This window comes from Micromonospora sp. NPDC049171 (assembly GCF_040648275.1).
Taxonomy (GTDB): domain Bacteria; phylum Actinomycetota; class Actinomycetes; order Mycobacteriales; family Micromonosporaceae; genus Micromonospora.
This window is the reverse complement of sequence record NZ_JBEZDJ010000029.1, coordinates 1-55,697: the sequence shown is the minus strand read 5'-3', so window position 1 is coordinate 55,697 and position 55,697 is coordinate 1. Positions and strand designations below refer to the sequence as shown.

The following is a 55,697-nucleotide window of genomic DNA, read 5'->3' as shown; positions in this document are numbered from 1 at the left end:
GTTCACCACGATCGTCCGCGTCACCGTGATGACGCTGCGCAAGAAGCTCGGTGACCCGCCGCTGATCGAGACCGTGGTGGGCGCGGGCTACCGCACGGCCGAGGTGGGCGCGTGAGCCGCCGGGTGCGGCCCACCCTGCGGTTGCGGCTGACGCTGCTCAACGGCGTGCTGCTGGTCGGCGCGGGTGCGATCCTGGTGCTGCTGGCCTGGCTGCTGGTCCGCGACGCGCTGCGCCCCACCGACGAGCTGCTGCCCGGCACGACGGTGCTGCTCTCCGACGGCGGGCGGATGGACGCGGCCGAGTGGCAGCGGCGACTTGTCGACGCCGCGTCCGGGGAGCTGCTGGCCAAGGGTCTGGTCGCGCTCCTGGCGATCAGTGTGGTCGGGGTGGCCGGCGCGTACGCGGTGGCGGGTCGGGCGCTGCGCCCACTGCACCAGGTCACCGCGACCGCGCAGCGCCTCGGCGAGGCCACCCTGGACCAGCGGATCGGCTACTCGGGCGCCGACGACGAGGTGGCCGAGCTGGCCAAGACGTTCGACGCCATGCTGGACCGGATCGCATCCGCGTTCGAGGCGCAGAAGCGTTTCGTGGCGAACGCCTCGCACGAGCTGCGAACTCCGCTGGCCGTGATGCGTACCGAGATCGAGGTGACGCTCAGCGACGACGACGCGGATACCGCCGAGTACCGCCGGATGGCGACGGTGGTCCGGGACGCGTCCGAGCGGGCCAACGGCCTGGTGGACGCGCTGCTGGTGTTGGCCCGCAGCGAGGCGCAGGCCGGCCGGCAGTTGGGCCGGCGTACCGAGTGTGACCTGTCGGCGGGCACCGCGAACGCGTTGTCGGCGATGCGCCGCGAGGTGGAGCGGATCGGCCTGCGGGTGCAGACGTCGCTGGAGTCCGCGCCGGTGGTGGGTGACCCGGGGCTGCTGGACCGGTTGGCCGGCAACCTGATCGAGAACGCGGTTCGCTACAACCACCTGCACGGCCGGCTCTGGGTGCGTACCGGCACCGACGGTCACCGGTCCTGGCTGGTGGTCGGCAACACGGGGTTCGAGGTGGACCAGGCCGACGTGCCGGGGCTGTTCGAGCCGTTCCGGCGTGGCGGCCGGGAACGCACCGGGGCCCGCGGGTCCGGGCTGGGCCTGTCCATCGTCCGCGCGGTCTGCACGGCGCACGGCGGCACGGTACGGGTGATCGCGCAGCCCGGCGGTGGCCTGGAGGTCACTGTCACGCTGCCCTCGGCCGACGCCCCGGCGGTCAACGGCTCGGTGCCCACCGTCGGCTGAACGGGGTTGCGTGCTCCACTCCGCCGATGGCAAGATCGCGTGGTCAGATCGAGACGGAAGGGGGTGCGTCGATGTCCACCAACCACGACTCCGCGCCCCGGGTCCACGAAGGCTGACTCCCCGAGGCGGAGCGTCCCATCCTGCTCGGAGGGAACACCCGTGTATCCACGGATCCGCAACATCAGTTTCGACTGCCACGACACGTACGCCCTGGCTGGCTTCTGGGCCGCCGTGCTCGGGTACGCCCGACACTCCGACGACGCCCCGGGTGACCCGGAGGCGGCCCTGCTGCCGCCGGACGACGCCACCCCGAACCTGTTCTTCCAAGAGGTGCCGGAGGAGAAGGTGACGAAGAACCGGCTCCACATCTGCCTGGAACCTGTCGACCGGACCAGAGATGAGGAGGTCGAACGGGTGCTCGGCCTCGGTGCCACCCTGGTCACCGACCGTCGGAACGCCGATGGCACGGGCTGGGCGGTGCTCGCCGACCCGGAGGGGAACGAGTTCTGCGTGCTGCGCAGCGCCGGGGAGCGTGTCGCCACCACCCCTGTGGAGGAACAGCTGTGAGTTCGACGATCCACAACATCAGCATCGACTGCCATGACACGTACGCCCTGGCCGGCTTCTGGGCGCAGGTGTTCGACTGCCCCCGGCATCCGGACGACTTCCCCGGCGACCCGGAGGCGATGCTCCTGCCGCCGGGTGGTCCGGAGGTGCTCTTCCTCGCCGTGCCCGAGGGCAAGACGGTGAAGAACCGACTGCACCTGGACCTGCAACCCGCCGACCGCACCCGGGCCGAGGAGGTCGAGCGGCTGATCGGCATCGGCGCGACGCTTGTCGCCGATCACGTCGGCCCGACCGGCGGCGGTTGGGTGGTGCTCGCCGACCCGGAGGGCAACGAGTTCTGCGTGCTCGGCAACGCCGCCGAGCGGGCGGCCGCAGCGGCGGCGCGGGCCGCGGTGGGCGAATCGGCCTGACCACCGACATGCGGCACGAGGCCCCGGGCACCCGAGGGTGGCCGGGGCCTCGGTCACGTACCGGTCAGGAACGCTGTTCGATCTGACCGCGGATCGTGGTGAACTCGGCCTTCGCCTGGTCGGCGGACTTGAAGTACATGACCACCGCGCCGACGCTGCCCCGGTCGGCCCAGATGCAGACGCCGAGCGGCACGCCATTTGTCGTGCCCGCGCCGCAGCGCGCCTTGCCACCGAGCGGACCCGGCTCGACCGGCGCCATGCCGGTCAGGCTCAGCTCGGTCTTGAAGCCGGTCTCCGCGTCGTTCAACTCCTTGTCCGGGTCCGCCCAGATGCCCGAGGCGGCGACCATCATGAGGAGATCCTGCTTGGCCGGGTCGCCGTAGAAGCCGCCGACGGCGCTTGTCTCGTTCTGCGCCGTCGACTTCAGGTCGGTGACCATCATCTCGGCGGCCGTCAGCAACTCCGGGTTGGTGTTCTTCGGCCGGCCGGCGAGGGTGTCCGGCGCGACCACCCGGGTGTTGGCGGCCTCGACCGCGTCGCCCACGTCGTCCTTGAGGGTGAACCAGGCGATCGCCGCGCCGCCCAGGCAGAGCACCAGCAGCGAGGCCAGCACGATCAGCACGATCTTGCCGACGTTCGACTTCTTCGCCGGCGGCGGGCCCGCGAGCTGGCCGGGAGCGCCGTACGGCTGGCCCGGCTGCGGCGGTGGCCAACCACCGGGCTGCTCTGGCTGGCCCGGCTGCTCTGGCTGGCCGGGCTGCTGCGGCGGGTTGGGGGAATCGTGCGGCGGGCCGTACGGGGTGGCCGGCGGCTGAGACATCAGTTAGCTCCAAGTCAGGGGTGCAAAGCGCGTGATCCTAACCCGCCCCGGCCACCGGTGCCGCCCCCGCGTGGCTCCCCTCCGCTGGCCGGCTGATCACAAACGGTCGCGGTGGTCGGCCGTCCACGAGGGGCGGTCCGACCACCGCGACGGTGGTGCTGCGCTCTTTCTCAGGCGGGCAGGCTCGCCGCCCCGCGGGGCAGGAACCGCTGACCGGTGACCCGCTCGGAGGTGCCGGTCCGATCCAGGTACGGCGTTACGCCACCCAGGTGGAACGGCCAACCGGCGCCCAGGATCATGCACAGGTCGATGTCCTGCGCCTCGGCGACCACGCCCTCGTCCAGCATCAGCCGGATCTCCTGCGCGAGCGCGTCGAGCGCGTTCTGGCGTACCTGCTCGGCGGTCAGCGGCTGGTCGCCCACGACGAGCAGCTTGGCCACCTCGTCGTTGACCTGGTCGTCGACCACGATCGGCTGACCGGAGTCGGCGATCCGCCTGAGGTTCTCGCTCACGCCGAACCGGTCCGGGTACGCCGCGTGCAGGGTGCCGCCCACGTGGTACGCGACGGCCGGCCCGACCAGCTGGAGCAGGGCGAGCGGGCGCATCGGCAGGCCCAGCGGGTCCAGTGCGCTGTTCGCCACGTCGAGCGGGGTGCCGGCGTCCACGGCGGCGAAGACGGTGCCCAGGAAGCGGGTGAGCAGCCGGTTGACCACGAACGCCGGGGCGTCCTTGACCAGCACGCTCGACTTCTTGAGCTGCTTGCCGACCGCGAACGCGGTGGCCAGGGTGGCATCGTCGGTGCGCTCGCCCCGGACGATCTCCAACAGCGGCAGCACCGCGACCGGGTTGAAGAAGTGGAAACCGACGACCCGCTCCGGGTGCTCCAGCTCGGCGGCCATCTCGGTGATCGACAGCGAACTGGTGTTGGTGGCGAGCACCGCCTCCGGGGAGACGATCTTCTCCAGCTCGGCCCAGACCTGCTTCTTGACGCCCAGGTCCTCGAAGACCGCCTCGATGACGAAATCGGCGTCGGCGAAGGCGCCCTTGTCGACAGTGCCGCTGACCAGGCCGTACAGCTTGGCGGCGGTGCCCTTGTCCATCCGGCCCTTGGTGACGGCCTTCTCGATCTGGGTGTGCACGTAGCCGACGCCCTTGTCCACCCGGGACTGGTCCAGGTCGCTCATGACGACCGGCACCTGGAGACGACGGGCGAACAGCAGCGCCAACTGGCTGGCCATCAGGCCGGCGCCGACGATGCCGACCTTGGTGATGGTGCGGGCCAGGCCCTTGTCCGGTGCGCCGGCCGGCCGCTTGGCCCGCCGCTGCACCAGGTCGAAGGCGTACAGGCCGCTGCGCAGTTCCTCGGAGAAGACCAGGTCCGCGAGGGCCTCGTCCTCGGCGGCGGTGCCGGCGGCGAAGTCGCCGTCCTTGGCCGTCTCCAGCAGGTCCAGCGCCTTGTACGCGGCCGGGACCGCGCCGTGCAGCCGCTGGTTCAGCGTCTCCCGGGCGAAGTAGAGCACGCCCGCCCACATGTCCTTGTCGACCTCGGGCCGGGTGACCGTCACCTGACCGCGCACCACGTCGGCCGCCCACTCCAGGGAACGCTCCAGGAAGTCGGCCGGCTCCAGCAGGATGTCCGCGATGCCCAGCTCGGCGGCCTGCTTCGGCTTGAGCATCTTGTTCTGCATCAGCGGGTTCTGGATGATCACCTGGGTCGCGGCGGGGATGCCGATCAGGTTCGGCAGCAGTTGCGTACCGCCCCAGCCGGGCACCAGACCGAGGGAGACCTCGGGCAGCGCGAGGGCCGCCGCACCACCGGAGAGCGTCCGGTAGTGGCAGTGCAGCGCCAACTCCAGGCCGCCGCCCATCGCCGCGCCGTTGACGAACGCGAAGGTGGGGACCGCGCTGTCCTTCAGCCGGGCGAAGACCCGGTGGCCGAGGCGGCCGATCTCCAACGCCTGCGCGCGGTCGGCGAGCTGCGGCAGGCCCAGGATGTCCGCACCCACGCAGAAGATGTACGGCTTGCCGGTGACCGCGATGAACGCCGGGTCGGCGGCGAGCGCGGCGGTGATCGCCTCGTCCAGGCTGGCCAGCCCGCCCGGCCCGAAGGTGTTCGGCTTGGTGTGGTCGAGCCCGTTGTCCAACGTGATCAGGGCGGCGGGCCGGTCCAGCCCCGGCACGTTCACCTGGCGCAGCAGCGCGCGGGTGACGACCTCGTTCGGTGCGGTCAGCGCGCTCACTTGTTGCCACCCTCCCAGTGCGGGTTCTCCCAGATGACCGTGCCGCCCATGCCGATGCCGATGCACATCGCGGTCACGCCGTAGCGGACCTCGGGGTGCTCGGCGAACTGCCGGGCCAGCTGTGTCATCAGCCGTACGCCGGAGGACGCGAGGGGGTGGCCGATGGCGATCGCGCCGCCCCACGGGTTGACCCGCGGGTCGTCGTCGGCGATGCCGAAGTGGTCGAGGAAGGCGAGCACCTGCACGGCGAACGCCTCGTTCAGCTCGAACAGGCCGATGTCGTCGATGCTGAGCCCGGCGAGACGCAGCGCCTTCTCCGTCGACGGGATCGGGCCGACGCCCATCACCTCCGGCTCCACACCGACGAAGCCGAACGACACCAGCCGCATGGCGACCGGCAGACCCAGCTCGCGGGCGGTGGCCTCGTCGGCGAGCAGGCTCGCGGTGGCGCCGTCGTTCAGGCCGGCCGCGTTGCCCGCGGTGACCTTGCCGTGCGGGCGGAACGGGGTCTTCAGGGTGGCGAGCTTCTCCAGCGACGTGTCCCGTGGGGCCTCGTCCACCGTCGCCAGGCCCCAGCCACCCTCCGCGTCCCGGATGGACATCGGCACCAGGTCGTCCTGGAGCTTGCCGTTGGCGTACGCCTTCGCGGTCTTCTGCTGCGAGGCGAGCGCGAACGCGTCGGTGCGGGCCTTGGTGATGTGCGGGACCCGGTCGTGCAGGTTCTCCGCGGTGGCGCCCATGACCAGCGCGGAAGGGTCGACAAGCTTCTCCGCGATGATGCGCGGGTTGGGGTCGACGCCCTCACCCATCGGGTGGTGCCCCATGTGCTCGACGCCACCGGCGATGGCGACGTCGTACGCGCCCATGGCGATGCCGCTGGCCACGGTGGTCACCGCGGTCATCGCGCCGGCGCACATCCGGTCGATGGCGAAGCCGGGAACGGTCTTGGGCAGCCCGGCCAGCAGGGCGGCGGTGCGGCCGATGGTGAGGCCCTGGTCGCCGATCTGGGTGGTGGCCGCGATGGCGACCTCCTCGACCCGCTCCGGAGGCAGTTGCGGGTTGCGCCGCATCAGCTCACGGATGCAGCGGATCACCAGGTCGTCGGCGCGGGTGTTGGCGTACATGCCACCCGCCTTGCCGAACGGGGTACGGACACCGTCGACAAAGACGACATCCCGAACTTCACGGGGCACTTGAGCCTCCTATTCGACCACGATCCGACCTTCGCGGAGCGGCACTCCGGACCGGACAAGGGTCGCCGACACGGGCACGTTCCCCCAAATGCTACTCGCCAGTAACCACCCCGGTCCCCAAGCCCCCCTGTGGCCCACCCCACACCCCCACACCCCCCACCCCCCACCCCCCCACCTCCGGCCCCCACCCCCCGGTTCTTCCGTTGATCATGGAGTTGTTGTCGCGACACGCCGGTGGCGGTGGCTATAACTCCATGATCAACGCCAGGGGGGAGGGGGGAGGGGGGAGGGCGCAGGGGGTGGGTTGTTAGGGGGTGGGGGTTAGGGCTTCGGTTAGGGCGGGGGTTAGGAGGTTGATCTGCCATTCGCGGGCGTTGAGGCCGCGCAGGGTCTCCGCGACCGCGTCCTCGGTGAGCTCCTCCGGCGGGGTCCAGGCCAGCCGGCGAATCGAGTCCGGGGTGATCAGGTTCTCCGGCGGCAGGTTGTGCTCACCGGCGATGCGGACCACCACCTCCCGACACCGGGCCAACCGGCCAGCCGCCACCGGATCCCGTTCGGCCCACCGGTGTGGCGGTGGTGGGCCCTCCACGGTCGGGGAGACCGGCAGCGAGTCGTCCGGCAACTGCCGGGCGTCGTCGAGCGCGGCAAGCCAGGTGCGGGCCAACCGCCGGACCGACCGACCGCCGAAACCGGGCAGGGTCAGCAGGGTCTTCTCGTCCTTCGGGTCCAACTCGGCAGCGGCGATGATCGCCGAGTCGGGCAGCACCCGACCGGGCGCGGCGTCCCGCCGGGCCGCGATCTGGTCCCGCGCGTACCACATCGAGCGGACCCGGGCCTGGGCCCGCGCCCCCCGCAGCCGGTGGATGCCGGAGGTACGCCGCCAGGGCTCCGCCCGGACCCGCGGCGGGCGCGCACCGGTGCGGACCAGCGCGGCGAACTCCTCCGCCGCCCAGGCCGACTTGCCCTGTCGGGTCAGCTCGGCGTCGAGTGCGTCGCGCAGGTCGGTGAGCATCTCCACGTCGAGGGCGGCGTACGTCAGCCACGACTCGGGCAGCGGTCGACTCGACCAGTCGGCGGCCGAGTGGTGCTTCTCCAGGGTGAACCCGAGCAACTGCTCGGTCAGCGCGGCCAGCCCGACCCGCTCGAACCCCGCCAGCCGAGCCGCCAACTCGGTGTCGAACAACCGGCGCGGGCGCAGCCCCACCTCGGCCAGGCAGGGCAGATCCTGGCTGGCCGCGTGCAGCACCCACTCGGCATCCCCGATCGCCGCGTCCAGCGCACTGAGGTCGGGCAGTGGCAGCGGGTCGATCAGCGCTGTGCCGGCGCCGGCCCGGCGCAGTTGCACCAGGTACGCGCGCTGGCTGTAGCGGTAGCCGGAGGCGCGTTCGGCGTCCAGGGCGACGGGGCCGCTGCCCGCCGCGAAGCGGGCCACGACCTCGGCGAGCTGGGCCGGAGCGGCCACCGGCTCGGGGGTGCCGTCACGCGGTGCGATCAGCGGAACGGGCCCACCGTCGGTCGGGTCCACCCCATCGCCCGCCGGCTGCGGCTGGGCCGACGGCGGGTGCTGGGGTGCGTTGCCCGGGAGTTCTTCGGCGGGCCGACGGCGCAGGGGTGGTTCGTCGGTCACCTGCCAACCCTAGTGCGCGCGATGATCCGGCGTGTGCAGCCGGTCCGGCGCGTGTCGGTCAGGTGTCCGCGGGGTGTCCTTCCGCGCGCCGAACATCAGGCTGCGCCGGCGGGGCGGCGGTCGGAGAGGGCAGTCACGCCGGGTGGGGGAAGGCCGGCTGTGGAGGCGAGCAGTGCGCACCAGCCGAGCAGGTGCGGGGTCAGGTCGTCGTCGACAGGCGTCCAGGAGGCGCGGATCTCGATGTCGCCCACCGTCGGTGGGCCGGCCAGGTCGCCGAACCGGGTCGACATGGTCTGCGTCACCGTCCCGCCGATCGCCCGGTGACCGGCATCCTGGGCGTCCAACGCGTCGGTCAGCCACGTCCAGCCGACCCCGGGCAGCAGCGGGTCGGCGGCCAGGTCGACCTCCAACTCGGCGGTCACGTAGGTGACCAACCGCAGGGTGCCCTGCCACGCCTCGTGGCCGACCGGGTCGTGCAGCAGGATCAACCGGCCGGTCGCCACCTCGTCGCCGTCGCGCAGCACCGCCGCGGAGAGCGCGAACGCGTACGGGGCCAACCGCTGGGGGGCGCCGACCTCCTCCAGCGTGATCTCCGGCCGGGGGGTCGCCGATCGCAGCCCGGCGACCGCGCGGGCGAACGTCTCCGGGAGCGCGATCGGGGGGGCCATGTCGGCAGCCTATGCCGCAGTCGGTCCCCCGCTTCGACGGCGCGCCGACACCCGTGCCGCACCGGGGCTCCGGCAGAAGTCGCTCGTCCTTTCACCCCAGGTGGGGTGGGGGTGGTGGGCGTGGCACGATTGCGGCGATGACCACGGACACCACGGGCTCTGTCGCCCGAGACGGAGAACCCCGCCCCGGCGGACCAGCCGACTCGCCCTTCGTCAGGGCCTGCCGACGACGGCCCGGCCCGCACACACCGGTCTGGTTCATGCGCCAGGCCGGCCGCTCGCTGCCGGAATACCGGGAGATCCGGGCGACCGTGCCGATGCTGGAGTCCTGCCGCCGCCCGGAGCTGGTCACCGAGATCACGCTCCAGCCGGTGCGCCGGCACGGAGTGGACGCGGCCATCCTGTTCAGCGACATCGTGGTGCCGGTCGCCGCGGCCGGCGTCGACCTGGACATCGTGCCGGGCACCGGCCCGGTGGTCGCCGAGCCGATCCGCACCGCCGCCGACGTCGAGCGGGTCCGCCCGATCACCCGCGACGACGTCTGGTACGTGGACGAGGCGGTCCGGCAGTTGGTGGTCGAGCTGGGCGACACCCCGCTGATCGGTTTCGCCGGCGCGCCGTTCACGCTGGCCAGCTACCTGGTCGAGGGCGGGCCGTCGCGCACCCACGCGAAGACCAAGGCCCTGATGTACGGCGACGAGGCGCTGTGGCACGCGCTCTGCGGCCGGCTGGCCGAGGTGACGCTCGCCTTCCTGCGGGTGCAGATCGAGGCCGGGGTCTCCGCCGTGCAGCTGTTCGACTCGTGGGCCGGCACGCTGTCCGAGGCCGACTACCGCCGCTACGTGCTGCCGCACTCCACAGCCGTGCTGAGCGGGCTGGCGCACGCCGGGGTGCCGCGGATCCACTTCGGGGTGGGCACCGCCGAGCTGCTCGGCGCGATGGGCGAGGCCGGCGCGGACGTGGTCGGCGTCGACTGGCGTACCCCGCTGGACGTGGCGACGCGGCGGATCGGCCCGGACAGGGCGGTGCAGGGCAACCTGGACCCGACCGTGCTGCTCGCGCCGTGGCCGGTGGTGGAGGCCGAGGTGCGCCGCATCCTGGAGCAGGGCCGGGCGGCCCCCGGGCACGTGTTCAACCTCGGCCACGGTGTGCTGCCGGAGACCGACCCGGAGGTGCTGACCCGGGTGGTCGCGCTGGTGCACGAGCTGTCCAGCCGCCGGGCCGACCAGGGCTGAGCAGGCGATGCGGCAGCCCTGGCGGGTGGCGGTGGTCGGCGGCGGGATCGCCGGGCTGGCCGCCGCGGTCCGGTTGCGCGAGCGCGCACCGGCCGGCACCGAGATCACGGTGTACGAGCAGTCCGGCGCACTGGGCGGCAAGCTGCGTACCGGGGAGTTGGCCGGCCAGCCGGTGGAGTTCGGCGCCGAGTCGTTCCTGCTGCGGGACCCGACCGGGGGCGAGTCCGCCGCGGTGGCCCTGATCCGGCGACTCGGGTTGGCCGACAAGATCGTGCACCCGACGGTGGGGCAGGCCGCGCTGGTGATCGACGCTGGGCTGCGCCCCATCCCGGGCGGCACGCTGGTGGGCGTACCCGGGGATCTGGACCGGGTGACGTCGGTCGCCTGCCCGGTCGCGGGCGCCGACACCGACGACGGGCGGCCTCTGGTCGGGCCGGACGCGGACGTCTCGGTTGGCGCGTTGGTCCGGTCCCGCTTCGGTGACGAGGTGGTCGAGCGACTTGTCGACCCGATGCTGGGTGGCGTGTACGCGGGCCGCGCCGACGATCTGTCGCTGGTCACGACGATGCCGGCGCTGGCCCGCACGGCCCGGGTGGAGCACACCCTGACCGGCGCGGTCCGGGCCGCGCAGGCCGCCGCGCCGCGTGCTCCCGGCGCCCCGGTGTTCGGCACCCTCGCGGGTGGGCTCACCACCCTGGTGGAGGCGGCGGCGACGGCCAGCGGCGCGACGGTACGGCGAAACGCCGCAGTCCGTGAGCTGACCCCGACCGACACGGGCTGGCGGCTCACCGTCGGCCCGACCCGCGATCCCGTGCTGGTGGACGTGGACGCCGTGGTGCTGGCGGTGCCGGCGCGACCGGCGGCCCGGCTGCTCGCCGACCCGGCCCCGGCGGTCGCGGCGGGCGTCGGTGCGCTGGACTACGCGAGCGTCGCGCTCGTCACCCTGGCGCTGCCACAACCGCACCTGCCCGAGTTGTCCGGCTTCCTGGTGCCCAGCACCGAGGGGCTGTTGATCAAGGCGGCGACCTTCTTCACCACCAAGTGGGGGCACCTGCGCCGGCCGGACGGGCTGGCGTTGGTGCGCGCCTCGGTGGGCCGGTACGGCGAGGAGGCGCACCTGCAACGCCCCGACGCGGACCTGGCGAGCACCGTGCATCGAGAGTTGTCGGCGGTGCTCGGCACCCCGCTGCCCGCCCCGGTCGACGGGCACGTGCAGCGGTGGGGCGGCGCGCTGCCGCAGTACGCCCCGGGGCACGCCGACCGGCTCGCCGCCGCACGGGCGGCGTTGCGGGCCGCGCACCCCACCCTGGTCCTCGCCGGCGCCGGTTACGACGGCGTCGGCATCCCGGTCTGCGTCCGCTCCGGCGAGACGGCGGCCGACGAGATCATTACAGCACTGGGAGGATCGGCGAGATGACCGAGCAGACCAACGCGGCCCGCCTGCGGGAGCTCAACGACAGCATCCGCTACACGATGTGGTCGGTGTTCCGGGCCAGTGCCCCGCTGCCGTCCCTGCGGGACAACGTCACCGGCGAGGTCGTGGCCCTCTTCGACGAGTTGGCCGGCAAGGACGTGGTGGTCCGGGGCGTGTACGACGTCTCCGGTCTGCGCGCCGACGCGGACGTGATGATCTGGTGGCACTCGGCGTCCCCCGACGCGCTGCAGGACGCGTACCTGCGGTTCCGCCGCACCACGCTGGGCCGGGCGCTGACCCCGGTCTGGTCGCAGATGGCGCTGCACCGGCCAGCCGAGTTCAACAAGAGCCACATCCCGGCGTTCCTGGCCGGCGAGGAGGCCCGCCCCTACATCTGCGTGTACCCGTTCGTCCGCTCCTACGAGTGGTACCTGCTGCCCGACGCCGAGCGGCGCGAGATGCTGGCCGAGCACGGCAAGATGGCCCGCGGCTACCCGGACGTACGCGCCAACACGGTCGCCTCGTTTGCGTTGGGTGACTACGAGTGGATGCTCGCCTTCGAGGCCGACGAGCTGCACCGGATCGTGGACCTGATGCGGGACCTGCGCGCCTCCAGCGCCCGCCGGCACGTCCGCGAGGAGGTCCCGTTCTACACGGGCCGCCGCCGCTCGGTCGCCGAGATCGTCAACTGCCTGGTCTGACCCCCGGCTACCCGCCGGCCGGTGCCGCACCCCCGCCCGGGTGCGGCACCGGACGGAGGTCAACTGGTCGACGTGCAGGAGACCAGCGGAACCGGGTTGCTGCCGTTCCACGAGCCGAGGAAACCGAACGTGGTGCTCGCGCCGGCGGCGAGGGTGCCGTTGTGGTTGGCGTTGCGTGCGGTGACCAGCGAGCCGTTGGTGCTGACCGTGGAGTTCCACGATGAGGTGACCTGCTGGCCGTTGTTGTAGTTCCAGCTCACCGACCAGCCCTTGGTGGGCGAGCCGCCCGCGCTGACCTTCACCTCGGCCTGGAAGCCGCCGGCCCACTGGCCGGTGACCTGGTACGTCGCCGTGCAGGCCCCGGCCGGCGGCGGAGTGCTCGGCGGCGGCGTGGTCGGCGGCGGCGTGGTGGGCGGGGGCGTGGTGGGCGGGGGAGTGGTCGGCGGCGGCGTGGTCGGCGGCGGGGTGCTCGTGCCGCCGCCGAAGGTGACGTCGCTGCACAGGTAGTACGACTGGTCGAAGTGGCTGGCCTGCCAGACGGTGTAGACCATGTGCCGTCCGGTGCGCCCGGGCGCGTTGACCGGGATCTGGATGGAGACACCACCGGTGTCCGGGTTCCACTGGGAGGCCGGGGTGTTGCCGATCTGACCGGCCAACTCCAGGTCGTCCCAGCCGAGCGGCTCGGTGAGCGCGTCGAAGCCCTGCTTGGTCACGTACACCCGGATGTAGTCGGCGCCGTGACTGGCCCCGTCGAAGAAGCGAAGCCGGAAGTTGTTCGACACCGCTGTGGTCTTCCACGCGCCGATGGTGTCCAGCGCGTTGTAGCGGCCGTTCTGGGTGCGACCGCCGCTGCACAGCTGGCCGTTGGGGACGGCGGCCTGGTGGTTGCCGCCCACACCCTCACGGAACAGGCCGTTCCAGTTCCACATGGCCTGCGGGTCGGCCTGCCAGGCCTGCCAGCACATCGGGTCCTCGGTGGCCATCCGGGGGTTCTGGAACTCGGCGCCCCACCGTTGCCAACAGCTGTAGTTGCGCGAGGCCGGGTCGACGACCGACCCGTGCGCGGAGGCGGGCTGGGACTGCATGGTGTTTATCGCGGTCGTCAACAGCAGCGTGCTGGTCGCCACGATGGCGAACAACCAGAGCACGCGTCGAGATCGGGTGAGAGTGGACATGGAGCCCCCGGGGGGATGAGGTCGGTCGGACGACGGCACCCGGATCGACGGGAGTTGCCCACTCCCGTGCCCACTCGCTGGCTCCCGCGATGGCTCTCCCCGGAACGATGCCAGGTTGATCGTCAGCCGTCAATGGCATCGCGCCGCATCGGGGTGTGCGGGATGCCGTCCTCGACGTACTCCGGGCCGCTGACCGCGAAACCGTGCCGGGTGTAGAACGCGACCAGGTGCGACTGGGCGTCCAGCACGCAGGGCCGGTTGCCCACCACCTCCAACGCCGCGGTCATCAGCCGGCCGGCGTGTCCGCCGCCGCGCGCCGCCGGGGCCACCACCACCCGACCGATCCGGGCGGCGCCGTCCGGGTCGGCCAGGATTCGCAGGTACGCCAGCGGCGCGCCGCCGTCGGTGAGCCAGAGATGCCGGGTGCCCGGCTCCACGTCGCGTCCGTCGAGCTCCGGGTAGGGGCAGTTCTGCTCCACCACGAACACGTCGATGCGCAGTTTTAGCAGGTCGTGGAAGGTGCGGGCGTTCAGGTCGGCGAAGGACGCCGTCCGGATTTCGGTGGTCTGCGAGGGCATCCGACGATGGTAGGCCGCCTCAGGGGGTGCGCGGTCGAGGTGCCAGGTAGGTGGCGGCCACGGCGGTGAGCAGCAGGGCACCGCCGACGCTGACCGGCAGCGGCAGCGGCTCGTGCAGCAGGGCCACCGCCAGTGCCGCGGCGGTGAGCGGTTCGAGCAGGGTCAGCACGGCGGCGACGCTGCCCTCGGTCGTGCGCAGGCCGGCGTAGAACAACGCGTACGCCACCGCGGTGGTGACCACCCCGAGGTGCAGCAGCAGTGCCACGGTGTCCAGGCGTAGCGGCACGCCGGCCCCGGCGACCAGGGCGAACGGCGCCAGGGTCAGCGCACCGACCACCGTGGAGATGGTGGTCAACGTCATCGGCGCGGTGCGCTGCGACAGGTCTCGGCTGATCAGGGTGGTCACCGCGTACCCCAGGCCGGAGCCCGCCGCGGCGAGCAGGCCGAGCAGTGGGGCGGGCGCCGCCCCGCTGGGGTCCGCCGTGGCGCCGGTGATCAGGGCGAGACCGGCCACGGCCGCGACGAGCGTGCCGAGGCGCAGCGGGCCGGGGATCCGGCGGGCGCGCACCGACTCCCAGGTCGCGGCGAGCACCGGGGCCAGGCCCAGGCTGACGACTGTGGCGACGCTGACGCCAGCCCAGGCCACGGCGGCGAAGTAGAGCGCCTGGTAGAGGCCGAGGCCGATGCCGGTGAGCAGCAGCGGTACGGGTGCCGCGCGCAGCGCGGACAGGATCGTGCCGAGTCGGCCGGCGGTGCACGCCAGCAGTACGAGCGCGGCGATCGCGAGTCGATGGAAACCGATGCTCACCGGGCTGAGCCCGGTGCTGTCGCGCAGGAGTTGCACCGCCACGCCGGTGGTGCCCCACAGCACGCCGGTGACGGTGATCTGGATCAGGCCGGTGCGGGCCGAACGGACGGTCGTGGCCGGGGCGGCCGGCGGCACGGTACGGGAAAGGGACACGGATGCGCTCCGAAGGGTGAGCCGTTGACGGGGACGACGTCGACGGAGCGCGTACGGCAGGGGGCCGAGCCGGGTCAGTCACCCGGTCGGCGAAGGCGCGGCGCTCCGTTCAGGAGCGCGGCGGGGGAAGAACACCCAGCGGTGGCCGCATGGCGACGACCGTACCGCAGAATCGCGGTCAGGCGGGGCGTGCGCCGACGGCGTCGCGGATCTCGGCGCCCTCGGCGCCCTCGACGGCGCGGGCGCAGTGCCCACAGCAGAAGAAGCGGCCGTTGACCTCGACGCCATGGCCAACGATCTTGACTTGGCAGTGCTCGCAGATGGGTGCCATCCGATGGATCGCGCACTCGAAGGAGTCGAAGGTGTGCACGTCACCGCTGACGGTGTGCACCTCGAACGCCATCCAGTAGTCGTTGCCGCAGACCTCGCACGTGGCCATGACCAATCTCCCTCATTGCGCCGTTTCGCCCCAGAATGCCGGAAGTCTGTACGCGTGCGCGGCGAAATGCCGCTCTCCGGCGGCCCGGGCGGCGTGTCGGCGCCGGCGTGTTGCGCTACCTCGCCACCATCTGGATTTATCGATGGGAGTCTTTACTGTTAACAATGTTTAAATTACCTTGGGGGGCACCTACCGGACCCTGGAGAAGGAGCCGCCCCGATGCGTCGAAGAATCACCATCCCGCTGGTGGCGGCCGGTGCTGTCACCGCCACCCTCGCCCTCGCCGCTCCGGCGCAGGCGCACGGCTACGTCTCCGCCCCGCCCAGCCGGCAGGCGCTCTGCGCACAGGGCCGGGTGCCCGACTGCGGGCAGATCAGGTACGAGCCGCAGAGCGTCGAGGGGCCCAAGGGCCTGCGCAGCTGCAACGCGGGCATCGCCCAGTTCGCCGTCCTCAACGACGACAGCCGCGGCTGGCCGGCCACCTCGGTCGGCAGCTCGCTGACCTTCACCTGGGTGAACACCGCCCGCCACGCCACCAGCAACTGGGAGTACTGGATCGGCAACACCCGGGTCGGCGTGGTCAACGGCAACGGCCAGCAGCCGGGCGCCACGGTGTCGCACACCGTCAACCTGGGCGGCTTCTCCGGGCGGCAGAAGATCCTCGCGGTGTGGAACATCTCCGACACCGCGAACGCCTTCTACTCCTGCATCGACGTGCAGATCGGCGGCGGGTCGAACCCGAGCCCCACGCCGAGCGCCTCACCCACCCCACGGCCCACCCCGACCACCACCCCGACCACCACGCCCGCCCCGGGCGGCAGTTGGACGACGGGCCGGGCGTACCAGGTCGGCGACCAGGTCACCTACGGCGGAGCCACGTACCGCTGCCGGCAGGCGCACACGGCGATCCCCGGCTGGGAGCCGCCGAACGTACCGGCGCTCTGGCAACAGGTCTGACCCCCACGGGTGCGGCCACCTGCCGCACCCGTGTCGCCGTCCCCGCGTGAACGGAGCACCCGACATGCCCCGTCGTACCCGTCTGGTGTCCCTCGTCGCCGCGCTGCTGCTCACCGGCGGCTGCGGCGGGTCGCCCACGTCGAGCCCGCCGGTCGTGCCACAACCGGCGCCCGCGTCCCCGGCCGGACCGGCGTCGGCCGGGGGCGCCGCGTCCGGGGGCGCCGCGTCCGGGGGTGCCGTAGCCGCGATCGCGCCGGACGCGATGAGCGGGATCGACGTGGTCTTCCTGAGCACCATGGTCGGGCACAGCGAACGCACCCTGCAGATCGTCGCGCTGGCCCGGGACCGGGTGCGCGACGCCACGCTGCGTACCCTGGCCGCCGCGATCGAGGCGACCGAGGCTGACGAACTCACCGCGATGCGCGGCTGGCTGCCCACGGCCGGGCCGGGGGCCAGCGCGGGCGTACACCGGCATGACGGGCACGGCGACGACGCCGCGCTCGACCGGCTGCGGACCGCGCCCACCGCGGACGTCGACCGGGTGCTGCGCGAGGTGCTCGCCGAGCACCAGCGTGCGGCGGCCGACCTGGCCCGGGCTCAGGTCGGCGTCGGCCGAAACGAGCAGGTCCGCGACCTGGCCCGGCGGATCGAGCAGTCCCGGGCCGCCGAGGTCGACCTGCTCGGGGGTACGCCGTGAGTGCGTCGCCGGGCCCGGACCGCTCAGGTCAGTGGGGTTCCAGCCGGACCGAGATCGAGTTGACGCAGTGCCGGGTGTCCTTCGGGGTGAAACCCTCCCCGTGGAACACGTGCCCGAGGTGGCTGTCGCAGCGCGCGCAGCGGATCTCGGTGCGGGCCATGCCGAGGCTGCGGTCCTCGATCTCCTTCACCCGGCCCGGGATGGCGTCGTCGAAGCTCGGCCACCCGCAGTGCGAGTCGAACTTCGTGTCACTGGAGAACAGCTCCAACCCGCAGGCGCGGCAGTGGTAGACCCCCTGGGTCTTCGTGTCCACGTACTCACCGACCCACGGGCGCTCGGTGCCGGCCTCCCGCAGGACGTGGAACTCCTCGGGGGTCAACCGGACCCGCCACTCGTCTTCGGTGCGGGGCAGCTCGTTGTCGTCAAGACTCACCCGTCAACGGTACGTCGAACGTCGGGGGTGTGGCATAAGGTCGCGAGATGGCGGGCACCAAGGCGGCGGTCACCGAGGTCGAGGTGGCCGGCCACAGCGTACGGCTGAGCAGTCCCGATCGGGTGATCTTCCCCCAGCGGGGCTTCACCAAGGCGGACGTCTTCCACTACTACCTCGCGGTGGGCGACGGGATCATGCGTGCCCTGCGGGAGCGGCCCACCACGCTGCAACGCTTCCCCGAGGGCGTCGAGGGTGAGGCGTTCTTCCAGAAGCGGGTGCCCACCCGAGGGGTGCCGCCCTGGGTGACGACCGCCCAGATCACCTTCCCCAGCGGTCGCGGCGCGGCGGAGCTGTGCCCGGCCGACCTGGCACACGTGGCCTGGGCGGCGCAGATGGGCACCATCGTCTTCCACCCCTGGCCGGTGCGCGCCGCCGACGTCGACCGACCCGACGAGCTGCGCATCGACCTCGACCCGCAGCCCGGCACCGACTTCGCCGACGCGGCGCGGGCCGCCGCGCAGGTCCGCGCGCTCCTCGACGAGCTGGGCGTGACCGGCTGGCCGAAAACCTCCGGCGGTCGCGGCGTGCACGTCTACCTGCGCATCCAGCCCCGCTGGACGTTCACCGAGGTGCGCCGGGCCACCATCGCGCTGGCCCGGGAGGTGGAGCGCCGCAACCCCGACCTGGTCACCACCGCCTGGTGGAAGGAGGAGCGCGGCAGCCGAGTCTTCGTCGACTTCAACCAGATGGCCCGGGACCGGACGATCGCCTGCGCGTACTCGCTGCGGGCCAACGCACGGGCCACCGTCTCCACGCCGGTCACCTGGGACGAACTGCCCGACGTCGACCCGGACGACTTCGACCTGCGGACCGTGCCGGCCCGGCTCGCCGAGCGCGGCGACCCGCACGCCGGCATCGACGACGCACCGTGGGACATCACCCCGCTGTTGGAGTGGGCCGACCGCGACGCCGCCGCCGGCCAGGGCGACCTGCCGTACCCACCGGACCACCCGAAGATGCCCGGCGAGCCCAAGCGGGTGCAACCCAGCCGCGCCAAGCGCACTCCGGAGGGCGAGAGCGCCTGAGCGAGGCGCGGGGCGTCTTCGCTGGACATCGGTCACCGGGTCCATCCGACGAACCTTTCCCACAACTCACCTGGGGCGGCGGCGGACAGTTCGGCGGAGGCCACCGGATAGAGCGCCCCGCAGTACATGGCGAGGTTGACGCGATCCCGGCCGTACGCCTCAGCCAGGCGAACTCGGGCGGGATCACACGGCCACTGAAGGAACGGCAGCAGTGGTCGCACACATCGGATCGAGTTTGGATGTTCACCACAGCCGTCCCGTGAATGGGACGCTACGGGCTGCCAGGGGTGGCCAGGCGGCTGTGGCTGTCCGCCGCCTGTCCGCGCCTGTCCGCGGACACCCGCCCGGCTAGCCTGTGCGGGTGAGCGACTACGTGCAGGTGTCAACAGCCGCCCCCACGCGGGAAGCGGCAATGAAACTGGCCGAAGGAGCAACGGCGGCACGCTTGGCGGCAGGCGCGCAGGTAGCCGGACCGGTGCTGTCGGTGTATTGGCACCTCGGCGAGCAGGGCGCGAGTGAGGAATGGCAGGTGCTGCTGTACACCACGACCGACAGGTACCCGCAGTTGGAGACGCACCTCATCGACGCGCATCCGTGGGACAACCCGCAGGTCACCGCCACGGCGGTCGTTCACGCCTCGGCCGCCTACCTGGCGTGGATCAAACGGACAGTCGAGGGCGGGTAGACGCCTCGGCGGCCAGTGTCCGAAGCTCAACGACACATGGCATTCCGCCGTGTGGCCTCAGCCGGTTGAGGAACGAGTTGAGACGCTGCGCGGGCCGCACCGACCCTACCCCACCCGCGAGCCGCACTGCTGCGGCGGCAGTGGCGCAGGCATGTTCAACCTCGTTGGCGTCGAGGTAGGCGTCGGCCAGCCACGACAGGTAGAGGGCCTTGTCGCGGGAGTGGGTGTCATCGAAGCGAGCGAGGGCGCGCTCCAGCACGGGGATGGCGCGCATCGGCCGATGGAGCACCGTCCAACAGCGCCCAGTCATGATCTCGCCCTCAACGTCGTCGACCCAGTACACCCAGTCGGGTTCGGGTCGGTCGTCATGTTCGCTGAGACAGGTGGTGCCCTGCGCGAGCTGTCGGTCTGCCGCATCGGCGTTGCCCGCGACGGCGTGCGCCCAGGCGGCCCTCAGATGCAGCAGTGCCCGAACGGTGGGCGTGGCGGCAACTGCGGCGTCGCATGCGGCTGTGGCGGTGTCGGCAGCGGGCCGACCAAGGGCTAACTGTTGGTAGGCGAGGAACGCGTAGGCGTTGCCGACAAGAGCGTGGTCATTGGCGTCACCTGCGGCGGAGATGCTGGTTCGGTAGAGCCGGTTTGCGTCGGTATGCCGTCCAGCGTCGAATGCCGCCCATCCTGCGAGTTGGGTTTGTTCGGCGAGGACGGCTAGGAGTTGCCGGCCGACGGCCTCGCTGTAGGAGCCGTCCTTTATGAGTCGGGCTGTGGAGTCAGCTTCGGCCGCGTACAGGTGCTGGGTGTCGGCACCGCCGAGGAAGTTGTCGAGGCGGCGGAGCCGGGCGGTGCGTTCGGCGAGCCGCCCGGCGGTGCCAGGTCCGACGTGGCGACCGTGGCTGACGAGGGTGTGAGGTAGCGCGGCGGCAAGTCCGGCGGCGGCCACGAATTCCCGGCGCGGGATGGTGGGCTGAGCAGCAAGGGCGACAAGTTCGCCAGCGGCGTTGAGGGCGTCGTCGATGCGCTGGGCAACCTGGCTGGTGGGCGTTTTCACGCCGGTCTCCAGCTCATGCAGATACGTCTTGCCGTGGAACGTGATCTTCGCCAGGTTGCGCAGGGAGATGTGCTGCGCGTCGCGGAGCTGTCGCATACGTTCGGCGAACGACGGTTCGGTCACGGCGTGCCTGCCTTCGGGATAGAGGACCCGATGGCGGCACCGCCGGCCTCTACCCCGGTTGGCCGCCGACCGAGAGGCTACTCCTCGCATGTATCGCCGTCACGCTCCGCAGGCGTCAAGCATGAGTGCGCGCACCACACCATTTCGTTCGACCCTGCCCGGTCATCGGGAGGCGGGTCTGCTGGATTGGTGAAGACGCATTCGACGTTCTCGGTACGCGACCGTCGGCGTCGCGGAAACTTGTCGTACACCTGTTCTAGGATTTGTTGGTGATCGATGAGTTGGCACGGGCGGAGAGTGCGGTGGCGACCTGCGCCGATGCCTCGGCCTGGGCGCTCTCCGAGCACGACCTGGTCGCGGCGCTCGACGCCACGCACCGGCTTCAGCAGCGGCTGGCGGCGGTGCAGGTGGCGGTCGTCCGGGAGTTGGACGGTCGGGGCACCGCGGTCGCGCAGGGCGCGTCCTCGACGACCGTCTGGTTGCGGCACCGCCTACGCCTCGACGTCGCCGCTGCCCGTCGGCTGGTCGGCCTCGCCGCCTCGCTCGACGGGGCACCGCCCGCCGTGCGTGCCGCTCTGGCGAGCGGGGCGGTCACCGTGGAGCAGGCCCGGGTCATCGCCGAGGCGGTCGCCACCGTGTCGGCCCGCGCCGGGGTCGAGGTCGCCGACAAGGCCGTGGGCGTGCTTGTCGACTGGGCCGCGCAGTTCGACCCCACCCTGCTGCGCAGGCTCGGCAGCCGGATCCTCGACCACGTCGCACCCGAGATCGCCGACGCCGCCGCGGCGGCGGCCCTGGAGGCCGAGGCCGCTCGGGCCGCCCGCGACCGGCACGTCACCGTCTCCGAGCGGGCCGGTGGGCGACTACGGCTCAGCGGCACCCTCGACGCGGAGACCGCCGCGCTCGTGCGCGCCGCCATCGACCCGCTCAGCGCACCCTGCGGGTCCGACGACACCCGCACCGCCGGCCAGCGTCGGCACGACGCCCTCGCGAGGTGTGCCGGCTGGCGCTGCGTACCGGCGAGCTGCCCGAGCACGGCGGCGACCCGGCCCAGCTCGTCGTCACCACCGACTTCGACGGGCTGACCCGGCAGTTGGGTGCCGGCACCCTCGACACCGGCCCGCACCTCACCCCGGAGGCCGTCCGTCGGCTCGCCTGCGACGCCGCCGTCCTGCCCGCCGTGCTCGGCGGTGCCGGCCAGGTCCTGGACGTGGGCCGGCAGCGACGCCTCGTCACCGGCCCGCTGCGACGGGCGTTGGCGCTGCGCGACGGCGGCTGCGCCTTCCCCGGGTGCGACCGGCCACCCCGGTGGTGCGCCGCCCACCACATTCGACACTGGGCCGACGGCGGCCCGACAAGTCTCGAAAACGCCGTGCTGCTCTGCGGCCACCACCATCGGCACCTGCACCAGACCGAGTGGGCGGTTCGGCTGGGGGGCGACGGCACACCGGAGTTCGTCCCACCGGCCTGGCTCGACCCCGACCAGATCCCGCGCCGCAACCACTACCACCGGCGGACGTAGCCGATCCCCAGCGCTGCCCACCAACGACCAGGGCTGACGCGGGTTCTGGGTCAGCCCGGTGCGAGTAGGCAGAACTCGTTGCCCTCCGGGTCGGCGAGGACCGTCCACGGGATGTCGCTCTGGCCCAGGTCGACGGCGGTGGCGCCGAGCGCCCGCAGTCGGGCCGCCTCGGCCTGCGGGTCGTCACCCGGGTACGGGCGGACGTCGAGATGGACGCGATTCCATCCGGTCTTCACGTCGGGCGTACGGATGAACTCCAGATAGGGGCCGACGCCCTGGGCGGAGCGCAGCACCGCGCTGTCGTCGGTCACCTCGTGCAGGGTCCAGTCCGTGGCCCTGTCCCAGAAGCTGGCCAAGGCTCGCGGGTTCGCGCAGTCGACCACCACGGCGGCGATCGGCCCGGTGTCCTGGTAGCGCGGTCGGGGTTCCAGCACGCAGAATTCGTTGCCCTCCGGGTCGGCCAGGACCGTCCAGGGCACGTCGCCCTGGCCGATGTCGGCGGGTGTCGCACCGAGATCCAGCAGGCGCGTGACCAGTTGCGCCTGCTGGGCCGCCGAGGTGGTGGCGAGGTCGACGTGCACGCGGTTCTTCACCGTCTTGGGTTCCGGGGAGACGACGAGGTCGACGCAAACGGCGACGGGGTCGGGATAGACGAAGCCCTCGGGTTCGAGGTTTGTCACACCGGGTCCCTCGCTGGAGACTGCCCAGCCGAGTGCCTGCGCCCAGAAACCGCCCAGGGTGGAGTCGTTGCGAGCCTTCATGTTGATCTGCACGAGCCGCGTTGCCATGGCGACGATGCTAGAGCGTGACCGGGGCGGGGCGGGGCGGGGCGCGGCGGGCAACGAGTCGGCGTGGCAACAGCGTCGGTCGTGGCGGTTAGCCTGCCGTCATGGCGAGCCCCGAGCTGGATGAGTTGATCGTCGCGGACGCCGACGCCCTGCGCGTGTGGTTGTCGGCCAACCACGCCACGTCCCCCGGTGTCTGGTTGGCCCTGACCAAGAAGGGCGGCACCGTCACGACGCTGACCTGGCAGCAGGCGGTCGACGAGGCCCTGTGCTTCGGCTGGATCGACGGGCAGGCCCGGAAACGGGACGAGGAGGCGTCCTGGATCCGGTTCACCCCGCGCCGGTCCCGCAGTTCCTGGTCGCAACGCAACGTCGCCCACGTGGCCCGGCTGGAGGAGCAGGGGCTTATGCAACCCGCGGGCCGCGCCGCTGTCGAAGCCGCGAAGGCGGACGGGCGGTGGGCTGCCGCGTACGCCCCGTCGTCGGAAGTCGAGGTGCCGGCCGACCTCCTCGCCGCCATCGCGGCCGACCCCGCCGCGAAGGCCATGTTCGACGTGCTCACCAGGACCAACCGGTTCGCTCTCACCCACCGCGTCAATGGCGTCAAGAAGGCGCAGACCCGCGAGCGCAAGATCGCCGAGTTCGTCGCCATGCTGGCCCGCCACGAGACGATCCACCCGCAGAAGGCGAGGCCGGTGTCTGGGCCGACGCCTGTCCGGGCGGGAGACGACTCCCCGGCGAGCGATTGACTTTCGATAGGTAACGAGCGAAACTCGATGCATGGTTACAGAGCATCGAGCGGTAGCCGCTCTCAGAGTTTTTCTCGGGGTGCTGTTCGTGGTCCTGATCGGGTTCCAGACGTTCTCGCTGCCCGGACAGTTCGCGCACATGGCTCAGGAATCCCCGGAGGATGCCTACCTCCGGTGGCCGTTGACCGCGATCACGGTGTTCTGGGTGCTGTGCGTCCAGGTGGTCATCGTGTCGACCTGGAAGCTGCTCAGCCTGGTCAAGAACGACCGCATCTTCACCGAGGCGTCCCTGAAGTGGGTCGACCTGATCGTGTGGGCCGTCGGCGCCGCGTGGGTGGTGCTCGTGGGTGTCTTCCTCTACGTCGGCTTCAACGCCGATGACCCGGGTGCTCCGATCCTGCTGTTCCTGCTGACGATGGGCGTCACGGTGCTCGGGCTTCTCATGGTGGTGATGCGTGCGCTGCTGCGGCAGGCGACCACGCTGCGGACCGACATGGAGGCGGTGATCTGATGCCCATCGTCGTGCGTATCGACGTGGAGTTGGCCAAACGCAAGATGAGCGTCGGTGAGTTCGCCGAGCGTGTCGGGCTCACGCCCGCCAACGTGGCGGTGCTCAAGAACGGCCGCGCCAAGGCCGTCCGCTTCAGCACGCTGGAGGCGATGTGCCGGGTGCTCGGCTGCCAACCCGGCGACCTGCTCGAGTGGGTCGAGGAGGAAAACCCATGAGGTACGCCCTGACCGTCGGCGTCATCCTCGTGATCGCCCTCGGCGTCGCCGGCATCGCGCACGGGGAGGCCGACGACTCGCCCGGTCTCCAGCTCCTGGGCGTCGTGCTGGTGATCGGCGCGGCGGCGTTCGGCATCCGCAACCTCCGCGGCGGCAGCTAGCCAAGCGGCGGCAGCTAGCCAGCCGGGGCGCACGCCGATCCCGCTCCTAGTAACGATCATGTAACGGGCGCGAACCTTTCCCGGTAGGTCGCCTGTCTTGATGGTCGTCGGCCCGTCAGGGCCAGGGGAGGCGTCGGATGAAGCTGGTGTGGAGGCGGGCCCGGGAGGCGCGCGGGTTGCTGGTCGCCGCGGTGATCGCGGCCCTGGTCGCCGTCGCGTTGGTCACCGGGTTGTCCGACTACAACCGTCGGGCGGTGGATGCCGGGCAGCGGGCGCTGGTGGCCGCCTCGCCGGCCGAGGAACGTGGCCTCCTGGTCAGTGGGTCGGGTGGACGCGACGCGGCCGAGTTCGCCACCCGCGACGGGGCAGTCCGCGCCGAGTTCACCGACGGGCTGGCCGGCGTTCCGGTCAGCGTCTCGGTCGCCCGGTACGGCACCGGGCGGGAGCTGACCGGCTCGCTCGGATCCGTGCCCCGTACCGGCGACGAGCCCGTCTTCGCCAACCTGGCAACCCTCGACGACCTCGCCGCGCACGCGGAGCTGACCAGCGGGGCGTGGCCAGACCCGGGAGGCAACCCGATCCAGGTGAGCCTCCCGGAGCGGGCCGCGGGTGCGCTGGGCCTCAGCGTCGGGCAACGCATCCCGGTACGCGACCGGGCCACCGAACGGCGCAGCGAACTGGTGCTCGCCGGCACCTGGCGGCCCCGCGACCCGGCCGACGCGTACTGGCTGCTGGCCCCCGGGGTCGGTACGGGCAGTGCCGGTTCCGGCACCTCGTACGGGCCGTTCGCACTCGACCCGGCCGACTTCGCGGCGGTCTTCCCCGGCTCGGTGTCGGCATCCTGGCTCGTCGAACCGGATCTCGGTGGCGTCGACGTGGCCGACCTGCCCGCCGTGCGCAAAGCCCTCACCGTGGCGTCCACGGGGGTGCCCGAAGCCGCCCAACTGGGCACCTCCGGGCAGGCGGTGACCAAGATGCCGCAGCTGCTGGATCGGATCGCCCGCGCCGACCTGGTCGGCCGTTCCGCGCTGGCCACCCCGCTGCTGCTCATCCTGGTGCTCGGCGGGTATGCGCTGGTGCTGGTCGCCGCGCTGCTGCACGAGGACCGTCGCGCGCAGACCGCGCTGCTGCGTGCCCGCGGTGCCGCCCGCCGACAGTTGGCCGGCCTGGCCGCCCGCGAGGCGACCCTGGTGGTCGCCCCCGCCGTCCTGCTCGCGCCGGTGATCGCCACCGTGGCGCTGCGATTCGTCCGACCCGGCGGTGCCGAGCGGTTGTCCGCCGCCGGCGGCAACACCACCCTGGTCTGGGCGGCCGCCGCGGCCACGGCGGCCGGCTGCCTGGTGGCCATGGTCGCCCCGACACTGCGCGGCGCCGGCACGTACGTGGCCGACATGGCCGCCCGGTCCCGCCCGAACCGGGCGGCGAGCGTCCAGCGGGCCAGCGTGGACCTGGTGCTCGTGGCGCTCGCCGTGCTCGCCTGGGTGCAACTGCGCCGGTACGCCTCGCCGCTGGCCGGCTCGGGCGGCCGGCTCGGGCTCGACCCGCTGCTGATCGCCGCCCCGACGCTCGGTGTGCTGGCGGGTGCCGTGCTGGCGCTGCGGGTGCTGCCACCGGTCACCCGGTTCGCCGAGCGGTTCGTCGACCGGCGGCCCTGGACGGCCACCATGTTCGGCATGTGGCAGGCCGGTCGGCGTCCGCACGCCGGCCCGGTGCTGCTGCTCGCCCTCGCCGTCGGTGGCAGCACCCTGGCCTGGTCCCTGATCAGCACGGGGGAGCGGTCCCAGGTCGAGCAGGCCGGTCACACCGTCGGCGCCGACCTGCGGGTCACCGAACGAGCCGGGGCCGCCCCGCTCACCCGGGCCGGTGAACTCGCCGCGCTGCCGAGCGTGAACCGGGTGCTGCCGGCGTGGCGGGACGACATCCGGGTCGGCCGGGAGGACCTGCCGGTGACCGTGATCGGCATCGACCCGGCCAGCGCCCCCGGTGTCGTCCGACTCGCCGACCGGCTCAGCGATGATCCGGTGTCCCAGCAGTACCAGCGCATGATCCAGGCGCGCGGTGCCAGCGGGGGAGTCGAGCTGCCGGCGGGCACCCGGGCCGTCACCGGCACCGTCCGTACGCCGTTCACGCAAACCGCCGAGCCGCACCGGATCGCGGTGGCGCTGCTGTTCACCACCGCCGACGGCCTCGCCTTCCGGCTGCCGGCGGTCGACGCGCCGAGCAGCGGACAGGCCACGCGGTTCACGGTCACGCTGCCGGACGTGGGCGGAGCACGGCTGCGGCTGGCGGGCTTCGAAGCCGACACCGGGAACGCGGGCGGCATGTCCTACGGGTTCCAGGTGGAAGGGTTGGCGTTTGTCGATGCCGGCGGCACGGCCCGGCCGGCCGAGCTGCCCGGTGACTGGACGGCGACGTGGCCCGGTGGGCCGCGCACGCTGGTGGAGTCGAGCGGTGCCGGGCTCGTCACCGACCGCCCCGTCCAGCTGATCACCGAGGGGGCTCGGATGGATCGGCCGGCGAGCCGATTCGTCGTCGTACCGGGAGTGGCAGGCGGACCCGTCGCCGCCGTGCCGGTGCTGATGACCCCCGGGGTACGCGACGCGCTGAGCCTTCGCGTCGGCGACACCGTCGAGCTGGCGCTCTCCGGGGTGACGCTGCGGGCCCACCTGGTCGGCGAACTGGAATCCGTGCCGACCACCACCGGCGAGGGCGTCCTGCTCGACCTGCCGGCGGCGGTCGACGTGCTTCTCGGTTCCGGCGGGACGATCCGCCCGACACCGGAGTGGTGGATCGGTGCCACCGACGCGACGACTGCTGCCGGCGCGGCCGCCGAGCTGCCCGGAGTGACAGTCCTCGACCGGCAAGCGGTGATCACCGCCGCGGCCGACGACCCGTACTGGCAGGGGTCGCGGACCGGAATGCTCGCCGCGGCGCTCGGCGCGGTGCTGCTCGCTCTCGTCGGCCTGATGGTGGACGTGTGGGCAACCTCCCGACGCCGGCTCAGCGAGTTCGCGGTGCTGCACACCCTCGGCGCCACGCCTCGGCTGCTGGCCCGGGCGCTGCTGGCCGAACAGGCCTTCCTCGCCGGCATCGGCGTCGGGGTCGGTCTGCTGCTCGGCGCCGCGGTCGGAGCCACCATGGCCCCGCTGGTCATCCTCACCCCGGCCGCTGGTCGGCCGATCCCCCCGGCGACGTTCGCGCTGCCCTGGGTGCCGATCGGTCTGACCGCCGTCGGTCTGCTGCTGGCGGCGCTCGCCTTCAGCGCGTTCATCGCCGCCGGCATCCGTCAGCGGGTGGCGGCGGTGCAGCTGCGAATCGGGGGAGAACGATGAGCGTCGGCGCGGCGGTCCGGCGGGTCCGGGCGTACGGTGGGCAGTTTCTGCTGCTGGCGGTGCTGACCCTGGTGGTCACGCTGCTGATCAGCGGCGTGCCCCGGCTGGTCAACCGGCTCGCCGAACAGGGGCTTCGGGCGCAGCTCACCAGCGAGCTGCCGGCACGCCGGGATCTCTCGTACACCACGGGCGTGGGGTCCGCCCCCGCCCTGAAGCCGGCGATGGCCTACGCCCGCGAGCGGTTCGACGCGCTGGCCGCGGACCTGCCGCCGCAGGTGCGGTCGGCGGTGACCGAGCGGTGGTACAACGTGGACGCGGAACCGGGCCGGGTGGTCGGGCCGGACCTCGCGGCCCGCAACCTGCTCGTCGACCTGGGTCTGCGGGGCATGCCTGGCGTCCAGGACGCCAGCACCCTGGTCGAGGGGGCGTGGCCGAGCGAGACGTACCTTCCCGACCGGCCGATCGAGGTGGCGCTCGACGTCGACGTGGCCGGCAAACTCAACCTGCGCACCGGCAGCCAACTGCGCATCGGTTGGGTCGACGAGCAGAAGCGGCTCCGCGACGCCGTCCCGCTGACAGTGGTCGGGCTGTTCCGCCCCGTCGACCGTACGGGTGGCATCTGGGACGGGCTGCCATCGCTGCTGCAGATCATCCCACCGGAAGGGGACGGTCAGCCGTTCGTCGCCTCCGGTGTCGTCGCCCAGTCGACCCTCGACAAGCGGGCCGCGGCGGGTTGGCCGATCCGGTCGAACTGGCGGTACCGGCTGGGTGCCGACAAGATCGACGCGCGGAAGCTGGACCAGCTGATCGACGGTCTGCAGGAAACGCAGCGGAACAGGCCGGTCGACCTATCCCTGGCCCAGGGCGTCGACATCCCGTTGCGCGCGTTCGCCGCCCAGGTCAACGCCGCCCGGACCCTGCTGGCGGTGATCGCGGCCGGCGTACTGGCCACGCTGGCCGGGCTGATCGTGCTCGCCGCCATCCTCGCCACCCGCCGCCGCCGGGCGGAGTTCGTGCTGATCCGGGCCCGTGGCGGCGGGACCACGGCCGGCGCCCGACGAAGCCTCACCGAGTCGCTGCTGGTGGTGCCGGTCGCCGCCGCGCTCGGCTGGTGGCTGGGCACCCTGGTCCCGGGCGCTGCGGACCTGAGCACGCCGTACGTGATCGCCGCGACCGTCCTGGTCACCCTGGCGTTGCCGCTGGCCACGCTGGCCGTGCCGACCGGCGGGGCGTCCCGCCGCGACCTGGTCCGGATGCGCCCGTCGACCCGCCGGCTCACCGTCGAGGTGTCCGTGCTGCTGCTCGCCGTGCTCGCCGCGGTGCTGCTGCGTCGGCGCGGCCTCACCCTCGGTGAGGTGGACCCGCTGCTGGTGTCGGTGCCGGTGCTGCTCGCGATCGCCGCGGCGGTGCTCGCGCTGCGGGCGTACCCCTGGCCGTTGTTGCTGGTCAGCCGGCTGGCCGCGCGGAGGAGGGGCAGCGTCGCCTTCCTCGGCACGGCGCGCGCCGGCCGGTCGGCGGTCGCCGCCCCGCTGGTCGTCGTGGTGCTCGCGATCGGCACCGCGGCGTTCTGCGCGGTCGTCGCCGCCGGCGTCGACGCGAGCCGGGACCGGGCCGCCGAGCGGATCGTGCCCGCCGACGCGGTGATCCGCGGTGAGCGCTTCGCCCCCGACACGATCGACGAGCTGGGCCGCCTGCCGGGGGTCCGGGCCGCCACCGGAGTGCTGTTCGCGTCCGACGAGCGGTTGGCAGCCGACGAACTCGGCACCGACCCACGGCTCGGCGAGACGGCCGTACTGCTGATCGACGGCGCAGAGTTGGCCACGGTGGCCCGGGAATCGGCTGTGGATCTGCCGCTACCGGCCGCGCTGCGCACCGCCCGTCCCGAACCGGGGCCGGTGCCGGCGATCGTCTCGCCGGAGGTCGCCGCCGATCTCGCCAAGGCCAAACTCGACAGCTCCGCCTTCATCTCGGTGCAGGGCCAGCGGTACGAGTTCCGGGTGGCCGGCAGCGAGGAGAGCTTCCCCCTGCTGTCGGGGGACACCGACCGGTTCGTCATCCTGCCCTGGCAGGCGTTGCCGGCGCGCACCACCACACCGGTGGCCACCAGCCTGCTGGTCGCCGGCGATCGGCTGGACGCCGGGGCGCTGCGCCGCGCCGGTGACGAGGGACAGTTGCGGTACCAGCAGCAGGGGGCCGTCACCGGGGGGAAACGCCCGCTTGGGGTCGTCGTCGACACCCGGGCCGACGTTCGCCGGGATCTCGGTGCCGGCGGCGCGAACGGCGTACTGGCCTTCGGGTTCGTCGCCGGTGCCGTCGGTGGCTCCGTGCTCGGGCTGCTGGCCATCGCGTTCACCGTGCTGGCCGGTGCGCGCGCCCGCGGCCAGGTGCTGTCCCGGCTGCGTACCCTCGGGCTGTCCCGCCGGCAGTGGCGCGGGCTGCTGCTTGTCGAGTTGGCCCCGCTGGTCGGGGTGTCGGTGCTGACCGGCGCGCTCGTCGGTGCGGTGCTGCCCCTGCTGCTCAACCCGGTGCTCGGCCTGTCCGCGTTCACCAGTGGCATGCCGGTCCGGGTGGCGTTCGAGCCCGGCCTGGTGGCGGCGGTGCTCGCGCTCGGGGTGGTCGCCCTCGGCTTCGCGGTCGCCGTCGAGGCCCTGAACAACCGCCGGTTGCGCCTCGGTGAGGTGCTTCGGCTCGGAGAGGAGAGCTGAGATGACCGCTACCGCCCAGACTTCACTGGTGCCCGACCTGGCCTCCCTGCAACAGCGGGCAGCGCTTCGTGCCGCCGAACGGGCCGGCGGGCAGGACCGACTGCGCGGGCACATCGTCTGCGACGGCCTGGTGCGCATCTTCAAGACCGAGGGGGTGGAGGTGGTCGCCCTGCAGGGGCTCGACCTGGTCATCGACCGGGGAGAGCTGGTGGCGATCGTCGGCGCGTCCGGCTCGGGCAAGTCGACACTGCTCAACATCCTCTCCGGCCTGGACACGCCCACCGCCGGCATCGCCCGGGTGGCCGACTACGACCTGCTCTCGCTGTCCGCCAAGCGGCGGCTGAGCTACCGGCGGGAGCTTGTCGGTTTCGTCTGGCAGCAGACCGGGCGCAACCTGCTGCCGTACCTCACCGCGCTGGAGAACGTCGAGCTGCCGATGCAGCTGGCCGGCAAACGCGGTGGCAAGGCCCGCCGGGAACGAGCCAGGGAGCTGCTCGACATGGTCGGCGTGGGTTACTGCGCGGACCGCCGACCGGGGCAGCTCAGCGGCGGTGAGCAGCAGCGGTGCGCGGTGGCGGTGGCGGTGGCCAACGATCCGGAGGTGCTCTTCGCCGACGAGCCGACCGGTGAACTGGACGAGGCGACCGGCGCGGAGGTCTTCGCGGCACTGCGCACCATCAACGCCGAGCTGGGCGTGACAATCGTGGTGGTGACCCACGACCACGCCGTGGCCACGCAGGTCCGCCGGACCGTCGCGATCCGCGACGGCCGGACCGCCTCCGAGGTACGCCGAACCGCCCGGACCGACGCGGACGGCAACACCGAGTTGGTCAGCGAGGAGTACGCGGTGCTGGACCGCAACGGCCGGATGCAGCTGCCGGCCGCGTTCGTCGACGCGCTCGCGCTGAAGGAGCGGGTCCGGCTCGATCTGGAGCCGGATCACGTGCAGGTACGGCCCGGTGACCGGGCCACGGACGAGCGGGGGGCACGGGCATGAGTGGTCGGGACATGGTGGTGACCGGTGGGGCCGGGTTCGGCGGTGGGGCCGTGGCGCAACCAGTCGAGGTGGTCCGGGTCAGCGGTGTGAGCCGCACCTTCGGTCGGGGCGAGCACGCCGTGCACGCGGTGCGGGACGTCTCGTTCAGCGCCAACAAGGGCGAGCTCGTCGCCATCCGTGGTCGGTCCGGGGCCGGCAAGACCACCCTGCTGAACCTGATCGGCGGTCTCGACCGGCCGGACAGCGGCCAGGTGGTGGTGGCCGGGCACGAGGTGACCGCGGCCGGCGAGGCGGAACTGCTCCAACTGCGCCGGGGCACCGTCGGGTTCGTGTTCCAGACCTTCGGGCTGGTGCCGATCCTCTCCGCCGCCGAGAACGTGGGCGTGCCGTTGCGGCTGGCGCAGGTGCCGGCCGCCGAGCGGGAGCAGCGGGTCGCCGTGCTGCTGGAGATGGTCGGCCTGGGCGGCCACGCGGCGCAGCGTCCCTACGAACTCTCCGGCGGGCAGCAGCAGCGGGTCGCGGTGGCCCGAGCCCTGGCCAACGAGCCGGACCTGCTCATCGCCGACGAGCCCACCGGTCAGCTGGACTCGGAGACCGGTCGGTCCATCATGGACCTGTTGCGCGCGGTGGTGCACGCGCGCGGCATGACCGCGCTGGTGGCCACGCACGACCCGGCCCTGATCGACCTCGCCGACCGGGTGCTGGTCCTGCGCGACGGTCGCCTGGTCGACGACTGACCGCCGCGCCTCGGCGGTGGCTGCGGGGCCTGGGTTGTGGGCTGCTCTACGGGTGCTGGGGGGCGGCCCCAGCACCCGAGCCATTGGGGAGGGACCCGGCTAACGGGATCAGCAGGCAGCCCAGCAGGGCCAGTAGGATCCCGACGCCCGGCCGGCTGCGGAGCAGTTCCTCCTCGGCGTAGGGGTCATTGACTTCGAAGTACCAGAACGCGCCGGTAATGCTGCCGCAGGCGAGCACGTTGGAGACGAGCATCCCCAGGCTGGCCTGCCGCCACACCCAGCGGGACGGACCGGCGTTGGCAAGCGACAGCACCGCGAACACGGCGGCGATCACCGCGAACGGCAGCGTGTAGCCGATCACCTCTCTGCCCGGGGTGACATCCGTCCGGTCCAGGTACACGCTGCGCCAGGCGGGCAGCCAGAACGCGACGACGACCAGGAGGGCGCCGACCGCCAGGAGCGCTGCGCCAGTCCGTCGCCATGGCGGGCGCGGCGGTGCGGCGGCGGGCTTCGTCGGTCTGCTCACGGCAGCGAACGTAACCCGGTCGGGGTGATGCCCGCTGCCCCCGCCAGGTGGGCGTGACGGCGGGTCAGAGCGCGAGCTTCATGCCCTCGTGGCTGGCCGCGAAGCCGAGGCTCAGGTAGAAGCGGTGCGCGTCCGCACGGGACTTGTCGGTGGTGAGCTGCACCAGCGCGCAGCCACGCTGCCGGGCCTGGTCGACGGCCCAGGTCATCAGGTCCCGCCCCAGCCCCTGGCCGCGTCGGTCGGAGCGGACCCGGACCGACTCGATCAGTGACCGCTCGGCGCCGTGCCGACCGAGGCCGGGGATGTAGGTGATCTGTAGGCAGCCGACCAGGTCACCGGCCTGCTCGGCCACGATCAGCTGGTTGCGCGGGTCGGCGCTGATGGCCGCGAACGCCCTCTCGTAGGCCTCGTCGACCTCGGTGAAGTCGCGGGCCTTGCCCAGGACGTCGTCGGCGAGCAGGGCGATGACGGCGGGCAGGTCGGCCCGGACCGCCTCCCGGAAGGTCACGTCGCTCATGCTGGTGATCCTGGCACAGCGAAACCGGCGAATGGGCCTGTGCCGGTTGCGGGCAACAGGCAGCATGGGGCGGCATGGAGCTAGTGCTGCTGCCGTTCCGGTGGATATACCGGGCTTTGGTGTGGTTCGCCAACTCGCCCCGCACGCTGATCACCTCGTACCTGTTGATGATCGTGGTGGCCGGGGTCATCTACGGGGAGGTCGAAGAGCGCAGCCCGGCCGACGCCGTCTGGTGGGCGGTGGTGACCGCCTCCACCGTCGGGTACGGCGACATCTCGCCGACCACCTGGGCGGGCCGGACGCTGGCCGCGCTGCTCATCTCGACGATGGTGCTGCTGGTCATCCCGCTGATCACCGCGCACTTCGCGAGCCGGCTCATCGTCGACGACAACGCCTTCGAGCACGAGGAGCAGGAGCAGCTCAAGGCCGACGTGCGCCGCATCCGGGCGCTGCTGGAGGAGTTGGCGACCCGGCAGGGGATCGATCTGCCCCCGTTGCCCCCGCTGCCCCCGACCCAGCCGGTCAGCGGGCCGGGCAGCGCTTCCCCTCCGGCGGCACGGTCAGGTCGAGCAGGTACGCGTCGACCGCGTTGGTGATGCAGGACGTCTGCGGGTACGCGGTGTGCCCCTCGCCCTCCCAGGTGAGCACCCGGCCGACACCCAGCATCGACGCCAGGCGCGGCGTCTGCTCGTAGGGCGTCGCCGGGTCGCCGGTGGTGCCGACCACCACGATCGGCGGCGCGCCGTCGGCCTTCCCGGTCGGGTACGGGTCACGCCCACCCGGCCACTCGACGCAGCTCAGCATGCCGACCGCCAGCGCCGGCCCGAACAGCGGATATTTCCCCCGCCACTCCGCCTGCAACTGCCGGATCTGCTCCCGGCTCGGCTTCTCTGTCTCGTCGGCGCAGTTGATGGCCAGGTTGGCGTCGAACAGGTTCGAGTAACGCCCGTCGTCGCCCCGGCCGGCGTACGCGTCGGCGAGCCGGAACACGTCCTTCGGGTCACCCTCGGCCAGCCGGTCGATCGCCTTGGCCAACTCCTGCCAGCCGGATTCGGTGTAGAGCGACGAGATGACCGCGTAGAACACCCAGCCGGCGGTGGCCTCCCGCCCGCCGGCGCCGCGTACCGGAGAAGCCTTGGCCTTGTCGATGGCCGACGTGACCGCGGCCCGCGCGTCCGGGGCGATCGGGCAGCGGCCGGCGTTCGCCGTACACCAGCGGGTGAAGTTGGTGAAGGCACGCTCGAAGCCACGGGCCTGGCTCTCCGAACCCTCCACCAGCCGCTGTTGCGGGTCCACGGCGCCGTCGAGCACCAGCGCCCGCACCCGCTGCGGGTAGAGCTGGGCGTACGTGGCGCCGAGCAGGGTGCCGTAGGAGTAGCCCAGGTAGGTCAGTTTGTCGTCGCCCACGGCGGCGCGCACCGCGTCCATGTCGCGGGCGGCCTGCTCGGTGCCGAACAGCGGCAACTGGTCGCCGTAGCGGTCGCCGCAGCCGCGCCCGATCCGCTGGCTCAGGCCGGCGAAGCCGTCGAACTCCGACTGGCTCGCCGGGTCCGGGTCGAAGCCGAAGCTGGCGTCCAGGTCGGCGTCGGAGATGCACTTCACCGGGCTGGACCGGGAGACCCCGCGCGGGTCGAAACCGACGATGTCGAAGCGCTCGGTGATCGAGGTGGGAAGCCCGCCGAACTGGGCGCCGAAGGAGAGGTAGACGGCGGTGTCGACACCGGACCCGCCGGGGCCGCCCGGATTGACGACAAGTGAGCCGATCCGGTCGCGTTGCTTGGTGGAGCGGGCCCGCAGCAGGGCGATCTCGAAGGTCTGACCGGCGCCCGGGCCGGCGCTCGCCCCGCCGCCGGTGCCCCAGTCGCGGGGCACCGCGATCCGGGCACACTCGTAGCGCATGTTGGGTGCGCCGCGCCCGACCAGATCCTCGGGCACCTCTGGGCAGGGCCGCCAGGTGGGCGCACTGCCGGTCGGCGCGGCCGAGCCCTCGGCCGCCACCTCCGTGCGTGGCGCGAACGCCGGCAGCGTGCAACCGGCGGTGAGCAGCACCGCCGCGGTGAAGGTGGCCAGAGTGAGACGGACCCGGCGACTGGTCGCCATCCGGGGCTGACGGGCGGTGCGGATCACGTGCTCCTCCGGGGTCGAGTCGACGGCCAGGCTACGCCGCGCCGTTGGCGGCCCGGTCCACGGTGGCTGCCGGGTCGCCGCGCAGCACCTGGTCCACATCGAAGCGGACCGGCCGGTCGAGCTGGTCGTAGCGGCAGGAGCGCGGATCGCGGTCCGGGCGCCAGCGGACGAAGCGGGCCGTGTGCCGGAACCGTTCGCCCTCCATCGCGTCGTAGCCCACCTCGACCACCAACTCCGGGCGGACCGGCTCCCACTCCAGGTTCTTCGTGCCGGTCCACCGGCTCACCCCACCCGGAATGCGTTGGCCGCGCTCGTGGTCGCCGTGCACCCACGGGTGCTCGCCGCCGGTGTCCCGGTAGGGGGCCAGCTCGTCCAGCAGCTCGGCGCGGCGGGCCATGGTGAACGACGCGCTCACCCCCACGTGGTGCAGGACCCCGGCGTCGTCGTAGAGCCCGAGCAGGAGCGAGCCCACCACCGGGCCGGACTTGTGCCAGCGGAAGCCGGCCACCACGGCGTCCGCGGTGCGGGCGTGCTTGACCTTGAACATCAGCCGCTTGCCCGGCTCGTACGGCAGGTCGGCCGGCTTGACGATCAACCCGTCCAGACCGGCGCCCTCGAAGACGTCGAACCACCGGCGGGCGGTGTCGGGATCGGTGGTGACCTGGGTGACGTGCACCGGCGGGCGCACCCCGGCCAGCGCCTGGACCAGCCGCTCCCGGCGGTGCGGGTAGGGCTGGTCGAGCAGCGCCTCGTCGTCGATGGCCAGCAGGTCGAACGCGACGAAGTCGGCGGGTGTGGTCTCGGCCAGCAGCTTCACCCGGGACGCGGCCGGGTGGATGCGCTGGGCCAGCAACTCGAAATCCAGCCGGGGCTGGCCACCGGGCCCGTCGCGCCGGATGACGATCAGCTCACCGTCGACCGCACACCGCTCGGGCAACTGCCGGCGGGCCTGGTCGACCACCTCGGGGAAATAGCGGGTCATCGACTTGCCGCCCCGGCTGGCCAGCTCGACCTCGGCACCGTCGCGGAACACGATGCACCGGAACCCGTCCCACTTGGGCTCGTAGGTCATCCCGGACGCGGTGGGGAGCTTGGCGACGCTCTTGGCGAGCATCGGCTCGACCGGAGGATTGATCGGCAGGTCCACGGCGCCAGTCAATCAGACGGCACCGACAGACGTGAGGCAGATCACCGTGGGTGCCGGGGGGTGTGTCCGTCCGCGCGCCGCTCGTCCCGCTCGGGCGAATCGAATAACCGCAGCTCAGAGCTACTTTCACGAGGTGGCCGAGTGGGTGTGTGACTGCTGCGGGAGGTGGCGGGTCAGCGTCGAGCTGATCCGGGGCCGCTACCGCTACCGGCTGACCCGCCGTTACCCGCAGCGGTTCGGCGGCGGCCGGAACGTGCTGGGCGAGGTCGGTTCGGTGCCCGAGCTGGAGGAACTGCTGCGGCGGCGTACCCCGTTGAGCCTGGCCGACCTGCGCGAGGCCGCCTGATCCCGACGGGGGTTGCGCGCGACTGTCACGATCCACCCGGCGGTCTCGTCCGCACCGGCGGGCGGTGCGCACCGGCGCCGCCGGGGAGGGGACGTGATGCGGTTCGAAGCCACCACGGAGATCGCCGCCGACGCCGAGCAGGTCTGGGCGGTGCTTGTCGACGTGGAGCGCTGGCCGGAGTGGACGGCCTCGGTGTCCCGGGTCGAGCGGGGGGAGCCGGGCCCACTCGCCGTCGGCGCGACCGCGACACTGACGCAGCCGAAGCTACGGCCGGCGGTGTGGCGGGTCACCGAGCTGACCGAGGGCCGGGAGTTCACCTGGGTCTCCGACACCCCCGGGGTGCGTACCCGAGGCGAGCACCGACTGCTGCCGCTGCCCGACGGGCGCACCCGGGTCGAGTTGGCCATCGTCCAGTCCGGGCTGCTGGCCGGTCTGATCGGCCGGCTGTACGGTGGCCTGCTGCGCCGCTACGTGGGCCTGGAGGCCGAGGGTCTCCGGCGCCGGTGCGAGCGGGGCTGACCGCCCCCAGGGCCGCCGCTCGGTACCGCGCGAACGAGTCAGTACCGCGCGAACGAGCGGATCGGGGCGCGCGGACCGTATTTCGGCGCGCCGAGGCCGGCGGCCGCCAGCAGCATGCAGACCCGGCCCCGGTGACCCCGGAACGGCTCCAGCAGGGCCAACATCCGGGCGTCGTCGCCTCGCGGCTCGCCGGCGAGCGCCCAGGCCACCGTGTTCGGGACGTGGTAGTCGCCGACGCTCACCGCGTCCGGGTCCCCGTACGCGACCCGGACCACCTCGGCGGCCGTCCACGGCCCGATGCCCGCGATGGCGGTCAGTCGGCGGGTGGCGTCGGCGGCGTCGGTGCAGCGCTCCAACTCCTCGGCGAGCGCGGCGGCGCGGCGCAGTGTGTCGGCCCGGCGTTGTTCCACGCCGAACGGGTGGAACACCCAGTACGGGGTGGCGGCCACCGCGGCGGCCTCGGGCGGCAGCAGCAGCGACGGCAGCGGACCGGGCGCCGGCTCCCGGAAGTGCCGCACGGTCGCCGCGTACGCCCGGTAGGCCTCCTTGACGGTGACCTTCTGCTCGAAGACCACGCGCAGCAGCCGGGGGAAGACCTGCCCGGTGCGGGGCATCCGCAGCCCCCGGTGCTCCCGTGCCAGCCGGGCCACCAGCGGGTGCGCCCCGGCCAGCTCGGCGAAGCCGGTCAGGTCGTCGTGCAGCCCGGCGATGGCGTCGGCCCGCGCCACCACGCGCTCGGCGCCCGGCCCGTAGCCCTCGGCGATCAGGTCACCGCCGGCCAGTCGCAGCGCCAGGGTGGCCGGCCCGTCCGGGGTGCGGGTGGCCCACCAGAACGTGCCGGCGACGACGCGGGCGCACGGGTCGTACGGGGTGAAGGTCAGCGCACGGACCGACGCCGCCAGCCGGTAGCCGACCGGCGGGCGCAGCACCCGGGTCGCGGCGGGTTCGGTTCCGGTCACCCCACTACTTTGCCAGGTCACGACGGTGGCCGGTCGCGGCCCTCCCCGGCTGCGACCGGCCACCGTACGTCTCGTGGCGCCTGGGGTCAGTACGAGTAGCCCGAGCCCCCGGCGTCGTTGGCACCGCTGTTCGCGGGCGGCGCGACCGGCTTCGGCGTGGAGGTGGGCAGGCACTCGAGGTTCTTCTTGCCGTCCGGCTGGACCACGAACCAGGTGCCACCCACCGCCTGACCCTTCCACTGGCCGGGCTTCTTGTCGCCGATGTAGCGGTAGACCGGCCAACCAGCGATGGTGATCTGACGGGTGCCGTCCTGGCGGGTCACGCTGCTGACCTTGTCGTCGGAGACGCCGGTGAGCTGCGGGTTGCCGTCGGTCAGCGCCGGGGGCCACACCTCGGCGCACTTGTCGACGCAGTTCGACGACGGCGGGTCGGCGGTGTCCTTGTCGAAGCGGTACAGGATCCAGCCGTCCTGGTCGGTGACCACCTTGCCCATCCGGGCGACGTTCTTGCCGACCAGTTTCTCGGTCAGGTCGACGTTCGCGGGCGGCGCGTCGGCGGCTGCCGGTGCCTCCGCGGACGCCGAGGCCTCGGCTTCCACCGACGCGCTGGGCTCGGCCGCGGCGACGGCGACCGGCTCGGCAGCGCTCGAGTTCGCCCCGTCGTAACCTGCGGGAGCGCAGGCCGTTAGTGCGACCATCGCGCTCGCGACGATGACGGTCCGCTTCATCTGTGCCACGTGCCCTCCTCATTCTCGGCAGTTCACCCATAGGTACGGGAGTTTGGCTGTCAAGGTTGAAGGAGTAACAGTGGTCAATTTCACGCGAATTGATTGAACCGATCGGGACATCGATCCGTACGCCCCCGAAGGGGAAGCGCTCTGCGGAAACGAATCGGCGCCGGTCATTGTGACAATGACCGGCGCCGACGCGTGCGTGAACCTACAGGGGCACCGTGACCAGCGGGCTCGCCACCCCGCCGGCGTCCACCGACTGCACCTGGAGTTGTTTGATGTCACCCACCACGGCCGACGTGGAGGCACTCAACTCAAGACCCTGCGGTCGGGTGTTGGTGCCGTAACCGCCCTCCGGCACCGACCAACTCGAGACCACCTCGGCCTCGGCGTTCTTGCGGATCACCACCAGCCGGCAGACGCGTGGGCCGGGTAGCTTTCGCAGGCTGAAATTGATCCGGGTGCCGTAGTCCCGCTTGACCAGGAACACGGTCGTCTGCACGCCCGTGGTCGGGTCGGTCGCGTCGACCTGGTCACCCTCCTCCTCGGTGCCACCCACACCCGGGCCGCTCGGCGGGGCCGTCGGCCCACTGGTCTGAGGGTCGATCGGCGCACTCGTCGTCGGACCGGCGACCGGAGTCGAACTGCTGTCCGTCACGCTGACGAAGCCATACCCGGTCAACCCGCCGAAGACCACCACCGCGGCGGCCGTCGCGAGCATCTGACGAAACCGGGTACGCCGACGGTCGGCCCGGACCGCGCCCAGCGTCCGGTTCAGCAGCGCCGGATCGGTCGCCGTCTGCTCCAGCGCCATCATCGTCTCGCCGTCGATGTCGGAGAGCAGCCCGACCACCGGCACCATCGTCTCCAACTCGGCCGCGCACGCCCAGCAGGCGGCGAGATGCTCCTCGAACCGCTCAGTGTCCTGCTCGTCGAGCACGCCGAGCGCGTACGCCGCGACGTCCATGTGATCTGGCCGACTCATTCTGTCACCCCCCGCTCCTGCAGAGCCGTGCGCAGCGCGCGCAGCGCGTAGTAGACCCTCGACTTGGCGGTGCCGAGTGGCAGGCCCAACTCCTCGGCGGCCTCCGGCACCGTCCGCCCCCGAAAGTACGTCGAAATCAGGATCTCCCGGTGCGACTGACTGAGCGTACGCAGCGCGTCCGCCACCGTCATGGTCCGCAGAACCCGGTCGGTGCTGTCCGCCTCGGCGAACGCGGTGAGATCACGGTCGTACGTCTCCGGCGGCCGGGCCTCCTGGCTGCGGTGCTCGTCGATGGCGATCCGGCGGGCCACCGTGACCAGCCACGGCCGCAGCGAACCCTGCCCCTGCGTGCCCAGGCGGTGCGCGTTACGCCAGGCCCGCAGCAGTGTCTCCTGGACGATGTCCTCAGCACGTTGCCGGTCCCCCCCGGTGAGACGCATGACGAACATCAACAACGGGCCGGCGTGCTCGGCGTAGAGCATCCGGATCAGTTGGTCGGAGTGGCTGGCCTCGGTTGACGTCGCCTGGTGGCGCCCGGGCGCCGGTCGCGGCGTCACCGGACCATTCTGGCGAGACGTCGCGTGCGCGTCGACCCCCCGGGCAGACGACGTCGGCCGTGACGAGGACCGCGCCGACAACCAGTCCGCGCTTACCGCGTCGCCATGCCAACCGGCCGCCACCGCATGCATGCAGACCTCCGGGGTGTCCGTAACCATCGCCGGCCCACGAAGCGGGCCGCCCGGTGGTACGCAGCAACGCCCCGAGCGGATCAACGAACGGCGGAAATTTTTCCCCGCCGTCGTTGAGTGGGCGGTCAGCGGCGGACGGAGAACAGGCCCGGCGGCGGCGGATCGGAACCGGTGGCGTCGGCGTCGTGCACCACCTGCGCGCCGCTGGCGAAACGGTCCAGCTCGTCGCCGGCCACCACCCGGCCCGGGAACCAGTCGCCGGCGGCGCGCCGGGTCAGCTCCGGCACCGGCGGGGTGGCCCGCCCGGCGACCAGCACCAAATTTCCGTACCGGCGGCCCCGCAGCACCGCCGCGTCGCCGACCAGGCAGGCCTGCGGCAGCACCGCGCGGACCGTGGCGACCTGCCCACGCGCGTGCCGCAGTGGCGGGCCGTCGGCCAGGTTCGCCAGATACCACCCCGCGGGGCGCAGCACCCGGGCCACCTCGGCCGCGTACTCCACGGACGTGAGGTGGGCCGGGGTACGCGCACCGGCGAACACGTCGGCGACCACCACGTCGTAGCTGGCGTCCCGGGTGGCGGTCAACATGGCCCGCGCATCCTGGACACGGACCCGCAGCCGGGCGTCGGACGGCCACGGCAGCACCCTGCGGACCAGCTCGACCAGGGCGCCGTCCACCTCGGCCACCCGCTGGGTGGAGCCGGGTCGGGTGGCGGACACGTAGCGGGGCAGGGTCAGGGCACCACCGCCCAGATGCAGCACCCGCAGCGGCGCACCGGCCGGTGCGACCAGGTCCACCGCCGCGGCCAACCGTCGCACGTACTCGAATTCCAGGTGCGTGGGGTCGGTCAGGTCGACGTGCGACTGCGGGGCGCCATCCAACAGCAGCGTCCACGAGCCGGCCCGGTCCGGATCCGGGACGAGCTCGGCCTGCCCGGTGTCGACAGGCTCGATCACCCGGTCAGCCGCCCGTTTACGTCCCATCGGAACCAGTATCCGCGGTCAACGGGCGGCGCGGGCCGCGGCGGTCAACGCGCGGTGCAGCAGCCGGGAATCGCCGAGCAGGGCGCGCAGTCTGCGCTCCAGCCCGGCGATCGGGATCAGGTTCTGTGGGGCCCGCGGATCCTTGTACGGGTTCGAGGCGAAGCGCGGCAGGGTGACGAGCGACAGGTCGGCCAGCTCGATCGCCGCCTCGACGGGCAGGTCGGCGGAGCACTCCACCCGGACGATGCCCGCCCACGGCGCGCCGACCGCCACCGGCAAACGCAAATACCATGACCAACCACCCCAGGCGGTGCCCAGCCGGAACACCGGCGAGCGCTCACCCGACGCCATGCCCGTCACCACCGCGGTCAGCCGGGCATCCAGGTATTGGCTGTGCTGCGTCTTGATGTAGCCGAGCGTGCGGGGCAACTGCCGGCGACTGCGCAACGGGCCGTCCACCACCAGCAGGTCACCGTCGACCCGGGCGGCGTCGGACACCGCCACCTCCAACGCGGTCAGCGGGCCCTGCACGGCGGCCGGCAGCTTCGCCAGCTCGCCGGTGCCACCCACCCGGTGCACCGGGTAACGGATCGCGCCGGCCACCACGTCCTGCGCCGACGGACTCGCGGTGAACAGGCCCCGACCAACCCGGGTGCCGGCCAACTGCGCCGCGCCCCGGCCCAGGTCACACCGCACCACCCCAGCCGCGTACGAGGCGGCCAACCCGGGAAAGGACACGCCGTCGGTCTCCGCCGTCCAGATGCTCGCGTCGATGCGGCGTACCCCGTCGACGAGCAGCACCACATCGGGCGCCCGCACCCCCGCGCGTACCCCGATCGCCCGCCAGTCCACGGCGGGCACCTCCACGTCCGCGTCGACCTGCGCGCTGCTCGGCGCGGCCGGCCCGGCGGCCGACGCCTCGAACGACGCCCCGTACGCCGGATCCCACGAGTCGACGAAGAACGCGGCGTCGCTCACCGGCCGGTCCGTTCCACCCGGGCGGACCGGGCATCCTTGCGCACCTCGAAGCGGACCGGGATGCGCTCGGCCAACGCCGGCACGTGGGTGACCACGCCGACCATCCGATCGCCCCGGGCGGCCAGGTTCTCCAGGGTCGCCGCCACCGTGTCCAGCGTCGCCGCGTCGAGCGTGCCGAAGCCCTCGTCCAGGACTATCGACTCCAGGCTCGCCGCCGTGGTCGACATCCCGGCCAGCTGCTCGGAGAGCGCCAGCGCCAACGCCAGCGACGCCTGGAACGTCTCACCGCCGGAGAGCGTCCGCACACCCCGGCGCAGCCCCGCGTCGTGGTGGTCGACCACCACGAACTCACCCTTGTCGTGCACCAGCTCGTACTGCCCGGAGGACAGCTCCCGCAGGATTCCCGACGCACCGTCGACGAGCAGGTCCAACGCCTCGGCCAGCAACCACCGCTCGAAGTTGTTGGCCCGCAGGTGGCCGGCGAGCGCGCGCGCCACCTGCGCCTCCCGCTCGTGCCCGGCCCGCTGCTCGCGCAACGTGCCGGCCTGCTCGCGGCGCTCGGCCAGCCGGCGGCGATCGGCCTCGGCCCGCTCCACCGCCACCGTCGCCGCGTGCACCGGGTCGTCGCCGACCGGCACGTCCGCGTCGGCGAAGATGCCAGCGATACGCCGCCGCACCCCCTCGGCCACCGACTCGGCCTCGGCGACGGCGACGGCCCGGCTCACCCGGTCGGCGCGGCGGCGGTCCGCCTCGGTCGTCGCCCAACCGGTCAACGCGGCCCACGCGGCGGCCACGTCGTCCCGATCGGCAGCGGGTGGGCCGAACCGCGCCAACCCGTCGCGCGCGGTGTCGAAGGCCCGCCACGCCGCGCGCAGCCGCTCCTCGGCGGCGTCCACCCCGGCCCGCGCCTGCCGAGCGGCCTCACGGCCGGCCCGCACCGCGGTCGCCGCCTCCTCCAGTGCGCGCCGCAACCGGGCGTGCTCGGCCAACTCGCGGCGCAGCACCGCCGGCTCGGCCACGCCGGCGAGCTGCCCGTCCAACTCGGCCAGCCGGGCGTCCACCTGCTCCTGCCGGGCCCGCGCCTGCACCAACAGCCGCTCCAGGTCACGCGCCGCCGCGTCCCGCTGCTGCACCATCGTCTGCGCGGCCTTGGTCGCGGCCCGCGCCGCCTTGCCCGCCGCCGTCGCGGCCGCCACCGCCGAGTCGGCCGGCACCGCCGGCACCTCGGCCACCGGCTGCTCGCACACCGGGCAGGCCGCACCGGCATGCAGGTGCACCCGCAGGCTGACCGCCAGGTCGGTGGCCTTCGCCTCCTCGTGCGCCCGGAAGGCCGCCTCCAACTCGGCGTCGGCCCGCTCGGCCGCCGCGCGGGCGTCGGCCAGCGCCGCCACCGCCGCGGTGTGCTCGTCGGTCGCCGCCCGCACCGCGGCGCGGACCGTGTCGGCCTCGCCGGACAACCGATCCCGATCGTCGTACGCCCGCAGCAGCAGTCGCACCGCGCTCTCGTCGCCGGCACCGGCCAGCTCGCCGCGCAGCTTGTCCTCCCGCTCCTCGGCCAGCGACACCCCGCTCGCCGCCGCCTCCGCCTCGGCCCGTGCCGCGGTGACCGTGCGAGCCACCTCGGCCACCCCACGCGGCGCGCGGACCCCGGTCAGGACGGTCAGCTCGTCGTCGAGGGCGGTCAGCGCCGCCGCCGCCTCCCGGGCGGTGACCCGGGCCGCCGCCAGCTCCGGCACCGCGGCCGTCACCGCTGCGGCCAGCTCGGCCATCCGCTCGACCCGGGCGTCGGCCTCGGCCAACGCCTCGTCGTCCACGCCGGTCAGCCCCGCGAGCACCTGGTCGACCGCCTCCAGCCGGGCCTCCGCCTGGGCGGCCCGCGCCGTCGCCCGCTTCTGCACGTCCTCGTAGACACCGAGGCCCAGCAGGTTGACCAGGATCTGCTGCCGGGTCGCCGGCTTGGCGTGCAGGAAGTCGGCGAACTGCCCCTGCGGCAGCACCACACAGCTGGTGAACTGCTCGTACGGCAGCCCGACCGCCTCCAGCACCGCCTGTTCCATTTCGGCGGGGGTGCCGGCGACCACCTCGCCGAGGTCGTCCGGGCTCAACCCGGTGTCCAGTTTGGTCACGTCGAACCCGGCCGGCATCAGCTGCAACCCGGCGTTCGCGGTCTTGACGTTGCCCCGGCCGTCCCGGCGGACCACCCGGGTCGCCACGTAGCGGGCCCCGCCGGACTCGAAGACCAACCGCACCCGGGCCTCGGTCGCCGACGGTGCGAGCGCGTTCGCCAACCCACGGGCGCCACCCCAGCGGGGCACCATGCCGTAGAGGGCGAAGCAGATCGCGTCCAGCACCGTGGACTTGCCCGAACCGGTCGGACCGATCAGCGCGAAGAAGTCGGCGTCGGTGAAGTCGACGGTGGTCTCGTCCCGGAAGACCGTGAACCCGGCCATGTCCAACCGCATCGGCCGCATCAGTGCTCGACCTCCTCGAAAAGCTCGTCGAAGAGCTCCCGGACGCCCTCGTCGCCGTGGCCCCGGCTGTCCAGGTAGTCGCCGAACAACTCCCGGGGCGAACGACCCGATCGTTGCGCGATGCGGGCACCGCTGCCCGGCGCGGCCAGCAGCTCCGGGTCGATCCGGATCTCCAGCGCCCGGGGGAGCAGCTCCTGGACCTCCTCGCGCAGGCCGGCGCGAGGTTGCTCCCGTACGTACACCCGCAGCCAGGCGTCCGGTGCCTCGATCTCGGCGAGCTGGGCCAGGGTGCCCCGCACCGTGCGCAGCGCGCTCGCCGCGGTCACCGGCACCTCCCGCACCCGGGCGGCGGTGGTGGCGGTCACCTCGACAACCGTCACCGAGGGGACATTCTCCTGCTCACCGAAGTCGACAGCGAGCGGGCTGCCGCTGTAGCGCACCGGGCAGGGGCCCGCCACGCGCTGTGCCCGGTGCAGGTGGCCCAGCGCCACGTAGTGCGCGGTGGCCGGGAAGACGGTGGCCGGCACGGCGTAGCCCAGCACGGTGTGCGCGTCGCGCTCGCCGCCACCGGTGGCCGCGCCGGTCACCGTCAGGTGCGCGGTGACCAGGTGCACCCGGTCCGGTTCGCCGAAACCCTCGGTCAGTCGCCCCAGCACCCGGCCCAGGTGGTCGGCGTACGTCTGGTTGGTCTCCGCGGCGGTCAGCTCGTACATCTCCAGCGCGCGCACCGCGTACCGCTGGGACAGGAACGGCAGCGCGGCCAGCCGCCACCGCTCACCGCCGGCGGTGGTGCCGTCGATGACGTGCTCGTCGGGATCTTCCCGCACCCCGCCGCGCAGGGTGATGCCGGCGGCATCGGCCCACGGACGCAGCGCGTCCAGTGCGGGGCCGTTGTCGTGGTTGCCGCCGATCGCGACCACGTCCGCGCCGGTGCGGCGCAGCGCGGTCAACGCCCGGGTGACCAGGCGGGTCGCCTCCGAGCTGGGCGCGGCGGTGTCGTAGAGGTCACCGGCGACGATCACCAGATCCGGCTGCTCGGCACGGGCGATGTCGATCACCCCGGCCAGCACGGCCTTGTGCTCGTCGGCCCGGGACTGCCCCTTGAGCACCTTTCCCACGTGCCAGTCGGAGGTGTGCAGGATCTTCATTGGGTGTGCCGGCCCCTGCCTAGAACGGGATGTCGTCGTCGGTGCTGCCGCCACCGGAGCCCACCACGGCGAACGGGTCGGCGGACTGGGTGATCGAGCGCAGCGTCTCCGATGGTGCGCGGCCCGCCTCGGAGACCCGCGTCGCCCAGGCGGGGAACGGGAACTCCAGGCAGAGCGGCACCGGGATGTCCGGCTGGTTGACGAACATCGTGCCGGGCTTGGCCAGCAGCGCCCGCTGCCGTTGCGCGGGCGGGAGGAAGCCGTATTCCGGGCGGGACGCCTCGGCCGGGTCGAGCCGGCCGACCACCCGGATCGCCGAGTTGGTGACGATGCGCCGCTCCACCTCGCTCGCCGTCTGCTGCGCGCCGATCAGGATCACCCCGAGCGAGCGGCCCCGCTCGGCGATGTCGAGCAGCACCTCCTTGATCGGGGAGGAGCCCTCCCGGGGGGCGTACTTGTTGAGCTCGTCCAGGACGACGAAGAGCAGCGGCTTGGCGGTGCCGGACTTCTCCTTGCGCTCGAACTCGCTCTTGAGCGTCACGCCGACCACGAACCGCTGGGCGCGATCCGGAAGGTTGTGCAGGTCGACCACGGTGACCTGCGCCGACTCGCTGGTGTTGATCGAGTGCGGGCGACGGGTGGCCAGGTCGCCACGGATCAGCCGGGCGAGGTCCTTCTTGCTGCCGATCAACCGCCGGGCGAACGCGTTGACGGTGCCCAGGCCCACCGCGCTGCCCGCCCAGTCGGAGCGGGTCTCGTCGTCGTTGAGCTGATCGACGATGTGGTCGACCAGGTCGCCGTAGGACCCGAGCCGGACCCCGTCGATGCTCACCCCGCCGTCGGCGGGCTGGGCGTAACGCGCCAGGTGCGCGGTCACCGAGTGGACCACCATCGTGTACTGCTGGCGCTCGTCGTCGGCGTCGGCGAACACGTACGGCAGGAGCCGGTCGGCGCAGAAATCGCTCAACGTCCAGTAGAACGAATCCACCCCGGTGAGCCGGCTGCTCACATCCGGTGTGCCGGCCGCGTCACCGACCCGCGGCGGAGCGTAGACCCGCACGTCGGGAAAGGCGCCGGCGCTCAGGCCGAGCTTCGCGTACGACGCGCGGGTGGGCTCGTCGAGACGGGTGTTGGGGTGGTCCAGGAAGAGCAGGTCCTCACCCTTGACGTTGAAGATCAGCGCCTTGGCGTTGACCGCGTCGCCGCCCAGCACCCCGGAGCGAAACACGGAGTAGAGCAGGAAGGTCGCGAAGCTGGTCTTGGTGGCCACCCCGGAGATGCCGGAGATGGAGACGTGCGCGCCCCGGCTGCCGTCGAGGAAGTCGGCGTTGAGGTAGACCGGCACCCCGTCCCGACCCATGCCCATCGGGATGCGCCGCTCCATCCGGTCGAAGTGCAGTGCCCGCGCTCGGGCGTCACCCTCGGCCCGGTGCACCACCGCACCCGGGGTCGGCGGCACGTACAGCTCCGGATCGACACGCGTCGTGGTGACCTCGGCCGCCTCCTGCACCATCGCGGGCAGCGTGCCGTCGGCGATGGCGAACACGTCGGAGTCGAACTGGGCGCCCTCGTGCCGAGCCCGGACCTGGGTGACCACGCCGGCGATCGTCACCGGCTCCCGGTCGGGCAGCTCCCGCCGGGTGACCACCACGTCGTCGAGTTGCAGGTAACTGCCGGGCGCCACGGCCGTCCAGAACTGCAACGGAGTGGCGTCGGCGGTGCCCAGCACCCGCCCGACCGCCTCGCCCGGGCTGTCGAGGTCGGCGTCGGTCATCGGGCGACTCGGGTCGGTCGGGCAGCACGGTCGGGAAGCATGCCCTGCATCCTGCCCGAGGAGTACGACAGGTCGCCACGCGACGCGTCGGACGACACCATCCGCCGACACGCGCACGACGCTGGGTGTGTGCCGGGGCGACGGCGGGTTACCGGCGGGCGTGGCGGAGCAGGAGGACGCCGTCCTCGGCGGCGAGCACGTGGCGCAACGGCAGGTGCCGGGGCGGCGTGGTGTCGCCCGCGGTGATCCGGCCCGGTCCCGGCCCGGCCAGCAGCGGCGAGACGGTCAGGCACAGCTCGTCGACCAGGTCGGCGGCGGCGAGCGCGCCGAACAGGTGCGGGCCGCCCTCACAGAGCAGTTGGGTGAGCCCGCGGCGGTGCAGCTCGGCGAGACCGGCGGCCAGGTCGACCCGCCCGGTGCCGCAGCGCAGCAGGTCGGCGACGTCGGTCAGGCCGGGCGGCGGCTCCGCGTCGGCGTGAGTGAGCACGATCGGCCGGGTCGGCGCGTCGGCGAAGGCGGCCTGCGCCGGATCCAGGTCGAGTGCGGCGGAGACGACCACCAGCGTGGGGTAGTCGGTCAGCCCGTGGTCGCGGCGCCAGGCGCGGCGACGCTCGTTGAGCCGGACCGCCCGGTAGGCCTCGTGGCGAAGCGTGCCGGCGGCCACCACCAGCGCGTCGCAGACCATCCGGAGCAGGCCGAACACCCGCTTGTCCGGCTCTCCGGACAGCCCGGCGGAGTAGCCGGCCACGCTGACCGCGCCGTCCAGGCTGGTGACGAAGTTGACCCGGAGTCGGGGCTCGTCGGCGCGGCCGTAGAGCGCGGTCAGCGCGGCGTCGTCGAGCGGCTGCGTCGACGGCTCCGGCCAGAGCCGCCGGATCGGCATTCCGACGGTCATTCGCTGGCCGGACCGGTGACCGGAGGGGTCGGTTGGGCGGTACGGTGCTGGCAGTCGCACCAGTTCCGGCCCGGGCAGTCGTCATGACGCCGGGCCCGGCACGCTCGGCAGATCATGCTCGCAGCCTAGGCCCGGGGAGGACAGGACAGCATGCCGCGTCAGATCTTCCAGCTGAAGGTGTCCCTCGCCGGCGTCCGCCCGCCGGTGTGGCGACGGGTGCTCGTCCCGGCCGGCTACACGCTGGACCGGCTGCACCGGGTGGTGCAGCACGCGATGGGTTGGCGAGACTGCCACCTGCACTCGTTCGAGATCGACGCCGTGCAGTACGGCGAGCCCGACCCGGACGGGGAGTTGGCGCTGCACGACGAGCTGGACGTGCGGTTGGACGCGGTGCTCGGCAAGGGCAGCCGGTTCTCCTACACGTACGACTTCACCGACTGGTGGGAGCACGACCTGGTGGTGGAGGACGCGCTGACCGTCGATCCCGACCAGCGGTACCCGCTCTGTCTAAATGGCGAGCGGGCCTGCCCGCCGGAGGGCGTCGGCGGGCCACCGGGTTACCAGGCGCTCCTGGTCGCGTTGGCGGACCAGGGCGACGTGGCCGACCCGCGGCACGCGATGCTGCGCGACTGGGCGGGGTCCGCCTTCGACCCCTTCCGGTTCGATCCCCGCCGCACCACCACGCTCCTGCGCCGCTTCTGCTGACCCGGCGGTGGGCGTTCGGTGGGGGCCGAATGGGGTGTGACCTTTGGGGGAGCATAGCGGTAACGATCTGGGAACGCTCCCATTGTCCTATTGACACTCCCGTTACCCGCCGGCAATCTCATGGGAGCGCTCCCGAGGGTGGCTTGTGTCACTCACGCACTCCCGGCCTGGCGCGATGAGCACCCCCCCACCACAAACCACCCAGCCTCACCACCGGAAAGAGGGGTCAGCGAATGATTGTCACCACGCGGCGTACCCGCTTGGCGGCCGCTGCCCTGGCCGCGATCACCGCAATTGGCGGTCTCGCGGCCTGCGGCAAGGACGACGACAAGCCGGCTGCCGGCGAGAAGCCCACCAAGCTGGTTGTCGATACCTTCAGCGAGTTCGGCTACGACGAGCTCGTCAAGCAGTACGAGAAGGACACCGGCATCAAGGTCGAGCTGCGCAAGACCGCGCAGCTCGGCGAGTACCGGCCGAAGCTGGTCCGCTACCTGGCCACCGGCAAGGGTGCGGCGGACGTCACCGCCCTGGAAGAGGGCGTGCTCAACGAGTTCAAGGCCAACCCGCGCAACTGGGTGGACCTCGCGCCGCTGATCCCCGACCACTCCAAGGACTTCCTGCCCTGGAAGTGGGAGCTGGGCAAGGCGCCGGACGGTCGGCTGATCGGCCTGCCGACCGACGTCGGCAGCCTCGCCGTCTGCTACCGCAAGGACCTGTTCCAGGCGGCCGGCCTGCCGACCGAGCGCGACCAGGTGTCGGCCCTCTGGCCGGACTGGAAGGGCTTCCACGACGCCGGTCTGAAGTACAAGCAGGCCACCGGTAAGGCGTTCATCGACTCGATCACCGCCGTCTCCAACGGCGTGATGTTCCAGGGCAACGGTGACCTGTTCTACGACAAGGAAAACAACATCATCGCGGACACCAGCCCCGCGGTGAAGAACGCGTGGGACACGGCCACCGGGATGGCGGACATCTCCGCCAAGGCGCAGACCTGGTCGCCGGAGTGGTCGGGTGGCTTCAAGCAGGGCACCTTCGCGGCCACCTTCTGCCCGTCCTGGATGCTCGGCATCGTGTCGGACAACTCCGGTGCGGCCAACAAGGGCAAGTGGGACGTCGCGTCCGTGCCGGGCGGCGGCGGTAACTGGGGCGGCTCGTGGCTCGCGGTTCCGGAGCAGAGCAAGTACCCGAAGGAGGCGGCGAAGCTCGCCGAGTACCTGACCAACGCGAAGAGCCAGGTGGACGCCTTCAAGCTCAAGGGCCCGCTGCCCACGAACCTGGAGGCGCTGAAGAACGACGCGTTCCTCAGCTACACCAACGAGTACTTCAGCAACGCGCCGACCGGCAAGATCTTCGGTGAGAGCGTCGCCAAGATCCAGCCGACCCACCTGGGTCCGAAGCACCAGTCGGTGAAGGAGAACGCGTTCGAGCCGGCTCTGCGGGCGTTCGAAAACGGGCGGGCCGACAAGGCAAAGGCCTGGGAGCAGTTCACAAAGGACGCCAAGACTCAGGGCGCCTTCTAAGTGATTCACTGCCGGTGGCGTTCGGGGCTTCCCGGACGCCACCGGCCGGTCCCCTCCGCGTAGCGCCCTGCGCGAGGGCCCCCGGGCCTCGCCGGAAAAGGAAATTCGCATGAGCCTGTCGGCCACGACGGCACCGCCGTCGCCAGCAGCACCGCCTCCTCCTGACGTCTCTTCCCGACGTAGCCGGGGAAGGTTACTCAACCGTCTCGATGTCAAGTACTCGCCCTACCTCTACATCGCCCCGTTCTTCCTGATCTTCGGCGTGTTCGGGTTGTACCCGATGCTGCGTACCGCGTGGATGTCGCTGCACGACTGGGACATGATCGGCGACCACTCGTTCATCGGCTTCGACAACTACACCCGGCTGGTGTCCGACGAGTACTTCTGGAACGCGCTGGTCAACACGTTCGGCATCTTCGCCCTGTCGACCATCCCGCAGCTGTTGCTCGCCCTCTTCCTGGCGAACCTGCTCAACCGGACCTTCCTGCGCGCCAAGACCTTCTTCCGGATGGCCATCTTCGTGCCGAACGTGGTGTCGGTGGCCGCGGTCGCGATCGTCTTCGGGATGCTGTTCCAGAAGGAGTTCGGCCTGTTCAACTGGCTGCTCAGCCTCGTCGGTGTCGACGCGGTCGACTGGGACGGGCAGCGCTGGAGTTCCTGGTTCGCCATCTCCACGATGGTCAACTGGCGGTGGACCGGGTACAACACCCTGATCCTGCTCGCTGGCATGCAGGCGATCCCGAAGGACCTCTACGAGGCCGCGGCGATCGACGGCGCCAGCCCGTGGCGGCAGTTCTGGCAGATCACCCTGCCGATGCTCAAGCCCACCTTCATCTTCGTGGTCATCCTCTCCACGATCGGCGGCATGCAGCTCTTCACCGAGCCCCTGCTCTTCGCCAACGGCAACATCATCGGCGGCGACCAGCGGGAGTTCCAGACGCTGGCCATGTACATGTACGAGATGGGAATCGAGAACCTGAACACCGCCGGCTACGGGGCCGCGGTCGCCTGGGCGATCTTCATGATCATCGTCGTGGTGTCGCTGTTCAACTTCCTACTCGTCCGCCGCTCGGCGAAGTGAGGAGAGCGCGATGATCTCGGGATCCCAGCGCCTCTGGCGCACCAGTCCGCTGACCTACGTGGCGCTCGTCCTGGCGGCGCTGCTGTCGATCTACCCGTTCTACTACATGCTGGTGATCGCCACCCGCAGCCTGGAATCCATCAACGACGTGCCGCCACCGGTAACCCCCGCCGGCGCGTTCGGTGACAACTTCGGGCGGGTGCTCGACAACGACGCCGCCAACTTCTTCACCGGCATGATCAACTCGATCATCGTCTCCTCGGTGGTCACCCTGTCGGTGGTGCTCACCGGTTCGCTGGCCGGGTTCGCCTTCGCCAAGCTGCGGTTCAAGGGCAGCAACGTCCTCCTGCTGGCGATTATCGTCACCATGATGATCCCGACCCAGATGGGCATCATCCCGCTCTGGGGCATGATGCAGGACCTGGGGTGGTACGACACGCTCTACGCGGTCACCGTGCCGTTCCTGGTCACCGCCTTCGGCGTGTTCATGATGCGCCAGTACGCCAGCCAGGCGATCTCCGACGAGCTGATCGAGGCCGGTCGGGTCGACGGGGCGAGCACGTTCCGGATCTACTGGAGCATCGTGCTGCCCGCGCTGCGCCCCGCCGCTGGCGTCCTCGGTCTGCTGACCTTCATGGAGACCTGGAACTCGTTCCTCTGGCCGTACGCCGTCCTCACCCCGGAGAACCCGACCCTGCAGGTCTCGCTCTCCTTCCTGTCGTACGCCTACTACACCGACTACTCCCAGGTGTTCGCCGCCACCGCGATCGGCACCATCCCTCTCGTGCTCGTCTTTCTCGTGTTCGGCCGCCAGATCATCGGCGGCATCATGGAAGGTGCCGTCAAGTCGTGAGCAACCCCGCCAGCCCCAACGCCGTCGACGTTCTCGACGACCGTCCCGGGCTGACCTTCCCACCCGGTTTCCTGTGGGGGGCCGCGACCGCGGCATACCAGATCGAGGGGGCGGCGGCCGTCGACGGCCGTACCCCGTCGATCTGGGACACCTTCAGCCACACCGACGGTCGGGTCGTCGCCGGGCACACCGGCGACGTCGCGTGCGACCACTACCACCGGCTCGGCGACGACGTCGCGCTGATGGCCGAGTTGGGCCTCAAGTCGTACCGTTTCTCGGTCTCCTGGTCCCGGGTGCAGCCCGGCGGCACCGGTGCGGCCAACCCGCAGGGGTTGGACTTCTACCGGCGACTTGTCGACGAGCTGCTGGCCAAGGGCATCGAGCCGTGGCTGACCCTCTACCACTGGGACCTGCCGCAACCCCTGGAGGACGCCGGCGGCTGGCCGGCCCGGGACACCGCGGCCCGCTTCGCCGACTACACCACGCTGGTGGCCGACGCGCTCGGTGACCGGGTGCGCTACTGGACCACGCTCAACGAGCCGTGGTGCTCCGCGTTCCTCGGCTACGGTTCCGGCGTGCACGCCCCGGGCCGCACCGACGGGGCGGACGCGGTCCGCGCCGGGCACCACCTGATGCTCGGTCACGGCCTGGCCGTGCAGGCACTGCGGGCCACCCGGCCGACCGCCGAGGTGGGCGTGACGGTCAACCTCTACCCGGTCGACCCGGCCAGCGACACCGCTGCCGACCGGGACGCCGCACGGCGCATCGACGGGTTGGCCAACCGGTTCTTCCTCGACCCGCTGCTGCGCGGTTCGTACCCGGAGGACCTGGTCGCCGACCTCGGCACCGTGACCGACTTCGCCCACGTGCGCGACGGCGACCTGGCGACCATCTCCACGCCGCTGGACCTGGTCGGGGTCAACTACTACAGCCGGCACGTGGTCGCCGCACCGGCCGAGGGCGTCGAGGCCGACCCGGCCCCCTCGTGCTGGCCGGGCAGCGAGGACGTCCGGTTCGTCACTCGGGGCGTCCCGGTCACCGACATGGGCTGGGAGATCGACGCCCCGGGCCTGGTGGAGACCCTGCGCCGGGTGCACGAGTACACCGACCTGCCCCTCTACGTCACCGAGAACGGCTCCGCGTTCGTCGACACGGTGGTCGACGGGCAGGTCGACGACGTCGACCGGCTGGCCTACTTCGACGCCCATCTGCGTGCCGCGCACGAGGCGATCGACGCAGGAGTGCCTCTGCGGGGATACTTTGCCTGGTCGTTGATGGATAATTTCGAATGGGCCTGGGGCTACACCAAGCGGTTCGGCATGATCCACGTCGATTACGACAGTCAGGTCCGCATTCCCAAGTCCAGCGCCAAGTGGTACGCCTCGGTGATCCGGCGCAACGGTCTGGCCGCACAATAGGCTCGGGCCAGCCATCAGGACGGCCCCGGCGTCCACCTCTCGCAGGTGGCGCCGGGTCCGCCCGCCGTCGGAGGAGCAGACGATGACAACGCAGCGCACCCGGTCACTCGGGCGTCCGACCCTCGATGCGGTCGCGGCACGCGCCGGTGTCGGTCGGGGCACGGTCTCCCGCGTGGTCAACGGCTCGCCGCAGGTCAGCCCGGAGGCCCGGGCCGCCGTCCAGCAGGCCATCGCCGAGCTGGGGTACGTGCCGAACCGTGCCGCCCGTGCGCTGGTCACCCAGCGGACCGACTCCGTCGCCCTGGTGGTGTCCGAGTCCGGCGAGCGGGTCTTCACCGAGCCGTTCTTCGCCGCCATCGTCCGGGGCATCAGCTCCGGCCTGCTGGAGACGCCGATGCAGCTCTGGCTGGCCATGGCGCAGTCGCCGGTGGAGCGGGAGCGGGTCGAGCACCACCTGACCAACCAGCACGTCGACGGCGTACTCCTGCTGTCGTTGCACGACTCCGACCCGTTGCCGACGCTGCTGGAGGAGCGCGGCCTGCCCGCCGTGCTCGGCGGTCGGCCCGCCCGGATGCTGCAACCGGGCGCCCAGCCGGCGTGGTTCGTCGACGTGGACAACGTTGGCGGGGCCCGGCAGGCGGTGGAGTACCTGGCGAGGCAGGGGCGACGTCGCATCGCCACCATCGCCGGCACCCAGGACATGGGCGTCGGCCTGGCCCGTTTGGCCGGCTACACCGAGGCGGTCAAGGCCACCGGGGCCGGCGTCAACCCCGACTTGATCGCGTACGGGGACTTCAGCGAGGGCAGCGGCGCGATCGCCATGCGCCGACTGTTGGATGCCTGCCCGGATCTGGACGCGGTCTTCGTCGCGTCCGACCTGATGGCGTTCGGCGCACTGCGGACGCTGCGGGAGGCCGGCCGGCGGGTGCCCCAGGACGTCGCGGTGATCGGCTTCGACGACGCGACGATCGCCCTCCGGGCGGACCCGCCGCTGACCACTGTCTTCCAACCGGTGGAGGAGATGGGCCGGCAGATGGCCCGCCTGCTGGTGGCCCGGATCCGCGGCGAGGCCCTCCCGGCCCCCCACATCCTCCTGGACACCCAGCTAGTCCACCGAGCCTCCGCCTAACCCCCACCCCCTGGGGGTCTCCGCGTTGATCATGGAGTTGTTGCCATGACACGCCGGGTGGTTTCTAGGCTTCAGTGCAACTGATCTTGGTTGTGGTGGAGGTGCTGGTGGCGAGGCCGGGTGTGGTGACGTTCGGGCATCG

General features: G+C 72.2%; 55 protein-coding genes and 1 pseudogene (1 of these 56 running past the window's edge). 30 read left to right on the top strand and 26 right to left on the bottom strand.

Going from position 1 to position 55,697, the window contains the following annotated elements; all coding sequences use genetic code 11:
- The 4 genes from AB0B14_RS30145 to AB0B14_RS30130 all read left to right on the top strand — a co-directional run.
- Positions 1-115, top strand: the end of a protein-coding gene (locus AB0B14_RS30145; protein ID WP_357070407.1) for a response regulator transcription factor. 554 nt of this gene lie to the left of the window's left edge; only the last 115 of its 669 coding nucleotides appear in the window; the start codon falls outside the window, past its left edge; the stop codon is at positions 113-115.
- Positions 112-1,287, top strand: a complete 1,176-nt coding sequence (locus AB0B14_RS30140; RefSeq protein ID WP_357070276.1) for a HAMP domain-containing sensor histidine kinase — start codon at positions 112-114, stop codon at positions 1,285-1,287. Before AB0B14_RS30145 ends, AB0B14_RS30140 begins: the two co-directional genes overlap by 4 nt.
- A gap of 159 nt (positions 1,288-1,446) precedes the next feature.
- The gene (locus AB0B14_RS30135; RefSeq protein ID WP_357070274.1) at positions 1,447-1,854 is read left to right on the top strand and encodes a VOC family protein; all 408 of its coding nucleotides are present in this window, start codon (positions 1,447-1,449) and stop codon (positions 1,852-1,854) included.
- The gene (locus AB0B14_RS30130) at positions 1,851-2,264 is read left to right on the top strand and encodes a VOC family protein (protein WP_357070272.1); all 414 of its coding nucleotides are present in this window, start codon (positions 1,851-1,853) and stop codon (positions 2,262-2,264) included. Before AB0B14_RS30135 ends, AB0B14_RS30130 begins: the two co-directional genes overlap by 4 nt.
- A 64-nt stretch (positions 2,265-2,328) precedes the next feature.
- Here AB0B14_RS30130 and AB0B14_RS30125 read toward each other — a convergent pair whose 3' ends face one another.
- The 5 genes from AB0B14_RS30125 to AB0B14_RS30105 all read right to left on the bottom strand — a co-directional run bounded on the left by AB0B14_RS30125 (position 2,329) and on the right by AB0B14_RS30105 (position 8,812).
- A complete protein-coding gene (locus AB0B14_RS30125; RefSeq protein ID WP_357525496.1) occupies positions 2,329-3,084 on the bottom strand; it encodes a hypothetical protein in 756 nt (251 codons plus the stop codon).
- Between the two features lie 170 nt (positions 3,085-3,254).
- Positions 3,255-5,324, bottom strand: coding sequence for a 3-hydroxyacyl-CoA dehydrogenase NAD-binding domain-containing protein (locus AB0B14_RS30120; RefSeq protein ID WP_357525494.1), 2,070 nt, complete (start codon positions 5,322-5,324; stop codon positions 3,255-3,257).
- On the bottom strand, positions 5,321-6,517 hold the full coding sequence (locus AB0B14_RS30115) for a thiolase family protein (protein WP_357070266.1): 1,197 nt from the start codon (positions 6,515-6,517) through the stop codon (positions 5,321-5,323). The genes AB0B14_RS30120 and AB0B14_RS30115 overlap by 4 nt, the downstream gene beginning before the upstream one ends.
- A gap of 307 nt (positions 6,518-6,824) precedes the next feature.
- Positions 6,825-8,144, bottom strand: a complete 1,320-nt coding sequence (locus AB0B14_RS30110) for a ribonuclease D (RefSeq protein WP_357525492.1) — start codon at positions 8,142-8,144, stop codon at positions 6,825-6,827.
- Positions 8,145-8,239: 95 nt separating this feature from the next.
- Complete coding sequence (locus AB0B14_RS30105; RefSeq protein WP_357525490.1) at positions 8,240-8,812, bottom strand: DUF3000 domain-containing protein; 573 nt, start codon at positions 8,810-8,812, stop codon at positions 8,240-8,242.
- Positions 8,813-8,949: 137 nt separating this feature from the next.
- Here AB0B14_RS30105 and hemE point away from each other — a divergent pair, with 137 nt between their 5' ends.
- From hemE to hemQ, 3 genes are read left to right on the top strand one after another with little or no spacing between them, the layout of a single operon-like run.
- Positions 8,950-10,047 (top strand): uroporphyrinogen decarboxylase, encoded by a 1,098-nt coding sequence (gene hemE, locus AB0B14_RS30100; protein WP_357525488.1) that lies wholly within the window; start codon positions 8,950-8,952, stop codon positions 10,045-10,047.
- A 7-nt stretch (positions 10,048-10,054) separates the two neighbouring features.
- Positions 10,055-11,464 carry a protoporphyrinogen oxidase gene (gene hemG, locus AB0B14_RS30095; protein WP_357525486.1) on the top strand — a complete coding sequence of 470 codons (1,410 nt, stop codon included), beginning with the start codon at positions 10,055-10,057 and terminating at the stop codon, positions 11,462-11,464.
- On the top strand, positions 11,461-12,162 hold the full coding sequence (gene hemQ, locus AB0B14_RS30090) for a hydrogen peroxide-dependent heme synthase (protein ID WP_357070256.1): 702 nt from the start codon (positions 11,461-11,463) through the stop codon (positions 12,160-12,162). The genes hemG and hemQ overlap by 4 nt, the downstream gene beginning before the upstream one ends.
- A 59-nt stretch (positions 12,163-12,221) precedes the next feature.
- Here hemQ and AB0B14_RS30085 read toward each other — a convergent pair whose 3' ends face one another.
- The 4 genes from AB0B14_RS30085 to AB0B14_RS30070 form a co-directional block, all read right to left on the bottom strand.
- Positions 12,222-13,337 (bottom strand): lytic polysaccharide monooxygenase, encoded by a 1,116-nt coding sequence (locus tag AB0B14_RS30085; protein WP_357525484.1) that lies wholly within the window; start codon positions 13,335-13,337, stop codon positions 12,222-12,224.
- Positions 13,338-13,459: 122 nt separating this feature from the next.
- Positions 13,460-13,915, bottom strand: coding sequence for a GNAT family N-acetyltransferase (locus tag AB0B14_RS30080; protein ID WP_357525482.1), 456 nt, complete (start codon positions 13,913-13,915; stop codon positions 13,460-13,462).
- Between the two features lie 19 nt (positions 13,916-13,934).
- The gene (locus tag AB0B14_RS30075) at positions 13,935-14,876 is read right to left on the bottom strand and encodes a DMT family transporter (RefSeq protein WP_357525480.1); all 942 of its coding nucleotides are present in this window, start codon (positions 14,874-14,876) and stop codon (positions 13,935-13,937) included.
- 178 nt (positions 14,877-15,054) lie between these two features.
- Positions 15,055-15,315 carry a Prokaryotic metallothionein gene (locus tag AB0B14_RS30070; RefSeq protein ID WP_355051720.1) on the bottom strand — a complete coding sequence of 87 codons (261 nt, stop codon included), beginning with the start codon at positions 15,313-15,315 and terminating at the stop codon, positions 15,055-15,057.
- Between the two features lie 219 nt (positions 15,316-15,534).
- Here AB0B14_RS30070 and AB0B14_RS30065 point away from each other — a divergent pair, with 219 nt between their 5' ends.
- Together AB0B14_RS30065 and AB0B14_RS30060 are read left to right on the top strand one after the other, a co-directional pair.
- On the top strand, positions 15,535-16,272 hold the full coding sequence (locus AB0B14_RS30065) for a lytic polysaccharide monooxygenase (protein ID WP_357525478.1): 738 nt from the start codon (positions 15,535-15,537) through the stop codon (positions 16,270-16,272).
- 64 nt (positions 16,273-16,336) lie between these two features.
- Complete coding sequence (locus AB0B14_RS30060) at positions 16,337-16,969, top strand: DUF305 domain-containing protein (RefSeq protein WP_357070245.1); 633 nt, start codon at positions 16,337-16,339, stop codon at positions 16,967-16,969.
- A gap of 28 nt (positions 16,970-16,997) precedes the next feature.
- On the opposite strand, the gene msrB is transcribed toward AB0B14_RS30060, so the two are convergent.
- Entirely contained in the window at positions 16,998-17,402 is a 405-nt protein-coding gene (gene msrB, locus AB0B14_RS30055; protein ID WP_357070243.1) for a peptide-methionine (R)-S-oxide reductase MsrB, read from the bottom strand.
- A gap of 47 nt (positions 17,403-17,449) precedes the next feature.
- On the opposite strand from msrB, the gene ligD reads away from it, so the two are divergent.
- The gene (gene ligD, locus AB0B14_RS30050) at positions 17,450-18,487 is read left to right on the top strand and encodes a non-homologous end-joining DNA ligase (protein ID WP_357070241.1); all 1,038 of its coding nucleotides are present in this window, start codon (positions 17,450-17,452) and stop codon (positions 18,485-18,487) included.
- Positions 18,488-18,899: 412 nt separating this feature from the next.
- Entirely contained in the window at positions 18,900-19,172 is a 273-nt protein-coding gene (gene cutA, locus AB0B14_RS30045) for a divalent cation tolerance protein CutA (RefSeq protein WP_357525530.1), read from the top strand.
- Here cutA and AB0B14_RS30040 read toward each other — a convergent pair.
- Entirely contained in the window at positions 19,147-20,316 is a 1,170-nt protein-coding gene (locus AB0B14_RS30040; protein ID WP_357525528.1) for a helix-turn-helix transcriptional regulator, read from the bottom strand. The two genes, cutA and AB0B14_RS30040, sit on opposite strands and share 26 nt — an antisense overlap.
- Positions 20,317-20,612: 296 nt before the next feature.
- Between AB0B14_RS30040 and AB0B14_RS30035 the strand changes: the two are divergent.
- Both AB0B14_RS30035 and AB0B14_RS30030 read left to right on the top strand, forming a co-directional pair.
- A pseudogene (locus AB0B14_RS30035) lies at positions 20,613-21,550 on the top strand (DUF222 domain-containing protein); the annotation flags it as partial.
- Positions 21,551-21,862, top strand: a complete 312-nt coding sequence (locus AB0B14_RS30030) for an HNH endonuclease signature motif containing protein (protein WP_357525526.1) — start codon at positions 21,551-21,553, stop codon at positions 21,860-21,862.
- 50 nt (positions 21,863-21,912) lie between these two features.
- Here AB0B14_RS30030 and AB0B14_RS30025 read toward each other — a convergent pair whose 3' ends face one another.
- Positions 21,913-22,650: a VOC family protein gene (locus AB0B14_RS30025; RefSeq protein ID WP_357525476.1), complete on the bottom strand. Its 738-nt coding sequence runs from the start codon at positions 22,648-22,650 to the stop codon at positions 21,913-21,915.
- Between the two features lie 101 nt (positions 22,651-22,751).
- Here AB0B14_RS30025 and AB0B14_RS30020 point away from each other — a divergent pair, with 101 nt between their 5' ends.
- The 8 genes from AB0B14_RS30020 (at position 22,752) to AB0B14_RS29985 (ending at position 32,054) form a co-directional block, all read left to right on the top strand.
- Positions 22,752-23,396, top strand: coding sequence for a YdeI/OmpD-associated family protein (locus AB0B14_RS30020; protein WP_357525474.1), 645 nt, complete (start codon positions 22,752-22,754; stop codon positions 23,394-23,396).
- 31 nt (positions 23,397-23,427) lie between these two features.
- Positions 23,428-23,907, top strand: a complete 480-nt coding sequence (locus tag AB0B14_RS30015) for a DUF2975 domain-containing protein (RefSeq protein ID WP_357525472.1) — start codon at positions 23,428-23,430, stop codon at positions 23,905-23,907.
- Entirely contained in the window at positions 23,907-24,122 is a 216-nt protein-coding gene (locus tag AB0B14_RS30010) for a helix-turn-helix transcriptional regulator (protein ID WP_357525470.1), read from the top strand. Before AB0B14_RS30015 ends, AB0B14_RS30010 begins: the two co-directional genes overlap by 1 nt.
- On the top strand, positions 24,119-24,283 hold the full coding sequence (locus AB0B14_RS30005) for a hypothetical protein (protein WP_357070227.1): 165 nt from the start codon (positions 24,119-24,121) through the stop codon (positions 24,281-24,283). The genes AB0B14_RS30010 and AB0B14_RS30005 overlap by 4 nt, the downstream gene beginning before the upstream one ends.
- A 137-nt stretch (positions 24,284-24,420) precedes the next feature.
- On the top strand, positions 24,421-27,615 hold the full coding sequence (locus AB0B14_RS30000) for an ABC transporter permease (protein WP_357525468.1): 3,195 nt from the start codon (positions 24,421-24,423) through the stop codon (positions 27,613-27,615).
- A complete protein-coding gene (locus AB0B14_RS29995; protein ID WP_357525466.1) occupies positions 27,612-30,320 on the top strand; it encodes an FtsX-like permease family protein in 2,709 nt (902 codons plus the stop codon). The genes AB0B14_RS30000 and AB0B14_RS29995 overlap by 4 nt, the downstream gene beginning before the upstream one ends.
- A 1-nt stretch (position 30,321) precedes the next feature.
- Positions 30,322-31,317: an ABC transporter ATP-binding protein gene (locus AB0B14_RS29990; RefSeq protein ID WP_357070221.1), complete on the top strand. Its 996-nt coding sequence runs from the start codon at positions 30,322-30,324 to the stop codon at positions 31,315-31,317.
- A gap of 11 nt (positions 31,318-31,328) precedes the next feature.
- Complete coding sequence (locus AB0B14_RS29985; protein WP_357525524.1) at positions 31,329-32,054, top strand: ABC transporter ATP-binding protein; 726 nt, start codon at positions 31,329-31,331, stop codon at positions 32,052-32,054.
- A gap of 46 nt (positions 32,055-32,100) precedes the next feature.
- Here the strand turns inward: AB0B14_RS29985 and AB0B14_RS29980 are convergent, their stop codons facing one another.
- Both AB0B14_RS29980 and AB0B14_RS29975 read right to left on the bottom strand, forming a co-directional pair.
- Positions 32,101-32,580 (bottom strand): hypothetical protein, encoded by a 480-nt coding sequence (locus AB0B14_RS29980; RefSeq protein WP_357070217.1) that lies wholly within the window; start codon positions 32,578-32,580, stop codon positions 32,101-32,103.
- A 64-nt stretch (positions 32,581-32,644) separates the two neighbouring features.
- Positions 32,645-33,097 carry a GNAT family N-acetyltransferase gene (locus AB0B14_RS29975; RefSeq protein ID WP_357070215.1) on the bottom strand — a complete coding sequence of 151 codons (453 nt, stop codon included), beginning with the start codon at positions 33,095-33,097 and terminating at the stop codon, positions 32,645-32,647.
- A gap of 74 nt (positions 33,098-33,171) precedes the next feature.
- Between AB0B14_RS29975 and AB0B14_RS29970 the strand changes: the two genes are divergently transcribed.
- The gene (locus tag AB0B14_RS29970) at positions 33,172-33,693 is read left to right on the top strand and encodes a potassium channel family protein (RefSeq protein ID WP_357070213.1); all 522 of its coding nucleotides are present in this window, start codon (positions 33,172-33,174) and stop codon (positions 33,691-33,693) included.
- Here AB0B14_RS29970 and AB0B14_RS29965 read toward each other — a convergent pair.
- Positions 33,620-35,197 (bottom strand): alpha/beta hydrolase, encoded by a 1,578-nt coding sequence (locus AB0B14_RS29965; RefSeq protein ID WP_357525522.1) that lies wholly within the window; start codon positions 35,195-35,197, stop codon positions 33,620-33,622. The two genes, AB0B14_RS29970 and AB0B14_RS29965, sit on opposite strands and share 74 nt — an antisense overlap.
- 58 nt (positions 35,198-35,255) lie before the next feature.
- On the bottom strand, positions 35,256-36,371 hold the full coding sequence (locus AB0B14_RS29960; RefSeq protein WP_357070211.1) for an ATP-dependent DNA ligase: 1,116 nt from the start codon (positions 36,369-36,371) through the stop codon (positions 35,256-35,258).
- Between the two features lie 133 nt (positions 36,372-36,504).
- On the opposite strand from AB0B14_RS29960, the gene AB0B14_RS29955 reads away from it, so the two are divergent.
- The gene (locus AB0B14_RS29955) at positions 36,505-36,717 is read left to right on the top strand and encodes a hypothetical protein (RefSeq protein WP_357070209.1); all 213 of its coding nucleotides are present in this window, start codon (positions 36,505-36,507) and stop codon (positions 36,715-36,717) included.
- 96 nt (positions 36,718-36,813) lie between these two features.
- The gene (locus AB0B14_RS29950; protein WP_357525520.1) at positions 36,814-37,236 is read left to right on the top strand and encodes an SRPBCC family protein; all 423 of its coding nucleotides are present in this window, start codon (positions 36,814-36,816) and stop codon (positions 37,234-37,236) included.
- 38 nt (positions 37,237-37,274) lie between these two features.
- Here the strand turns inward: AB0B14_RS29950 and AB0B14_RS29945 are convergent, their stop codons facing one another.
- The 10 genes from AB0B14_RS29945 to AB0B14_RS29900 all read right to left on the bottom strand — a co-directional run bounded on the left by AB0B14_RS29945 (position 37,275) and on the right by AB0B14_RS29900 (position 48,849).
- Positions 37,275-38,195, bottom strand: a complete 921-nt coding sequence (locus AB0B14_RS29945) for a DNA-3-methyladenine glycosylase 2 family protein (RefSeq protein WP_357070207.1) — start codon at positions 38,193-38,195, stop codon at positions 37,275-37,277.
- A gap of 86 nt (positions 38,196-38,281) precedes the next feature.
- A complete protein-coding gene (locus AB0B14_RS29940) occupies positions 38,282-38,932 on the bottom strand; it encodes a hypothetical protein (RefSeq protein ID WP_357070205.1) in 651 nt (216 codons plus the stop codon).
- 202 nt (positions 38,933-39,134) lie between these two features.
- A complete protein-coding gene (locus tag AB0B14_RS29935; protein WP_357070203.1) occupies positions 39,135-39,911 on the bottom strand; it encodes a zf-HC2 domain-containing protein in 777 nt (258 codons plus the stop codon).
- The gene (locus AB0B14_RS29930) at positions 39,908-40,600 is read right to left on the bottom strand and encodes a sigma-70 family RNA polymerase sigma factor (RefSeq protein ID WP_357070201.1); all 693 of its coding nucleotides are present in this window, start codon (positions 40,598-40,600) and stop codon (positions 39,908-39,910) included. Before AB0B14_RS29930 ends, AB0B14_RS29935 begins: the two co-directional genes overlap by 4 nt.
- Positions 40,601-40,725: 125 nt before the next feature.
- Positions 40,726-41,583 carry a fused MFS/spermidine synthase gene (locus AB0B14_RS29925; RefSeq protein WP_357525464.1) on the bottom strand — a complete coding sequence of 286 codons (858 nt, stop codon included), beginning with the start codon at positions 41,581-41,583 and terminating at the stop codon, positions 40,726-40,728.
- A gap of 18 nt (positions 41,584-41,601) precedes the next feature.
- A complete protein-coding gene (locus tag AB0B14_RS29920; RefSeq protein ID WP_357525462.1) occupies positions 41,602-42,561 on the bottom strand; it encodes a hypothetical protein in 960 nt (319 codons plus the stop codon).
- On the bottom strand, positions 42,558-45,032 hold the full coding sequence (locus tag AB0B14_RS29915) for an SMC family ATPase (protein ID WP_357070195.1): 2,475 nt from the start codon (positions 45,030-45,032) through the stop codon (positions 42,558-42,560). Before AB0B14_RS29915 ends, AB0B14_RS29920 begins: the two co-directional genes overlap by 4 nt.
- On the bottom strand, positions 45,032-46,180 hold the full coding sequence (locus AB0B14_RS29910; protein ID WP_357070193.1) for an exonuclease SbcCD subunit D: 1,149 nt from the start codon (positions 46,178-46,180) through the stop codon (positions 45,032-45,034). The genes AB0B14_RS29915 and AB0B14_RS29910 overlap by 1 nt, the downstream gene beginning before the upstream one ends.
- Positions 46,181-46,199: 19 nt before the next feature.
- Positions 46,200-47,954: an ATP-binding protein gene (locus tag AB0B14_RS29905; protein ID WP_357070191.1), complete on the bottom strand. Its 1,755-nt coding sequence runs from the start codon at positions 47,952-47,954 to the stop codon at positions 46,200-46,202.
- Between the two features lie 148 nt (positions 47,955-48,102).
- Positions 48,103-48,849 (bottom strand): pyrimidine reductase family protein, encoded by a 747-nt coding sequence (locus tag AB0B14_RS29900; protein WP_357070189.1) that lies wholly within the window; start codon positions 48,847-48,849, stop codon positions 48,103-48,105.
- 150 nt (positions 48,850-48,999) lie between these two features.
- Between AB0B14_RS29900 and AB0B14_RS29895 the strand changes: the two genes are divergently transcribed.
- The 6 genes from AB0B14_RS29895 (at position 49,000) to AB0B14_RS29870 (ending at position 55,555) form a co-directional block, all read left to right on the top strand.
- Positions 49,000-49,554: a plasmid pRiA4b ORF-3 family protein gene (locus AB0B14_RS29895; RefSeq protein WP_357070187.1), complete on the top strand. Its 555-nt coding sequence runs from the start codon at positions 49,000-49,002 to the stop codon at positions 49,552-49,554.
- A gap of 233 nt (positions 49,555-49,787) precedes the next feature.
- The gene (locus tag AB0B14_RS29890; protein ID WP_357070185.1) at positions 49,788-51,074 is read left to right on the top strand and encodes an ABC transporter substrate-binding protein; all 1,287 of its coding nucleotides are present in this window, start codon (positions 49,788-49,790) and stop codon (positions 51,072-51,074) included.
- Between the two features lie 109 nt (positions 51,075-51,183).
- The gene (locus AB0B14_RS29885; protein ID WP_357070183.1) at positions 51,184-52,155 is read left to right on the top strand and encodes a sugar ABC transporter permease; all 972 of its coding nucleotides are present in this window, start codon (positions 51,184-51,186) and stop codon (positions 52,153-52,155) included.
- Between the two features lie 10 nt (positions 52,156-52,165).
- Positions 52,166-53,008 carry a carbohydrate ABC transporter permease gene (locus AB0B14_RS29880; RefSeq protein WP_357070181.1) on the top strand — a complete coding sequence of 281 codons (843 nt, stop codon included), beginning with the start codon at positions 52,166-52,168 and terminating at the stop codon, positions 53,006-53,008.
- Complete coding sequence (locus AB0B14_RS29875; protein WP_357525460.1) at positions 53,005-54,426, top strand: GH1 family beta-glucosidase; 1,422 nt, start codon at positions 53,005-53,007, stop codon at positions 54,424-54,426. Before AB0B14_RS29880 ends, AB0B14_RS29875 begins: the two co-directional genes overlap by 4 nt.
- An 82-nt stretch (positions 54,427-54,508) precedes the next feature.
- On the top strand, positions 54,509-55,555 hold the full coding sequence (locus tag AB0B14_RS29870; RefSeq protein ID WP_357070177.1) for a LacI family DNA-binding transcriptional regulator: 1,047 nt from the start codon (positions 54,509-54,511) through the stop codon (positions 55,553-55,555).
- Positions 55,556-55,697 lie beyond the last annotated feature (142 nt).

Excerpts from the sequence above, each read along its gene's own strand:
- AB0B14_RS30125 (WP_357525496.1), bottom strand. The coding sequence starts at position 3,084 with ATGTCTCAGCCGCCGGCCACCCCGTACGGCCCGCCGCACGATTCCCCC.
- AB0B14_RS30105 (WP_357525490.1), bottom strand. The coding sequence starts at position 8,812 with ATGGCCCCCCCGATCGCGCTCCCGGAGACGTTCGCCCGCGCGGTCGCC.
- hemE (WP_357525488.1), top strand. The coding sequence starts at position 8,950 with ATGACCACGGACACCACGGGCTCTGTCGCCCGAGACGGAGAACCCCGC.
- hemG (WP_357525486.1), top strand. The coding sequence starts at position 10,055 with ATGCGGCAGCCCTGGCGGGTGGCGGTGGTCGGCGGCGGGATCGCCGGG.
- hemQ (WP_357070256.1), top strand. The coding sequence starts at position 11,461 with ATGACCGAGCAGACCAACGCGGCCCGCCTGCGGGAGCTCAACGACAGC.
- AB0B14_RS30085 (WP_357525484.1), bottom strand. The coding sequence starts at position 13,337 with ATGTCCACTCTCACCCGATCTCGACGCGTGCTCTGGTTGTTCGCCATC.
- AB0B14_RS30080 (WP_357525482.1), bottom strand. The coding sequence starts at position 13,915 with ATGCCCTCGCAGACCACCGAAATCCGGACGGCGTCCTTCGCCGACCTG.
- AB0B14_RS30070 (WP_355051720.1), bottom strand. The coding sequence starts at position 15,315 with ATGGCCACGTGCGAGGTCTGCGGCAACGACTACTGGATGGCGTTCGAG.
- AB0B14_RS30065 (WP_357525478.1), top strand. The coding sequence starts at position 15,535 with ATGCGTCGAAGAATCACCATCCCGCTGGTGGCGGCCGGTGCTGTCACC.
- AB0B14_RS30060 (WP_357070245.1), top strand. The coding sequence starts at position 16,337 with ATGCCCCGTCGTACCCGTCTGGTGTCCCTCGTCGCCGCGCTGCTGCTC.
- ligD (WP_357070241.1), top strand. The coding sequence starts at position 17,450 with ATGGCGGGCACCAAGGCGGCGGTCACCGAGGTCGAGGTGGCCGGCCAC.
- cutA (WP_357525530.1), top strand. The coding sequence starts at position 18,900 with ATGAAACTGGCCGAAGGAGCAACGGCGGCACGCTTGGCGGCAGGCGCG.
- AB0B14_RS30040 (WP_357525528.1), bottom strand. The coding sequence starts at position 20,316 with ATGCGACAGCTCCGCGACGCGCAGCACATCTCCCTGCGCAACCTGGCG.
- AB0B14_RS30025 (WP_357525476.1), bottom strand. The coding sequence starts at position 22,650 with ATGGCAACGCGGCTCGTGCAGATCAACATGAAGGCTCGCAACGACTCC.
- AB0B14_RS30020 (WP_357525474.1), top strand. The coding sequence starts at position 22,752 with ATGGCGAGCCCCGAGCTGGATGAGTTGATCGTCGCGGACGCCGACGCC.
- AB0B14_RS30015 (WP_357525472.1), top strand. The coding sequence starts at position 23,428 with ATGGTTACAGAGCATCGAGCGGTAGCCGCTCTCAGAGTTTTTCTCGGG.
- AB0B14_RS30010 (WP_357525470.1), top strand. The coding sequence starts at position 23,907 with ATGCCCATCGTCGTGCGTATCGACGTGGAGTTGGCCAAACGCAAGATG.
- AB0B14_RS30005 (WP_357070227.1), top strand. The coding sequence starts at position 24,119 with ATGAGGTACGCCCTGACCGTCGGCGTCATCCTCGTGATCGCCCTCGGC.
- AB0B14_RS30000 (WP_357525468.1), top strand. The coding sequence starts at position 24,421 with ATGAAGCTGGTGTGGAGGCGGGCCCGGGAGGCGCGCGGGTTGCTGGTC.
- AB0B14_RS29995 (WP_357525466.1), top strand. The coding sequence starts at position 27,612 with ATGAGCGTCGGCGCGGCGGTCCGGCGGGTCCGGGCGTACGGTGGGCAG.
- AB0B14_RS29990 (WP_357070221.1), top strand. The coding sequence starts at position 30,322 with ATGACCGCTACCGCCCAGACTTCACTGGTGCCCGACCTGGCCTCCCTG.
- AB0B14_RS29985 (WP_357525524.1), top strand. The coding sequence starts at position 31,329 with ATGGTGGTGACCGGTGGGGCCGGGTTCGGCGGTGGGGCCGTGGCGCAA.
- AB0B14_RS29975 (WP_357070215.1), bottom strand. The coding sequence starts at position 33,097 with ATGAGCGACGTGACCTTCCGGGAGGCGGTCCGGGCCGACCTGCCCGCC.
- AB0B14_RS29970 (WP_357070213.1), top strand. The coding sequence starts at position 33,172 with ATGGAGCTAGTGCTGCTGCCGTTCCGGTGGATATACCGGGCTTTGGTG.
- AB0B14_RS29965 (WP_357525522.1), bottom strand. The coding sequence starts at position 35,197 with ATGGCGACCAGTCGCCGGGTCCGTCTCACTCTGGCCACCTTCACCGCG.
- AB0B14_RS29950 (WP_357525520.1), top strand. The coding sequence starts at position 36,814 with ATGCGGTTCGAAGCCACCACGGAGATCGCCGCCGACGCCGAGCAGGTC.
- AB0B14_RS29935 (WP_357070203.1), bottom strand. The coding sequence starts at position 39,911 with ATGAGTCGGCCAGATCACATGGACGTCGCGGCGTACGCGCTCGGCGTG.
- AB0B14_RS29930 (WP_357070201.1), bottom strand. The coding sequence starts at position 40,600 with ATGCATGCGGTGGCGGCCGGTTGGCATGGCGACGCGGTAAGCGCGGAC.
- AB0B14_RS29925 (WP_357525464.1), bottom strand. The coding sequence starts at position 41,583 with ATGGGACGTAAACGGGCGGCTGACCGGGTGATCGAGCCTGTCGACACC.
- AB0B14_RS29915 (WP_357070195.1), bottom strand. The coding sequence starts at position 45,032 with ATGCGGCCGATGCGGTTGGACATGGCCGGGTTCACGGTCTTCCGGGAC.
- AB0B14_RS29910 (WP_357070193.1), bottom strand. The coding sequence starts at position 46,180 with ATGAAGATCCTGCACACCTCCGACTGGCACGTGGGAAAGGTGCTCAAG.
- AB0B14_RS29905 (WP_357070191.1), bottom strand. The coding sequence starts at position 47,954 with ATGACCGACGCCGACCTCGACAGCCCGGGCGAGGCGGTCGGGCGGGTG.
- AB0B14_RS29900 (WP_357070189.1), bottom strand. The coding sequence starts at position 48,849 with ATGACCGTCGGAATGCCGATCCGGCGGCTCTGGCCGGAGCCGTCGACG.
- AB0B14_RS29895 (WP_357070187.1), top strand. The coding sequence starts at position 49,000 with ATGCCGCGTCAGATCTTCCAGCTGAAGGTGTCCCTCGCCGGCGTCCGC.
- AB0B14_RS29890 (WP_357070185.1), top strand. The coding sequence starts at position 49,788 with ATGATTGTCACCACGCGGCGTACCCGCTTGGCGGCCGCTGCCCTGGCC.
- AB0B14_RS29885 (WP_357070183.1), top strand. The coding sequence starts at position 51,184 with ATGAGCCTGTCGGCCACGACGGCACCGCCGTCGCCAGCAGCACCGCCT.
- AB0B14_RS29880 (WP_357070181.1), top strand. The coding sequence starts at position 52,166 with ATGATCTCGGGATCCCAGCGCCTCTGGCGCACCAGTCCGCTGACCTAC.
- AB0B14_RS29870 (WP_357070177.1), top strand. The coding sequence starts at position 54,509 with ATGACAACGCAGCGCACCCGGTCACTCGGGCGTCCGACCCTCGATGCG.